Genomic DNA, 55,116 nt, shown 5'->3' with positions numbered 1-55,116 from the left:
TGCAGAATTTCGGGTTGCAACAGCAGTTCTTCGCGGCGGGTGCCGCTGCGGTTGAGCTGGATGGAGGGGAACACGCGTTTTTCGTACAAACGGCGGTCCAGGTGGATTTCCGAGTTGCCGGTGCCCTTGAACTCTTCAAAAATCACTTCGTCCATGCGGCTGCCGGTATCCACCAGCGCGGTCGCAATGATGGTCAGCGAGCCGCCTTCTTCCACATTGCGCGCCGCACCCAGGAAGCGCTTGGGCCGCTGCAGGGCGTTGGAATCGACACCACCGGTCAGCACCTTGCCGGAGGATGGCACCACGTTGTTGTAGGCACGGGCCAGGCGGGTGATGGAGTCCAGCAGAATCACCACGTCTTTTTTCAACTCGACCAGACGCTTGGCGCGTTCGATCACCATCTCCGCCACATGCACGTGGCGCGCAGCGGGCTCGTCAAAGGTGGAGGCAATCACCTCACCTTTGACGGTGCGCTGCATTTCGGTCACTTCTTCAGGCCGCTCGTCGATCAGCAGCACCATCAGGTAGCTGTCGGGATAGTTGGTGGAGATAGCGTGGGCAATGTGCTGCATCATCACCGTTTTACCGCTCTTGGGCTGCGCCACGATCAGGGCACGCTGGCCTTTGCCAATGGGCGCAATGATGTCGATCACGCGCCCGGTGATGTTTTCGTCGCTCTTGATATCGCGCTCAAGCCGCATCTGTTCCTTGGGGAACAGTGGCGTCAGGTTCTCGAACATCACCTTGTGTTTGTTTTCTTCGGGGCCACCGCCGTTGACCTTTTCCAGCTTGTTCAGGGCAAAGTAACGCTCGCCATCTTTGGGCGTGCGCACTTCACCTTCAATCATGTCACCCGTGTGCAGGTTGAAGCGGCGCACCTGGCTTGGGCTGATGTAGATGTCGTCGGTGCTGGCGGTGTAGCTGGTGTCGGGACTGCGCAAAAAGCCAAAGCCGTCGGGCAAAATTTCAAGCACACCGTCGGCAAAAATCTGTTCCCCGGCGCGGGCGCGTTTCTTGATGATGGCAAACATCAGCTCCTGTTTGCGCATGCGCCCGGTGTTTTCAATCTCAAGATCTTCAGCTTGCTTGAGGACTTCTGACACGTGCAGTGCCTTGAGTTCGTTTAAATGCATGGAATGACGCTGTGAAAGGGGGAGGTGCTAAACGGGGGAGGGTTGGCGGCTGGACTTGGTGTGTTCAAGTCGCATGAGCCTCTGCCGGAGACCTTGTCATGCCCTTGATGGGGGCTGGCAAGCGGGTGAATTATGACAGGAAAAAACCCGGGTTGACGCACCGGGGAGGCGTAGGCTGATGAGGCCCGGCTGTCAAAATCAAGCCAAGTGTTGGTCGATGAAGGCGGTGAGTTGTGACTTGCTCATGGCACCCACCTTGGTAGCGGCCAATTGGCCGTTCTTGAACATCATCAGGGTGGGAATGCCACGGATGCCAAACTTGGCAGGAATGTCGCGGTTCTCGTCGACATTCATTTTGGCGATCTGCACTTTGCCTTCATAAGCCACCGATACTTCGTCCAGAATCGGCGCAATCATTTTGCAGGGACCACACCATTCTGCCCAGTAGTCCACCAGCACCGGGATGCTCGATTGAAGGACATCGCCTTCAAAAGACGCATCGGACACATGTTTGATCAGTTCACTGGCCATGTTTTTTCCTGTTGAATATGTAGAGTAAAGAATGCCGAAATTGTGACAGAAATCATCTGAGAAAGTAATTTGACCCATGAAGCATGTGATGGTGGTAGGTGCCGGACCCAGTGGTTTGATGGCAGCCAGTGTGCTGGCGCAAGCCGGTGTGAGCGTCAGTGTGTTGGATGCCATGCCCAGCGTGGGACGCAAGTTTTTGCTGGCCGGCAAGGGTGGGCTGAACCTGACCCACTCCGAGCCAGCGGACCGGTTTGCCTCACGTTACGGGCCGCGGCGCGCCGAGTTGGAGGCCATCTTCAAGACCTTGGATGCCGACGGCGTGCGCGCCTGGGCGACCGCGTTGGGCATTGAGACCTATGTGGGCAGCTCGGGGCGCGTTTTTCCGGTGGACATGAAGGCCGCACCGCTGTTGCGCGCCTGGCTGCATCAGTTGCGTCACCCGGCCATCGGTTCACCGGTGCAATTTTTCATGCGCCACCGCTGGACCGGATGGAACGCGGATGGCAACGGCGCGACCAGCCTGCGCTTTGAAACCCCTGACGGCCCCAAAGTTGTGCAGGCTGATGCCGTGGTGCTGGCCTTGGGGGGTGGCAGTTGGGCCCGGCTGGGTTCTGACGGTGCCTGGGTGCCCTGGCTGCGCGACCAGGGCGTGACCGTGGCGCCTCTGCTGCCGGCCAACTGTGGTTTTGACGTCTCGGGTGGCTGGAGTGAATACTTTGCCAGCCACTTTGCCGGGCAACCGTTCAAGTCGGTGGCGATCACATTGCCATCGGCCAACGGTGTGCGCTTTCAACGGCGCGGCGAGTTTGTTGCCACGGCCACCGGCGTGGAAGGCAGCCTGATCTACGCCGCCTCACACCTGCTGCGTGATGATCTCCTGGCCCGGGGCGAGGCGAGTTTTGCGTTGGATCTGCTACCCGACCGGTCGGTCGACTGGGTGCTGGCCCAAGTGTTGCACCCGCGCGGCACACGTTCACTGTCCAATCACCTCAAAAGCCGACTGCACATTGATGGAATCAAAGCGGCGATTTTGTATGAACTGCTGACCAAAGCGCAACTGCACGACCCGGCCCAACTGGCTGGCGCCATCAAGGCCTTGCCGATCAGGCTGCAGGCCACGCGCCCGCTGGACGAAGCCATCAGCACGGCCGGTGGTGTGACGTTTGAGGCCATGAGCCCGCAACTGATGCTGGAGGCCTTACCCGGTGTCTTCTGCGCCGGTGAGATGCTGGATTGGGAAGCGCCCACAGGGGGCTACCTGCTCACCGCCTGCCTGGCCAGCGGCGCGCACGCGGGGCGGGGCGTGTTGCAGTATCTGCAAGAAAAATAGCGCCCCAGTCCCGCGTCGATCAGGGGCAGCGGCGATATCCAGAGGCGCGATGGGCTGGCCGTGGGTTCACTGCGCGGCCCAGCCGCCATCCATGTTCCAGGCCACACCGCGCACGTTGTTGCCTGCGGGGGAGCAGAAAAACACGGCGAGCGCGCCCAGTTCTTCAGGGGTGGTGAACTGTTTGGAAGGTTCTTTTTCGCCCAGCAGCAAACCCGTGGCCTCGTCATTGGAGACCCCCAGCGCCGCCGCCTTGGCATCCACCTGCTTTTGCACCAGCGGGGTCAGCACCCAGCCGGGACAGATGGCGTTGCAGGTGACACCGGTGGTGGCGTTTTCCAGCGCGGTGACCTTGGTTAGCCCCACGATGCCGTGTTTGGCCGCCACATAAGCCGACTTTTCTGCCGAGGCGACCAGGCCGTGGACCGAGGCCAGGTTGATGATGCGGCCCCAGCCTGCGGCTTGCATGGCGGGCAGCGCCAGCCGGGTGGCGTGGAAGGCGCTGCTTAAATTGATGGCAATGATCGCGTCCCAGCGCTCGGGCGCAAAGTTTTCAATGCGCGCTACGTGCTGGATGCCGGCGTTGTTGACCAGGATATCGACCCGGCCGAACTTCTCGGTTGCAAAGGCCATCATCTCGCCAATCTCGGCGGGCTTGCTCATGTCCGCGCCGTGGTAAGCCACCTGCACACCCAGCGCGGCCACTTCCGCCGTGGGGCCGTCCACATCGCCAAAACCGTTGAGCACGATGTTGGCGCCTTGCGCTGCCAGCGCCTTGGCAATGCCCAGGCCGATGCCGCTGGTGGAGCCGGTGACGAGCGCTGTTTTACCTTTGAGCATGGGGGTCTTCTCCGCAAAAAAATAGATGGGTTGGGGGCGCCAAAGTAGGGCGGTGATCCGGTTTGAATTAGGATGCAGTCATTATCCAGTGATGCTCCACCATGTCCGATCCGACGCTTGAATTCATCCATTGCCCCGATGCCCAGGGCGGTCACCGTATGGCCTATTGGCGCTGGGGCAACCTGGCTAGCAGCCACGTGGTGCTGTGTGTGCACGGCCTGACCCGCCAAGGGCGCGACTTTGACACGCTGGCGCAGGCGTTGTGCGACAAGGCAGGTGACGCCCTTCAGGTGATCTGCCCGGACGTGGCGGGTCGTGGCCAGAGCGAGTGGCTGAAAGACCCGCAGGGTTACCAGATTCCGTTTTACGCGGCCGACATGCTGGCGCTGCTGGCACAGTTGCAGCCCAGCACGCTGGACTGGGTGGGCACCAGCATGGGCGGCTTGATGGGCATCGCCGTGGCGGGCCAGCCCGAGCTGCCGCCGTTTGCCCAGGTGCGCCGTCTGGTGCTCAATGACGTGGGCCCGGCAATTGAATGGCAGGCGTTGCAGCGCATCGGCCAATATCTGGGCAAAGTGCCGATGTTTGACACCGAACAAGAGGCTGCCGATGCGTTATGGGCCATTGCCAGCAGCTTCGGCCCGCACACGCCTGAACAATGGCTGACGCTGACGCGCCCGCAGATCAAGCCTGCCGACGATGGCTCGGGGCGCCTCACGCTGCGTTATGACCCGGCCCTGGCCGAGCCCTTCAAGGCGGTCACCGCCGAGTCTGCCGCGCAGGGCGAGGCCATGTTGTGGCAGGCCTACGACCAGATCACGGCGCAAACGCTGCTGCTGCGCGGGGCGGATTCTGACTTGCTCGCCACCGCCACCGCCCACGCCATGACCCAGCGCGGCCCCAAAGCCCGCCTGATCGAATTTGCCGGTGTGGGCCACGCGCCCACCTTGGTGGCGCACGACCAGGTGGACGCGGTGGTGTCTTTTCTGTTGGGTTGAGCCCGATGGGGCTACACACGCAATCGATACAAGAACAAGACCAGACGTTTTCATGAAAAGTTCAGTCTCCGAGGCGGCGCCTGTCAAGGCGGTCAAACCCGTGCTGCCCGTGGTGGCGGCCATTGCAGAAACCCTGCCCGACCATCCCCAGGCGCTGGTGCGCGCCCGTGCTTTTGCCGAACCCCTGCTGTCTTGCGAAACGCTGGACACCGGCGAAAACACGCTGGCCCATGCGGACGCCGTGGCTGTGATTTTGAAAGACATTGGTGGCTCGGAGGCGATGCAGGCGGCGAGTTACCTGGTCTACACCTGTGACCACCTGAACAAGCCGCAGGAGGTGATTGCCAAGGCGTTTGGCGACAACTTTGCCGCGCTGGCCATCGAGACCACCAAGCTGGTGCGGGTGCAGCGTCAGGCGCGCCAGGCCAAGGCCGCCAAGGCGGCCAAAGCCACGGCGGCTACCGACACCCCGGCGGCGCAGCAAGCGGCCGCCGTGCAGACCGAAAACGTGCGCAAGATGCTGCTGGCTTTCTCGCGTGACCTGCGCGTGGTGATGCTGCGCCTGGCCTCGCGGCTGCAAACGCTGCGTTTTTTTGCTGCCAGCAAGCTCCCCGTGCCCGATGGCGTGGCGGCTGAATCGCTGCAGGTGTTCGCGCCGCTGGCCAACCGGCTGGGCATTTGGGAGATCAAGTGGGAGCTGGAAGACCTGGCGTTCCGCTTTCTGGAGCCCGACACCTACAAACAGGTGGCCCGGCTGCTGGACGAAAAGCGGGTTGAGCGCGAAGCCCATGTGGAGCGTTTGCGCAGCCAGCTGGAGCATGACCTGAACGTCAATGGCATCCATGCCTCGGTGTCGGGGCGGCCCAAACACATCTACAGCATTGTCAAAAAGATGCGTGGCAAGTCGCTCGGGTTCGACAAGGTGTATGACGTGCGCGCGCTGCGCATCGTGGTGGCCAGCGTGCCGGAGTGTTACGGCGCCCTGAGCTGGGTGCACGACCATTTCAAACCGATCACCGAAGAGTTTGACGATTACATCGCCAAACCCAAGGTCAATGGTTACCAGTCCTTGCACACCGTGGTGCGTGATGCAGATGGGCTGCCGACCGAGATCCAGATCCGCACCCAGGCCATGCACGACCACGCCGAAAACGGTGTGGCGGCGCACTGGGCTTACAAAGAAGCCGGTGCCAAAGGTTACGCGGGGGTGTCGGCCACCGGCGCCTATGACGCCAAGATCGCCGTGCTGCGCCAGCTGCTGGCGTGGGAGCGCGATTTGTCGGGCGTGCAGCCGGAAACCCTGCTGGACGACCGTATTTATGTGCTGACGCCAGACGCCGCCATCGTCGAGCTGCCGCAAGGCGCCACACCGGTCGATTTTGCGTACACCGTACACACCGACCTGGGCCACCGCTGCCGCGGTGCGCGGGTGGACGGCGCCATGGTGCCGCTGAACACACCGCTCAAGAACGGCCAGACCGTGGAGGTGTCTGCCGCCAAAGAGGGTGGCCCGTCACGCGACTGGCTCAATGCCGACCTGGGTTACCTGGCCAGCCACCGCGCCCGCACCAAGGTGCGCGCCTGGTTCAACGCGCTGGCCCTCAGTGAAACCATCGCCAAAGGCCGCGAGGCGGTTGAGAAACTGCTGCAGCGTGAAGGCAAAACCGCGCTCAAGCTCGACGACCTGGCGGTGCAACTGGGGTTCGAGAACGCCAACGCCCTGTTTGAAGATGTGGGCAAGGACGAGTTTTCGCTGCGCACCATTGAGCAACTGCTGCGCCCGCCGGAGGCACCGCAGTTTGATGCCAATTTGCCGCTTCTGCGCAAACCCCGCTCGGGCGACAACCCGACCAAAGGCGGGCTGCTGGTGGTGGGTGTGGATTCACTCATGACCCAGATGGCCAAGTGCTGCAAACCCGCCCCGCCGGATGCGATCTGTGGTTTTGTCACCCGTGGCAAAGGCGTCAGCGTGCACCGCAAGGACTGCAGCAATTTGAAAGAAATGGTGGCCAGAAATGGTGAACGCCTGATCGATGTGGAGTGGGGTGTGGCGCAGGCGGTGAGTGGTTCGGTGTACCCGGTGGATGTGGCTGTGCAGGCGCACGACCGCCAGGGCCTGCTGCGCGATATTTCCGAGGTGTTCACCAAGGAGAAGATGAACGTCATCGGGGTGCAGACCCAGTCCATCAAGGGCACGGCGTGGATGACGTTTACCGTGGAGGTGTCGGATTCGGGCCGCCTGCACAAGGTTCTGGGCCTGGTGGCCGAGCTGCCGGGAGTGAGTTCGGCCCGCAGAAAATAAACAACATGACCCATACTTTTCTCTGGCACGACTACGAAACCTTTGGTGCCAACACCCGCAGCGCCCGTCCGGCGCAGTTTGCCGCCATTCGCACCGATGCTGACTTGAACCCGCTGGGTGAGCCGGTGATGCTGTATTGCCAGCCTGCCAACGACTTTTTGCCCGAGCCCGAGGCCTGCCTGATCACCGGCATCACGCCGCAGGAATGCCTGGCCAAAGGCCTCCCGGAACACCAGTTTGCCGCGCAGATCGAGCAATTGCTGAGCTTTCCCGGCACGGTCGGCGTGGGTTACAACACCATCCGCTTCGACGATGAAATCACCCGCTTCATGTTCTGGCGCAACCTGATTGACCCGTACGCCCGTGAATGGCAAAACGACTGCGGCCGCTGGGACCTGCTTGACGTGGTGCGCACCGCCTATGCGCTGCGGCCTGATGGCATCACCTGGCCGACTAAACCGGACGGCAAACCCAGCTTCAAACTCACCGACCTGACCGCCGCCAACGGCTTGGCGCACGAATCCGCCCATGACGCGCTGAGCGACGTGCACGCCACGATCGCGCTGGCGCGGCTGATCAAAACCGCGCAGCCACGCCTGTTTGACTTCTGTTTTGGCTTGCACAAAAAGGACCGGGTGCTCTCGGAATTGGGCTTGCCCGCCACCCTGAAAAACGCGCGGCCGTTTTGGCACATCTCGGGCATGTTCGCGCCTGAGCGCGGCTGCCTGGCGCTGATGTGGCCGCTGGCCATGCACCCGGGTAACAAAAACGAACTGCTGGCCTGGGATCTGGCGCAAGACCCGAGCGAATTGGCCAGTTTGAACGCCGCACAGATCCAACAACGCCTGTTCACTCGCAGCGCTGATTTGCCCGAGGGAATGCGCCGCCTGCCCATCAAATCCGTGCATGTCAACAAGTCACCGATGGTGATGAGCAACCTCAAAGTGCTCAGCGAGCCGATGGCGCAGCGCTGGGGCATCGACGTGGCCGCGCAGCTGGACAACGCCGCCAAGGCGCGCGACCTGCCGGACATGAGCGCCATCTGGGCCGATGTCTTCAAGCGCGGCCACACCGGCCCGGTGGATGTGGACGAAGACCTGTATGGCGGTTTCATCTGCAACGCCGACCGCCGCCGCCTGAACGACCTGCGTGCCAGTCCGCCTGAACAGCTCGCCAAAGCCCGTCCGGCCTTTGACGACACCCGCCTGACGGAGTTGTTATGGCGCTACCGCGCCCGCAACTTTCCTGAAAGTTTGACCGCCGACGAAGCCGCCGCCTGGGAGGCTCACCGCGCGGCGCGCCTGCTGGAAGGTGAGGGCGGCGCCCTCACCCTGACCGCCCTGTTTGACCAGCTCGATACGCTGGCAGAAACGGCTGACGAGCGCGGTGAAGCGATTTTGGGGGCGCTTTACGATTACGCGGAAATGATTGCGCCGCAGGCAGATTGAGCAGCGCCGAGGACATCCATCACCCAAAAAAAGGAGCCAGCATGTCAGTCCAAGAAACTTACGCCAAGAAAAAAATGTCCGCCAGCGACGCCGTGCACCTGGTCAGAGACGGTGATTGCATCATCGTGCCCACCGGTGTGGCTGAGCCACCCGCTTTGCTGGCCGCCTTGTCCCGGCAGCGGCGCAGTTTTCATGATGTGAAGGTGGCGCAGATTTTGGCGATGCACAAGTATGGCTACCTGGACCCCGAGACGGTGGACCATGTTCGGCATGTGGCGCTGTTTTATGGTGCCGCCACCCGCGCTGGCGGGCAAGCGGGCTGGATTGACTTTTTGCCCAACTATTTTTCAGAAATCCCCTGCATGATCCGGCGCGGCCAGATGGCCGCTGACGTGGTGTTCAGCATGGCCTCACCGATGGACGCGCACGGCTATTTTTCGCTCAGCCTGGGGGCCGACTACACCATGGCCGCCGTGGCCAAGGCGCGAGCCGTGGTGCTGGAAGTCAACCCCAACGTGCCTTTTGCCTACGGCAACTGCCATGTCCACATTTCGCAAGTGGCTGGCTTGGTGGAGAGCGAAACGCCGGTACCCGAGGTCGCCCTGCCGAAAATCGGCCACGTGCAGGAGGCCATTGGCAAGTATGTGGCCGAACTGATTGACGATGGCGCCACCCTGCAGATTGGCTACGGCGGCATCCCCGATGCGGTGGTGATGCAGCTCACCGCCAAGCATGATTTGGGCATCCATACCGAAATGATTGGTGACGGCATCCTGACCTTGCTCGAAGCGGGTGCGGTCACCAACCGGCGCAAAAACTACCTGCCCGGCAAGATGGTGGCAACCTTTGCGCTGGGTTCCAAAAAGCTCTACACCTTCATGGACCGCAACCCGGCGCTGGAAATTCACCCGGTGGATTACACCAACGCCCCCACGCTGGCCGGCCAGAACGACAACCTGGTGGCCATCAACGCCACACTGCAGATTGACTTGCTGGGCCAATGCGGCTCCGAGAGCCTGGGGCATGTGCAGTATTCGGGCACCGGCGGCCAGGCCGACTTTGTGCGCGCGGCCAACATGTCGCGCGGTGGCAAGGCCTTCATCGTGCTGCCGTCCACCGCCAAAGACCACAGCATTTCGCGCATCGTGCCGTGTCTGTCGCCCGGCACCCATGTCAGCACCAGCAAGAACGACATCAATTACGTGGTCACCGAATACGGCGTGGCGCAGCTGCGCGGCAAGTCGGCCAAACAGCGCGCGCGCGAGTTGATCAGCATCGCCCACCCGCACTTTCGCGCCGAACTGACCGAGCAGGCCAAGCGCATGAATGTGATGTGAGTCCCGCGGGGGCTGTGCCCGCAGGCTCAGGCGGGCTCAAAAACCGCCTGGGCCCTGACTGGCGGGCTTGCTCTCGACAAAGGCCCAAAAGTCATCACGCACCTCAAACTGGGGATAGGTGGCCTTGTGTTGCTCGGCCAGATGGTGCAGGGCCATCAGCACCTCAAGCTGAAAACCACGCCGGGTGCCACCACGGGTGCCGTGCAACAGGCCTTCCATGTAGGCTACGAAGCCGTCACGCCCCCAGTATTCCTTGAGTTTGACGCCGATATGCGGGAAGGCCTGAGCCACGACGTCGAATTTTGGGTTGTTGTCCAACATGGCGCACCTTGTTTTGTTTGTGCCACCCGGGTCATTGCTTTTTGCCCGGGTGGGTGGTGACTATAGAGCTTCAGGCGCTGGTTTGTAAAGGCAAGTGCGGCGCGCCATTTGGATGCCGCCGCGCCGTTCTGAGCCCGCCAACAGGATGCGCCGCTCAGGGATTCAGCCCCGGCCTCACACCCTCACTGCGTGCCAAAGATCCGGTCACCGGCATCACCCAGGCCCGGCAGAATGTAGCCGTGGTCGTTGAGCTGGCGATCGATGGCCGCGGTGAAGATCTGCACATCGGGGTGGGCAGCGCGCAAGGCCTTGACGCCTTCGGGGCAGGTCAGCAGGCAGACAAACTTGATGGAGCGGGGGCTGAGCGCCTTGATGCGGGTGATGGCGGCAATGGCCGAGTGGCCGGTGGCCAGCATCGGGTCGACCACGATCACGTCGCGTTCGGGCATTTCCTTGGGCATCTTGAAGTAATACTCCACCGCCTGCAGCGTGGCCGGGTCGCGGTACAGGCCGATGTGGCCGACGCGGGCGCCGGGCACCACCGCCAGAAAACCCTCCAGCAGCCCATTGCCCGCACGCAGGATGGAGGCCAGTGCGAGCTTCTTGCCATCGATCATGGTGGCGGTCATGGTTTCCAGCGGGGTCTCGACCTCCACCTCTTGGGTGGGCATGTCGCGGGTCACTTCATAAGCCATCAGCATCGCCAGCTCATTGAGCAGGGTACGGAAACTGGTGGTGCTGGCGTCTTTGCGGCGCATCAGGGTCAGCTTGTGCTGCACCAGCGGGTGGTTGATGACGTGGACCATGGGATCGTTTGTGTTCATATGCTTGCTTTGTAATAAGTGTGTGCTGCGATTATCCGGTCAACGCTTGCCACCAAAAATACCGCCCAGCACACCACGGATGATCTGGCGGCCGACTTCGCGGCCAATCGAGCTGGCTGCGCTTTTGAAAAGCTGCTCACCGGCCGAGGTGCGTCGGCCACCACCGCCACCGAGCAGGCTGCCAAGGCTGTCGAGCAGGCCGCCGCCTTCTTGCGCGGCGGGTTCTGCCGTGGCGCCCCTGGTTTTGGGTGATGCCTTGGCCTGTTCCTCTGCCTGCGCGGCCCGGGCGGCGGCGTGGCCTTTGAGCTTCTCAAAGGCGGAGTCGCGGTCCAGTGTTTTTTCGTAGACACCCGCCACGATGGAGTCTGCCAGCAGGGCGCGGCGCTCTTCAGCGGTGATCGGGCCGATCTGACTGGCCGGCGGGAAGACGTACACCCGCTCGGTCGGGCAGGGGCGGCCTTTGTCGTCCAGAAAACTGATCAGCGCCTCGCCCACGGCCAACTCGGTGATGGCCGCGCCAATGTCCAGACCGGGGTTCGGGCGCATGGTGCTGGCGGCGCTTTTGACGGCTTTCTGGTCACGCGGGGTGAAGGCACGCAGGGCGTGTTGCACCCGGTTGCCCAGCTGGGCCAGCACACTGTCGGGGATGTCCAGCGGGTTTTGCGTCACAAAGTACACGCCCACGCCCTTGCTGCGCACCAGCCGCACCACCAGTTCGATCCGTTCGATCAGCACCTTGGGCGCGTCGTTGAACAGCAGGTGGGCCTCGTCAAAAAAGAACACCAGCTTGGGCTTGTCCAGGTCGCCGACTTCGGGCAGGGTCTCGAACAACTCGCTGAGCATCCACAGCAAAAAGGTGCTGTACAGCCGGGGCGAGTTCATCAGCTTGTCGGCGGCCAGGATGTTGATCAAACCACGGCCGTGCGCGTCGGTCTGCATGAAGTCTTCAATGTTGAGCATCGGCTCGCCAAAGAACTTGTTGCCGCCTTGCTCCTCAATCTGCATCAGCCCGCGCTGGATGGCGCCGATGCTGGCGGCGCTGATGTTGCCGTACTCGGTGGTGTAGCTGGATGCGTTGTCGCCCACGTCCTGGCACATCGCGCGCAGGTCTTTCATGTCCAGCAGCAGCAAACCGGCGTCGTCGGCAATCTTGAACACCAGTTGCAACACGCCCGCCTGCGTGTCGTTCAGGTTGAGCATGCGCGACAGCAGCAGCGGGCCCAGGTCGCTCACGGTGGCGCGCACCGGATGGCCCTGCTCACCAAACACGTCCCACAGCGTGGTGGAAAAAGCCTCGTAGTCAGGGGTCGTCAGCCCACGTTCCTTCAGGACTTTGGCCAGTTTGGGGGTGGCGCTGCCGGGGCGGGAGATGCCGGTGAGGTCCCCCTTGATGTCGGCCAAAAACACCGGCACACCGAGTTTGGCAAAACCTTCGGCCAGGGTTTGCAGGGTGATGGTCTTGCCGGTGCCGGTGGCGCCGGTGATCAGCCCGTGGCGATTGGCCTTGTCGGGCTGCAGGAAACACTGGGTCTGCCCGTGCTGGGCGATCAGGATGGGTTCAGGCATATCGGACTCAAAAAGTACAATCGAGCCAATAGCGTAACGAATTTTCAAAGGAATTCCCGTGGCAGGACACAGTAAATGGGCCAATATTCAGCACCGCAAAGGCCGCCAAGACGAGAAGCGCGGCAAGATCTGGACGCGCATCATCCGTGAAATCACCGTGGCGGCACGGGCCGGTGGCGGCGACTTGTCGGCCAACCCGCGCCTGCGTCTGGCCATTGACCGCGCCAAGGCGGCCAACATGCCGGCCGACCGCATCAAATACAACATCGACAAAGCCACCGGTTCGCTCGACGGCATCAGCTACGAAGAAATCCGTTACGAGGGTTACGGCATTGGTGGCGCGGCGATCATTGTTGACACCATGACCGACAACAAGGTGCGCACCGTGGCTGAGGTGCGACACGCGTTCTCCAAGTTTGGCGGCAACATGGGCACCGAGGGCTCGGTGGCGTTTCAGTTCAAACACTGCGGCCAGATCATTTTTGCCCCGGGTGTGAGTGAAGACAAGGTGATGGAAGTGGCGCTGGAAGCTGGTGCCGATGATGTGATCACCGACGAAGATGGCGCCATCGAGGTGATCACCCCGGTGGCAGATTTTGAAGCCATCAAGGACGCGCTGGTGGCCGCTGGCCTGACGCCCGACGACGCTGAAGTGACCATGCGCCCGGAGAACCCGATCGAGGTCAGCGGTGACGAAGCCACCCGCATGCAAAAGCTGCTGGACGCCCTGGAAGACCTGGACGATGTGCAAGCGGTGTTTCACAACGCCGAACTTGACCTGGACGCTGTATGAAGATTCTCGTTATTGGCGGCGGTGGCCGCGAACACGCCCTGGCCTGGAAGCTGGCGCAGTCCCCCAAAACCCACAAGATTTACGTTGCCCCCGGCAACGGCGGCACCGCCACTGACCCGCTGTTTGAGAACGTCCCCATCACCGACGTGCAGGCACTGCGCGAGTGGGCTACGGAGCAAAAAATCGTGCTGACGGTGGTTGGCCCTGAGGTGCCGCTGGCCGCAGGTGTGGTGGACGAGTTCCGCAAACACGGGCTGCGCATCTTTGGCCCCACGCAGGCGGCTGCGCAGCTGGAAAGCTCCAAGGCGTTTTCCAAAGCCTTCATGAAACGCCACGCCATCCCCACTGCCGAGTTTGAAACCTTTGCCGACCCGGCACTGGCGCATGCCTACATTGATGCCAAGGGCGCACCGATCGTGGTCAAGGCCGACGGCCTGGCCGCTGGCAAGGGCGTGGTGGTGGCATCCACCCTGGCCGAGGCGCACGAGGCGGTGGACTTCATGCTGGTGGACAACACGCTGGGCGTGAGCCACAACGCCGGTGGCGCACGCGTGGTCATCGAAGAATTTCTGCAAGGGGAAGAGGCCAGTTTCATCGTCATGGTGGACGGCAAAAACGTGCTGCCATTGGCCACCAGCCAGGACCACAAACGCCTGCTCAATGGCGACGAAGGCCCCAACACCGGCGGCATGGGCGCGTATTCACCCGCGCCCATCGTCACGCCCGATGTGCATGCCCGCGCCATGCGCGAGATCATCCTGCCCACCATCCGTGGCATGGAAAAAGACGGCATTCAATTCACCGGCTTTCTGTACGCGGGGCTGATGATCGACGCGCAAGGCAGGCCCAAGACGCTCGAATTCAACTGCCGCTTGGGTGACCCCGAAACCCAGCCGATCATGATGCGTTTGAAAAGCGATTTGGTGGATGTGATGCTGGCCGCTACCGAACCCGGTCCGCACGGCAAGCTGGACCAGATCGAACTGCAATGGGACCGCCGTACCGCGTTGGGGGTGGTGCTGGCCGCCCACGGCTACCCGCTGCAGCCGCGTAAGGGTGATGTGATCACTGGTATTCCCAAGCCGGTGGAAGACGCGGTGGTGTTCCATGCCGGCACTGCGCTGGCGCCCGGCGAAGGCGGTGAGGTGGCCGCACTGCAAACCTCCGGCGGGCGCGTCTTCTGTGTGACCGTGCTGGCCGACAACGTGCGCCTGGCGCAGCAGCGCGCCTATGAAGTGACGGCGGGTATACGTTTTGACGGCATGCAATACCGCACCGATATTGGCTACCGCGCCATCAAAGGTACTGCAGCATGACGGCGGTGGTTGCCAACCCCGCCAGCGTGACGGCAGACGTCAGCAGCTATTTGCGCGGCCTGCAGGCGCGCATCACCAGTGCCATCACCGACATGGACGGCAACGCGTTTCTGACCGATGCCTGGCAAAAAGCGCCTGGCGACAAGTTGCAGGGCCAGGGCATCACCCAAATTCTGGAGGGCGGGCCCATTTTTGAGCGCGCTGGTTGTGGCTTCTCCCACGTGAGCGGGCCGAACCTGCCGCCGTCGGCCACGCAGCACCGCCCGGGTCTGGTGGGGGTGCCGTTCGAGGCGATGGGCGTGTCGCTGGTGTTTCACCCGCGCAACCCGTATGTGCCCACCGTGCACATGAACGTGCGCATGATCTCGGCCACCGCCAGCGATGGCTCGGTGGTGTGCTGGTTTGGCGGCGGCATGGATTTGACGCCTTACTACGGCTTTGAAGAAGACGTGGTGCATTTCCACCAGAGCTGCAAAAACGCCCTGACCCCGTTTGGTGACGACAAATACCCGCGTTTCAAGACCTGGTGCGACGACTACTTCTGCAACAAACACCGCCATGAGCAGCGTGGCGCGGGTGGCGTGTTTTTTGACGACTTCCAGGAACTGGGCTTTGAGCGCAGCCTGGCCATGATGCAGTCGGTGGCGGACAGTTTTCTGGGTGCCTACCTGCCCATCGTGTTGCGCCGCAAGGACACGCCCTACGGTGAGCGCGAGCGCAATTTCCAGCTGTACCGGCGTGGCCGTTATGTCGAGTTCAACCTGGTCTGGGACCGCGGCACCCACTTTGGCCTGCAATCGGGTGGGCGCACGGAGTCGATTCTGCTCTCCATGCCACCGCTGGTGAGTTGGTCGTACCAGCACCAGGCCGAGCCGGGGTCGCCCGAAGCGGCCTTGACCGAGCAATTTCTGGTGCGTCGGGATTGGGTTTGAGCGCAGCAGCGGTATCGCCCCGGCGTGTGGGTATTCTGGGTGGTGCGTTTGATCCGCCCCATCTGGCGCATTTGGCGCTGGCGCAGGCTGCCGTTGCACAGTTGCAACTGGACGAGTTGCGTGTGATCCCCACCGGGCAGGCCTGGCACAAGCCGCGTCCCTTGACCGCTGCCGTGCACCGGTTGGCCATGGCCGAGTTGCTGTTTGCCGAGCTACCGCAGGCGGTGGCGGATGCGCGTGAAACCCGGCGCAGCGGGCCCACCTACACCCTTGACACCTTGAACGAACTGCGCGCCGAGGTGCCCGGTGCCGATATCTTCCTGATCATCGGCGCCGACCAAGCCCAGGCGCTGACCACCTGGCATGCGTGGGAGCAGATTCTTCAATCAGCTACAATATGTGTAGCTGATCGCCCCTTTTCAACAGGGCCCAGGGTTGTTTTTGATGCAGAGACGGCCTATCCTGATCGCTTTTTCCACCTGCAAATGCCAGCGATGGCCCTCAGTGCAACCGACATCCGGGCTGCCATTTCCACCCACCAAAACGTGACGGCACTGGTGGGCGAGAGCGTTGCGCGTTATATTGCCGCCCACCACCTTTACCAGACCGCTTGATGACTACCAAAACCTCTGCCCCGACCGCTGCCAAACGCGCCGCCAAAACCCCTGCTAAATCAGCTGCTAAAACCCTGGCCAAACCGGCCACCGAAGCAATTACACCAGCTGAGGCCGAAGAGCGCCAACGTGCCGTCACCAAGCCAGCCGCCCGGCCCGCCGCCAAACCGGCAGCCAAGGCTGAGGGTAAAAAAGACGTGCAAAAACTGCAGCGCGCCATTGTGGATGGGCTTGAAGACGTCAAGGCGCAAGAGATTGTGGTGTTTGACACCGAGGAACTGTCGTCGCTGTTTGAGCGCGTGATCATCGCCTCGGGCACCTCCAACCGCCAGACCAAGGCGCTGGCCATGAGTGTGGTGGATGCGGTGCGTGAGGCCGGGTTCCCCAAGCCGCGCGTTGAAGGGGAAGCCAATGGCGAGTGGATCATTGTCGATTGCGGCCAGGCCGTGGTGCACGTGATGCAGCCCACCTACCGCACTTACTACAACCTGGAAGAACTGTGGGGCGAAAAGCCGGTGCGCCTGAAGCTCGGTGCCGCCAAACCGGTGGTGGCCAAGGTCGTCAAGGCGCCCGCCGCACCGACCCAGCCGGCCCGTGCCGCCAAACCCGAGACCAGCCTGCGCCGCTCCAGCGCCGCCAAAAAAGGTGTGGAAGACGCTTTCCCCTCCAAAGCACAGCTCAAAAAGCAGGAAGAGGCCAAAGCCGCTGCTGCCAAAAAAGTAGCGTCCAAGGCCAGAGCGACAAAAGCTGGAGGCCAACAAGACGCTGACACGGTGGCCAAACCGCGCATCAAGACACTGGTGGTGAACGCACCCACCAAACCGGCCGCCAAAAAATCTGCTGCCAAACCAGCCGCCCGCGCACCCGCCAAGAAGACGACCAAGCGCTAAGCCACACCGTGCGTCTGCTGATTGTTGCCGTGGGCCAGCGCGTGCCCGATTGGGCGCAGACTGCGTGGGACGACTACGCCAAACGGTTTCCGTTTGAGATCAAGGTCGAACTTAAAGCCGTCAAAACCGAGCCGCGCGCCTCCAAATCGCTGGACACTATTTTTGCCGCCGAGCGGGCCCGCATCGAGGCGGCCATTCCGAAAGGCTGCCGCATCGTGGCGCTGGACGAGCGCGGCACCGCGCTGACCACCCTGGCGCTGGCGGGCAAGCTCAAGGACTGGCAACTCTCGGGTGGTGATGTGGCGCTGGTGATTGGTGGCCCGGACGGGCTGGAGCCAGCTTTCCGGCAGGCGGCGCATGAACGCATCCGCCTGTCGGATTTGACGCTGCCGCACGCCATGGTGCGGGTGCTGCTGATTGAGCAGCTTTACCGCGCGTGGTCGGTCAATGCCAATCACCCGTACCACCGTGAATAATTTTGTTTACCTCGCCTCCCAGAGCCCGCGCCGCAGGCAACTCCTGGCGCAACTGGGCGTGGCGCATGAACTGTTGCTGCCTGACGCGGATGAAGACGCCGAAAGCCTGGAATCGGTGTTGCCAGGTGAGGCGCCGCTGACATATGTCCAAAGGGTGACGCAACTCAAGCTGGACGCTGCTTTAGCGCGCCGTCAGCGTCGTGGTTTGCCGGACGCGCCGGTGCTGTGTTCTGACACCACCGTGGCGCTGGGGCGCGTGATTTTGGGCAAACCGGCGGACCTGGCGGATGCCACACGCATGCTGACGGCGCTGTCTGGCAAAACCCACCGGGTGTTGACCGCGGTGGCGGTGGGCACCTGCGCGCAACGCCTGCAGGCCGTGTCGATATCCCGGGTGACGTTTGCGCCGATGAGCCGTGCGCAGGTTCAGGCCTATGTGGCCACGGGCGAGCCGATGGGCAAAGCGGGTGCCTACGCGGTGCAGGGCAGGGCGGCAGCGCACATCCCGCGCATGAGTGGGAGCTACACCGGTATCATGGGGCTGCCCTTGTTTGAGACCGCACAGTTGTTGAACCAATTCGGTTTTGAATGCTAGTTTTTGTAGAGCAACAACTGCTTTATGCCTGATGGCTAGCGGCATTATTCTGATAACAAAACCATGCAAGAAGACATCCTGATCAACTGGTCGCCGCAAGAGACGCGCGTGGCCATCGTCGAAGGCGGCGCGTTGCAAGAGCTGCACGTGGAGCGCTCGCTGGAGCGTGGCCTGGTCAGCAACGTGTACTTGGGCAAAGTGGCACGGGTGCTGCCAGGCATGCAATCGGCCTTCATCGACATTGGCCTGGAGCGGGCCGCGTTTTTGCATGTGGCCGACGTGTGGCATCCGCCCGCCGAGGGCGAGACGATCTCCAGCGCACGCGCAGCGGCCTCGCAGACCCCGATTGAAAAGCAGGTGTTTGAGGGCCAGAGCCTGATGGTGCAGGTCATCAAGGACCCGATTGGCACCAAGGGCGCGCGCCTGTCCACCCAGATCAGCATTGCCGGGCGCATGCTGGTGTTTTTGCCGCAAGACGACCACATTGGCGTGTCGCAAAAGATACCCGCCGAGCAGCGTGAAGCCTTGCGCCAGCGCGTGCAGACCCTGGTGGGTGACTTGGGCGGTGGCTTCATACTGCGCACCAACGCCGAAGACGCCAGCGATCTGGAACTGGCTGACGACATTGCCTACCTGCGCAAGGCCTGGAAGCGCATCCGCGACGCCGCAACCCGGCTGCCCACCGCGTCGCTGCTGCATCAGGACTTGAGTTTGCTGCAGCGTGTGCTGCGTGACATGGTGGGTGAGCGCACCGCGTCGATCCGGGTCGATTCGCTGGAGCAATTTGAGGCGTTAAAGGCGTTTGGTGTGGAATTCATGCCCGCCGCAGCCCAAAAACTGCAGCACTACAAAGGGGAGCGGCCCATTTTTGACCTGCATTCCATCGACGAAGACATTGCCAAGGCGCTAGGGCGGCGGGTGGACCTGAAATCGGGCGGCTACCTGATCGTCGATCAGACCGAGGCGTTGACCACAGTGGATGTGAACACCGGCGGGTTCGTTGGTGCGCGCAATTTTGACGACACCATTTTCAAGACCAACCTGGAAGCCGCCCAAGCCATTGCCCGCCAACTGCGTCTGCGCAACCTGGGCGGCATCATCTTGGTGGATTTCATCGACATGGAACGCGAGGACCATCGCCAAGCCGTGCTGACCGAGATGCGCAAACAACTCGCCCGCGACCGTGTCAAAACCATGTGCGGCGGTTTTTCACAGCTGGGCCTGGTGGAGATGACCCGCAAGCGCACCCGCGAATCGCTGGCGCACATGCTGTGCGAACCGTGCCCCACCTGCCAGGGCCGGGGTCAGATCAAGACCGCACGCAGCGTGGCCTACGACATTTTTCGGGAAATTTTGCGCGAGGCGCGCCAGTTCAACCCGAAAGAGTTCCGCGTGGTGGCGTCACCCAAAGTCATCGAACTGTTTCTGGACGAAGAAAGCCAGCATCTGGCGGGGCTGTCTGAGTTCATCGGCAAACCGGTGTCGCTGCAAAGCGAGGGCGCGATGGGGCAGGAGCAGTACGATATTGTGTTGATGTGAGCGCTCATGTTTTTGCACTCCTGCGGGACCAGACGCAGGTTCAGTGAACCTGAAATTTTTCATTTGGATCTCGTTGCGTTAACGGCGGCTTGAGATTTGCATCCATCTTGTTAGGGTCAACCCCATGAAGCCAAGCAGTACGCAGCTTTATTTACGTCTTCTCGGTTATGTCAAACCTTATTGGCGCATTTTTGCGCTGTCCATCCTGGGCATGGCCATCACAGCCGCCACCGAGCCGCTGTTGCCGGCCTTGCTCAAGCCCATGCTGGACGGCGCGTTCATTGAAAAAGACAACGCCGTCATCCAATTTGCGCCGCTGATCATTCTGGCGATTTTCTTCGTGCGCGGCGTGGCTTCCTTCTTGGGCACCTATGCCATTGCCTGGGTGGGCAACAAGGTGGTGATGGATTTGCGTGAGGAAATGTTCCACAAACTGCTGGCGCTGCCCACGCCGTTTTATGACGAGCATGCCACCGGCAATCTGATCTCCAAGCTGACTTTTGATGTGGCGCAGGTGACGGCGGCCGCCACCAATGTGGTGACCGTTGTGGTGCGCGATTCCATCATCATCGTTGGGTTGCTGGGCTGGCTGTTTTATTTGAACTGGAAGCTCACCCTGCTGAGCTTGGTCATGGTGCCCGTGATCGCTTTTATCCTGAAAATCATCAATGCCAGGTTGCGCAACGCCAGCCGCGATTCGCAGCAAGCCATGGGCGATATCACGCAAGTCATCGAGGAAAGCGTCGCCGCGCACAAAGTGGTCAAGCTGTTTGGCGGCCAGGCCTATGAGCGCAGTCGCTTCAGCGACCAGGTCAACTGGGTGCGGCGCTACAACATGAAGCAGGCCATGGCCGCGTCAAGCAACGTGCCCATCGTGCAGATGATTGCCTCCGTGGCTTTGGCCGCCATCGTCTACCTCGCCACCTTGCAGTCCGCCGCGGATCAAACCACCGTTGGCGGGTTTTTGTCGTTCATCGCCGCCATGTTGATGCTCACGGCACCCATCAAGCGCCTGACGGGTGTGAGTGAGCACCTGCAACGCGGGTTGGCGGCGTCGGAAAGCGTGTTTGACTTGCTGGATACGCCCGGCGAAATCAGCACCGGGCAGATCGACATTGGCCGCGCCCAGGGCAGCCTTGCGTTTGAACATGTCAGCCTGTCCTATGAGCGTGATGACCGCTTGGCATTGCGCGACATCTGCCTGAACATCCCGGCGGGTCAAGCCGTCGCGCTGGTGGGGGCATCGGGCAGCGGCAAGAGCACGTTGGCCAATCTGGTGCCGCGCTTCTATTTACCGGATAGCGGACGCATCACCTTGGACGGCCATGACCTCGCCGAGCTGTCGCTGCCAAGCCTGCGGGCCAACATTGCATTGGTCAGCCAGGAAGTGGTGTTGTTCAACACCACCGTCGCCGCGAATATCGCCTATGGCCAAACGCGCGAGGTGCCCGAGGCGGAAATCATTGCCGCAGCCCAAGCGGCGCATGCCATGGAATTCATCCTGGAGATGCCGCAGGGCTTGCAAACCCTGGTGGGAGAGCGCGGTGTCAAACTATCCGGCGGCCAACGTCAGCGCATCGCCATTGCCCGTGCCATTCTCAAAAATGCGCCCATTCTTATCCTCGACGAGGCCACCTCTGCCTTGGACAGCGAATCGGAGCGCCATGTGCAGGCGGCCCTGGAAACCCTGATGCAAGGCCGTACCTCGTTGGTGATTGCCCACCGCTTGTCCACCATCGAAAAAGCGGATCGCATTGTTGTGTTGCAAAAGGGTGAGGTGGTCGAAACAGGGACCCATGGCGAATTGCTGGCCAGGAATGGGGTGTATGCGCAGTTACATCGCATCCAGTTTGGGGCGGCTGAGCAATTGCAGGACGCGGGGTAGCTGGCGATGATTAACTTCCACGGGTCCGTCATCGACAAAAAACCGTATTCGATATGAAAATTAGTCTATTTACTTTTATCCGAAATGGGGTGCTGTTAGGGTATCCCTTTATTGAGAGTATCCGCTCTGCACTGCCGCTTTGTGATGAATTTGTGATTGCAGTTGGCAACAGCGAAGACGATACATTGGCCCGTATCCAGGCGATCAACTCAGAAAAAATCATCATCATTCCCACATTCTGGAATGAAAAAATGCAGGATCGTGGGTTTGTGTATGCGCAACAGAAGATGATTGCACAATACAACTGCACCGGCGATTGGGCTTTTTACCTTGAAGGTGATGAAGTCCTCCACGAAGACGATCTGCCAAAAATTCGCGCTGCCATGGAACGGCATCTGAATAATCCGGAGGTGGAGGCGCTGGCATTTGATTATCTGCATTTTTTTGGCAGTCCAGATTGGTTGGCAAAGAGCCCTGCCTGGTATCGACAAGAATGTCGAATCATCCGAAATACCATCCGTACCTTTGCGCCCGATGGCTTATATTGGGTAGTGATGAATAAAAACAGCCGAGGCCGGTATCCCAAAGCGGCGCTGGTAGGTGCCCCTATCTATCACTATGGTCACGTCAGAAGCATTGTTGCCATGCAAGCCAAAAACCAACGCGTTGGAAAATACTGGGGACATGACCACCCGCTCTTCAATGGATATCAAATTGATCCAGAGGCTATTTGTAAGTATTCAGGACAACACCCTGCTATCGTCGACGATTGGTTAGTCAATGAGGCGGAAAAGAATTTCTTGCCCGATACAAATTATCAACCTAACCGCAGGGAATTGAAACATCGTTGGGTTATGAAGTTGGAAAAGTTATTCGGTTTGGAAATGAGTAAAAAACATTTCAAGCTAATTAAATATTGAAACACAATGCGACATTGGTACTTTTCTTTCGCTGAAAAAGTTCAGATATATTTAGTTGTCTTGGCTTGTTTCAGTATTGCACTCCCAACTGCTTTTATGAGCATATCGATGGGGTTGTTTGTAATCGCATGGGCTCTGTCAGGTGATTATAAAAATAAATTTCAATTAATATTTAATCATCCAGCTGCATTGATATCAATTGCATTCTTTTTGTTATATGGTATAGGAATGCTTTATTCAAGTGCCTCTTGGGAAATGCGCATGACATGGTGGCTAAAGTATCATAAGCTGCTTTATGTTCCGTTGATTATCACAGTACTTGCGGATGAAAAATATAGAAGTTTAGCGCTCAAGGCATTTTTGGCTGGAATGCTGATGGTGCTTTTTATTTCATACTTGAAATGGATGGGCGTCGTACCGCACAAGGACATTGGGCAAGGATATTTTGTTTTCAAAGGAAGAATCGCGCACAATATTTTCATGGCTTTCACCATGTATCTCACTCTTCATTTGGCAGTGAAATCATTCGGGTTGAAGCGTTGGGTTTGGAGTGCTGTCAGCTTTCTGTCCGCCATGAATATCCTATTTTTAGTAAACGGACGGTCTGGGCAAATAATCATGGTTGCCTTAATTTTCTGGTTTCTTTGGGAAACGTGGAGGTGGAAATCGGTTCGATGGCTTTCGGTCTTGGTAGTGTCTCTTCCTGTTATTTATTTTATTGCCGATGATCTTCCTAAAAATCGTCTGATGGAAATCAAGCAGGAAGTGATGAATCATGATCCAAGCCAAGCGCCAACTTCATCCGGTTTACGGTTGGAGTTTTATCAGAATGCACTCACTTTGATCAGTCAGAATCCGATTTTTGGTGGTGGCACGGGAAGTTTTGAAAATGAGTACCGAGCGCTAGCAGAAAATCAAAAGACCGTTACAACGTACGTTCCAAATCCTCATAATGAATTTCTATTAACTGGGCAAGAATTAGGAGTTGTGGGGCTTTTGATTTTGATTGCATATTTCATTATTTTTTGGAGAATGAGTTATCGTCTCGATGTCCTGAAAATAAATGAAGAATATTATGGCTATGCCTTGCGAGGCCTTGTTGTGACTATAGTTGTTGGTTCGTTATTTAATTCTCTATTATTGGATGCTGGTGAGGGTAAGTTCTTTTGTGTCTTGGCAGGTGTTTTTTTGAGTGTTTATCAGCCTAAGAAAAATTTAATAAATAAAATTGAAGTCCACTAAAGTCTTAGCTGTACAATTTAAATATCTTGGTGATGCTGTTATTCTCACGCCTGCGCTCAAGGCGATGGCGATGCAGATACCAAATGTTGAATTGCACGTTTTGGTTGCTGCTGAAATAGCACCACTCTTGGAGAATTTGCCGTGGATCCATAAAGTTTGGGCAATGCCACGCCAAAGGGGCAAAGCCAAGCTATTCCATTCACTGCCTTTTATTAGCGCCCTGCGTCGAGAGAATTTTGATCAATCTGTTGACTTTGGTGGAAATGACCGTGGTGCGCTATTGAGCTTTCTGAGTGGTGCGAACAAGCGCTTGGGTTCGATTGATCGTGACGAACCAACATGGCTACAGCGAGCATGTTTTACGCAAATCATAAAGCACAAAAATCCCAGTGCACCTTATTTTGATTTGCATTTTGCATTACTTCAAGCTTGGAATATAAAAAGACCGATTCCGACGTTGCTTGAAATTGGCGTTGACGAAATTGAAATAGACACAAGAATTAGGGTTTTATCCAAAAAATCCATCCTCTGTCATATATCGACATCTCAACCCAAGAAGGACTGGCCGTTATCGCATTGGCGAGATTTATTCAATTTGGCACGCCAATCTGGAGTGAGGCTTGTTTTTTCTGCTGGACCTAACGCGCGTGAGAGAAAGTTGCTTGAAGAGCTTAAATTATTATTGCCTGAGGCAGAGATACTTCCAGAAATTAATAATTTAAGGTTATTTTTGGCTGTTATAAAAAGCTCGAAAATATTTGTATGTGGTGATACTGGTCCGCTTCACTTCGCCGAGGGTTTGGGTGTTCCGATTCTGGGAATATTTGGCGTAGGTAACTCGCTCAGGCAAGTTGCTCCTATTTATTCGGAAGAAAAAATTATCCGTGCGGATGGCTGTGCTTGTGACTCGCTGCACAATCATACTGATACATGCCAATCTCCTATGTCATGTATGGCGAGCATTAAACCGGAGCTTGTTTTCTCAAGATTAGAAAATATTCTAAATGCTCTTGAATAAATCTAATGCTCTTGCGAAATCTATCTCTTTTTATACGTATTTCTGAGTGTTAATTATTTGCGGAGTGGTTTTTTGTTTTGGCCATCCACAGACGTAGATACTTGTAATAAGTTGTTTGGCTGTTATAAATAGCGAGCGCCAACCCCATCTGACCATCAAGAAATCCGCGTCTGATGAAATAGGTCCGAAAAAAAGCCCAAAATCCCTTAAAAATTGCTTTTGTTAAAGTTGATGATCCGCCGCGGTCAGCCAAATCACGGGCGGCGCCTCTGGAATAGCGGTTTAGTTTCTCAAGAACGTCATCCAGTGTTCTGTAGCTGTAATGGATGATGGGCGCCTTCAAATGACCAGCCCTTCCATTGACTGTCATGTGCGCATGGAGAAAGTGGTCCGTGAATCCGGCCAATGGCTGGCGAACCAAACGCAAGGTGAAGTCTGGTCGCCAGCCACCATGCTCAATAAAAACGCCGCAAAAACTCGAATGTCGGGGCAGGAAAAAGCCATCAAAGTCTGTTTGAATCATGGCCGCCAGGATCTCTTCGCGCAAGGCGTCGCTCACCAATTCGTCCGCATCGAGAGAAAGAACCCAGTCACTTTTTGCAAGCTTGATGCCGCGTTGTTGCTGTGGCCCATACCCTGGCCAGTCTGTCATGTGGACGGTGGCGCCTGCTTCTTGTGCCCGTGTTACGGTGTCATCCGTGCTGCCAGAGTCGAGTACCAAGACTTCATCGGCAAAGCTTACCGACTTGACGCAGGCCTCTATTTGATGCCCTTCATTCTTGGCGGCGATAATCACCGATAGAGTCATTTTTTTCATCAAGTCATTTTCCATGATCTTAGGTCTTCTAAAAGCACCCATGTTTCACATTGCCGAAGCCAAAATTTTTTCGATGTTTCGTCTGTCGCGTGGTGGTGATTGCGCGAAGTTTGGCGCTTTCCGGAGACCACCACCCCAAATGCCCTCCTTAACGTCAGTCCTTGCACTGATCTTTTTTTTGATGGCGGGGCTCCAGAACGCCGCTCTCGCCCAGTTCCGCGTTGAAGTCTCAGGCGTCGGCCTGACCCAGGTGCCTATCAGCATCGCCCCGTTCAAAGGCCAGTCAGGCTCAATTCAGAAGATATCTGCCATTGTGCAGGCCGACCTGGAGCGAAGCGGGCAGTTCCGCACAGTCAACGCGTCGCATGGTGCGCTGGATGAGACCTCGCTGCCGGATCTGTCCGTTTTTCGCCAGGCAGGTTCTGATGCGCTGGTGTCTGGCAGCGTGACCACCCTGTCCGATGGTCGGCTTGATGTGCGGTTTCGCTTATGGGACGTTGTGAAGGCGCAGGATCTTGGCGGGCAGAGCTTTGCCGTGGCAGCAGCAGACGCCCGCCTGGCCGCGCACCGTGTGGCCGATTACGTCTATGAGAAGCTCACGGGGGACAAAGGCGCGTTTTCTACCCGCATTGCCTACGTCACCAAATCTGGGCAGCGGCACCAACTGTGGGTTGCCGATTCGGACGGTGAAAACGCCCAGTCTGCGCTGGCCAGCCCGGAGCCGATCATTTCGCCTGCTTGGTCACCCGACGGCAATCAGCTGGCCTACGTGTCTTTTGAGTCGCGTAAGCCGGTGATTTATGTGCACAACGTTGGTTCTGGCAAACGGCGGTTGATCGCCAATTTCAAAGGCTCCAACAGTGCGCCAGCCTGGTCACCAGATGGCAAAACGCTGGCTGTCACGCTGAGCCGCGACGGCGGATCGCAATTGTTTTTGTTAAGCGCCGCGGGTGGTGAGCCACGCCGCCTGATTCAGTCCAACAGCATTGACACGGAACCCGTTTTTTCGCCGGATGGCCGCAGCATCTTTTTTGTCAGTGACCGTGGCGGCTCGCCTCAGATCTACAAAGTTGGCGTCAACGGGCAAGGTGTGGAGCGCGTGACATTCACAGGCACTTACAACATTTCTCCCGCCATCAGCCAGGATGGCCGTTGGATGGCTTATATTTCCCGGTTGGGTGGTGCCTTCAAATTGCATCTGATGGAAATCGATAGCGGCAATGTGCGCGCGCTGTCGGACACGTCTGCAGATGAAAGTCCCAGTTTTGCACCCAACAGCAAGCTGGTGGTGTATGCCACCCAATTTCAAGGTAAAGAGGCTTTGATGACCACAACCCTCGATGGCAAGGTCAAGGCGCGGCTCAATGGGCAGAATGGTGACATTCGTGAACCCCATTGGGGCCCATTTTTGAACTAATGATTTTTAGGAGTTTTTGATGAAGAATTTGATGTTTGCTTTGGCTTTCAGTGCGTTCTTGGTGGGTTGCGGCACGACGGTGCCATTGAGTGATGTGCCGGTGTCAGATGCAACGGCCAACCCGGTGTCGGGTGTGGCAGGAGCGAATGGCGGTTCTGGTGTGAACAGTTCAGGCGTGGCGCCAGTGGATTTGGGCCAGTCAGGGTCACCAGCCAACATGTCAGTCGCCAAACGCACGGTTTATTTTGATTACGACAGTTTTGTGATCAAGTCCGAGTACCAAGCGTTGATTTCTGAAAACGCCCGTTTGATCATGGGACAGGCTGGTCGTAAAGTGGCCATTGAAGGGCACACCGATGAAACTGGCGGCCGCGAATACAACCTGGCGCTGGGCCAGAAGCGAGCCGAGGCTGTGGCGGGTGCTCTGACCGTGCTGGGCGTGTCCCGGAACCAGGTGGAAGCGGTGAGTTTCGGCAAAGAAAAGCCTGCTGTGGTGGGTAATGACGAAACGGCTTACTCCAAGAACCGCCGGGCTGAAATCAGGTACCAATGAGACGGGTGGCAGTGATGCAGATTCGCCTTTTGACGATACGGGCTTTGCTGGTGGCGGGTGTGTTGTTTGCCTCGTCGAGCCATGCAGCGCTGTTTGAGGATGATGAGGCACGCAGGGCTATTCTGGACTTGCGCCAGCGTGTCGAAAAACTTCGCGCCGACACCGACCAGATTCAGACCGCCTCCAATGACGAAAAAGCGGGTCTGGGGCGCGGGCTGTTGGAGCTGCAGCGCCAGATTGAGCTGCTGAGATCAGACGTGGCATCACTGCGGGGTAGCAACGAAACACTTTCCAAAGACCTGGCTGACCTGCAGCGGCGCTACACGGACGATATGCAGAGTATGTCGGAGCGCCTCGCCAAATTTGAGCCTGCCAAAGTGACCGTTGATGGCGTCGAATTTTCGGTCGGTCCGGCTGAAAAGCGCGACTATGAGGCCGCCCTGGCTGTTTTTCGCAAGGGAGATTTCAGTGCGGCGCAAACTTTGTTTGCGGGTTTGTTGTCCCGTTACCCCAGCAGTGGCTATGCGTTGACCACCCTGTTTTGGCTGGGCAACGCGCAGTACGCCACCCGCGATTACAAAGAAGCCATGACCAATTTCCGGACCCTGATTGGCAAAAATCCAGAGCATCTGCGAGCACCGGAAGCCGTTTTGTCGGTCGCCAATTGCCAGCTTGAGTTGAAAGACACCAAGGGTGCCCGCAAAACATTGACTGATTTGATCAAAGCCTATCCGAGCTCAGAGGCGGCTGCCGCTGCCAAAGAACGACTCGCCACGCTGAAATCTTGACGGGTGGCTGGCACTGACATGGTGGAGGATCGTCGTTTTGGTGGTTTGGCCCGGCTTTTTGGTGTGCTGGGGGCGCAGAGAATCAGACAAGCGCACGTGGCTGTGGTCGGTATTGGTGGCGTGGGTTCATGGGCGGCGGAGGCTTTGGCGCGCAGTGGCATTGGCAGGTTGACCCTGATTGATCTCGACCATGTTGCCGAATCCAACATCAATCGCCAGGTTCATGCCACCGAGGCCAGCTTGGGGCAAGCCAAAGTGCTCGCCATGCGGGATCGCATACAAGCCTTTGCGCCCGACTGCCAAGTGACTTGCATTGATGATTTCGCAACACCCGCCAACTGGCCCGCTCTATTGCCTGCTGACGTTGACGCGGTCATTGATGCATGCGACCAGTGGCCGGTCAAGACGATCATGGCGGACTGGGCCATCAAGAACAAACGTTTGTTTGTTTCATCTGGAGCAGCGGGAGGCAAACGACTTGCCCATCTGGTCAGCGTTGAGGATTTGGCTCGAGTCACCCACGACCCCCTTTTGTCCAAGGTGCGTTACCAATTGCGCAAAGAGCACGGCGCATCGCGAGGCGACAAAAAGATCGGTGTCGTCTGTGTGTTCAGTCAGGAAGCCGTGGCGCCGCCGGATGCATCTTGCAGCGCTAGCAGTGATGGTTCACTCAACTGCCACGGTTTTGGCTCCGTGGTCACAGTGACAGCAACGTTTGGGCAATGTGCGGCTGGGGTGGTCCTGAACGAATTGGCAGCTAAAGAGTGAGTTTGAACGAATTGGGTAAAAAATTGGCTATAATTTGAGGCTCGGTGAGATAGAGAATTCTTTTCACTTGGGATGTTAGCTCAGTTGGTAGAGCAGCGGACTTTTAATCCGTTTGTCGTGGGTTCGACCCCCGCACATCCCACCAGATACAGCAAGGAAAGCCCACTATCAAAACGGTAGTGGGCTTTTTCTTTTGTGTTGCCGTGTAGCCACTGTGTAGCCACCAGTACCGGTTTTTGTACCGTGTAGCCAGGTCAACCAACGCCAGCAGGTGAACCCTTACCCGGTAATGGTCAGCCATTGGGTGACAGTCACGAAACTAGCGCCAGCAAAAGAAAACCCGCCGTCAGGCCCTGCATCTCAGGCCGTGCCCGTGGCTGCGTTTTCGCCCCTTGGTTGTATTTCTGCCGCTGGCGCCACCCAAGGTGCCACCGCTCGGCGTTCGCCTCGTGGCGCTTGTTCTGGCAAAGGCTTGGTGCAAGCCTTTAGTGAAGGCATACGCAAAGGCTTCGCCGAAGGCTATGTATCGGGAACAGTAGCAGGGCGGGCCTCGCCAGGCAAAAAAAACCCAGCGGGTCAGGCTGGGTCTGGTCTTTGCTGGGTGCCGGGTCAGGTGGTCAAGGCGGCGCACCATCACGGAACGCCACCAGCGCGGCCAGCTCCAGCCCGTGGCGAATTGCTGCCCGCTGCAATGCCTCAGCGCCAGCTTGTTGGCCAATGCAGAGAATCAGCGGCTCGTCGTCATCCTCGGGCGTGATGGTGCCCACCATGTCCTGACTGCTGCCAGCGTGCGCCAGCGTGACTGGGCGGGCGGTGTGAGTGGCCTGGTTCATGGCGTCACCTCCAATCGGCTGCGCAGGTTTTCAGTCGTCACCACCTCGTCATCCAAGCCAGCCATCTGGATTGACGCCAGCTCTTTGATGCGGCTGGCAATGGCCCGAACCCGGTGCTTGACTTTCAAAGCCTCGGGCGTGTCGTTGCCGGTGACTGTGGTCAACAGCTCGGCCAGGGTGTCCAGTTCCCAAGCCGCGGCCAGGCAAACCGTCAGGCGGGCGCTGCTCAGAGTCGCCGATTCGTCTTTGTGTTCGGTCAGGCTCATTTGGCACCCCCAAACTTGTTCGGGAGTGTGCTGCAACCCAGCTCATGAAGGACCGCCATCAGGGGGTCGATGTTGTGTTTCAGCAGTGTCCCGATGCGTGACTGAGCACTGTCTGCGGGGGTGTCCAGCAGCAGCATGGACAGTTCCTCGATTTGAGCGCCAAGACCCCAGCAATAAGCAATCCTGTCGTGAAGGGTTGTCTCCGGGTTCAGGATTGCAACCGGTGGTGCAGATTCGCCTCTCCAGTTGTCGTTACAGCAAGCGTCCAGACGAATGTGATTGCTCATGCTGCACCGCCTTCCATGCTGGCCATGATGTGGCTCTGTGCCCTGCGCAGCCGCGCCAGGGCCTGCGGGGCCTCACCGCGGGCAATGTGCCAGGCAGCGGTGCTCAGTGCGTTGTGGGCGTGCTGGCGGGCTGCCAGGCTGTTGCCATCGAGCGCAGACTGTGCCGCTTTGACCATGTGGTCAGGCAGATAGCTCTCGCTGCTGTACGGGCGGATGCCCGGTGTAACTTCCAGCAGGATTGACCGCAAGGCCGCCTCGGTGGGGCTGTGTGTGGTCGGTGGTGTGTGCAGCGCCAGCCGGTCAGGGTGTGGCGTGCTGGTGGTTGCGTAACGTGGGAGATTGCCCGGTGTGGGCGTGATGGTGGACATAGGTTCGGCTCCGTTATGAGACTGAAACCACCGTTTGACTGACTAGGCCAGCGGGTGGAGCTGGGTGTAGTCACATGGATAACGCCATGCTGCCGGCCTTACGGTACCGACACTCCCAGCCCCAAACTCTGAACATGGCGTGATGCCACGTTGCCAAATTCTGGACGTGAAAAAACCCCGCTTTCGGTGGGAGTTGCTACCGCGTTATCTTTGGTGTGACTAGCACCGGCGCAAATCATACGCCAGTTTTCAGCACCAGCAGAAACCATCTCGCGTTGAAATATGTTCACGCTGCGCCAGCGGTGTCTGTGGTGGCGCTTGTCGGTGGGTTCACTCTCGAAGTTGATATTGAGAATCTACTCTGCTTGCGCTGTGTGCATTCGCTTTGGGAGAGCGCCGGTCCAAGCGCATTGAAAGGCAAATTCGCAATGGCGGCGTGTCTTACGTTGACACGAAAAAGGCCGGTGAACTTCTAGGTCGTTCGGGGCTGCAATTACCCCGCGTGCCTAGCTTGAACACCGACCGCAGAAAAGTCTAACGGAAAAAGCCTTGCTGGTTACCGTCGTGCAAACGGTACGCCGATGAGCCGTGGCGCAAACGCAACCGGCATCACCACAACCGAGGCGCAATCAGTTGTGGATGCCATCAAAGCACGCTGGGCCAATGAGCCTGACATCGTGGTGGCGTCCATCGTGGCGCTGCTGACTTTTTGCGCACTTTTGCTGACTTTCCTGCTTGCGTCTTGGTCGTGCCTTGTTCGTGTTTGGTCGTGGCACTGTTGACTTTTTGTTGACTTTTGTTGACTTTTCGCGCGCTCACCAGCCATCGTTCAGGCGCCAGCAGGTTCAGGTTTTTTCAGGTTTTTGCTGCCAAAAATGTTAAGTTTTCTAAGGTTTTCCAATCAGGCAGCAATGATGCTTCTGGCGGTTCTTGGCCAGGGTGGGCAGTCGCTCAAAAGCTGCAGCACCCCATCAAGCGCCATGCGGTGAGCCACCACACCAGGTGCGTCCAGCCTGTAGCCAGCAGTAGTTCGCGCCAGCGCATAGCCATGCTTGGCGGCCTTCTTCTGCACAACCGTGAACTGGTGGCGTTCGTCATCGTCATCGTCGAGCGTGCTGCCCATGCTGGCCGTCCTTCATCGTGTGACCGTTTCCGCAACCTTGCTTGCCGGTCGGTGTGTCATTTGGGCTGTCTTTGTGCCCTTGATTTTCCAATAGCCAAAACCTATTGCAAGGCGAAGCGATTTGACAATGACCATAGACCGTTCGGCAGGCAGCATTCACACGGTGCCCAGGTTCAGACAAGTGATGCCTGCAGCGCAGTTGGTCCAGGCTTGCCAGCCGTGGCCGGGGTTGAGGCTTTGACAGCACTCACATCGGGCTTGCACTGTGCTGGCGCTGGTGGCGCGGTATCAATCAGGTCAGCACAGAACTCAGTGGCAATGTTGGCGGTCGCAGTGATGTAGGTCAGCTCGTAATCGAGGTTTGAATGTTGGTGGTCGCTGTGGTTGGTCAGATAGTCGCCCAGGTGGTCAATGCGGTCACGCAACACCAGCAGGCGGCGTGTGAGCGTGGCGATGGTCTTGGCGGCTTGCGGGTCGCTCGTTTCCACCAAGCCCGCTTTCTCTGCCAGCGCGCGCAGGTGGACCGGGTGAAGGTAGACGTGGCTGATGTCGCCCCCTGTGTCCTGTTCAAGGATGATGCTGCCATCGGTGCCGGTCTCGATGGTCAGGTTCTGGACGTGGTCAGCTTGGCGTTGCGTGATAGTGGTCATGGTGGTGGCCTCTCAGTGAATCAAGTTGGTGAACAGGTGCGCGGGTTTGGCGGTCAACCGCTTGTAGGCGCCGAAGTCGGAAAGGGCCGTTTTGGTTTCTGCAGTCAGAGTTGCCTGGGCTGCACCAGAGAATGATTCGCTCATGACTGGCCCATCTTTTGCGCCAAAAGGGGGTGCGCTATTCCCCCCGTACCCCCCTGCACATGTGGGTGCTGTGGGTGCCCCCCCATTTGCACGCGGTGCACCCTCATTGCCCACATGGCATGTAGGTGCTGTAGGTGCTGTGGGTGCTGTGGGTGCCACAGACGGTAAACCAGCGAATGCCCGCCCTTCTGGCGACAGTTCCCAGCGTTGACAATTCTTGTTTGTGTGCTTGCTGCGGTATTCCAGCGGCTCAAGCCACTTCGCACGCTGGCACTGATTCACTATCCGCCTGGTGTCATCAGGTCGCAGTTTCAGCGCGATAAAGGCTGGCTCGCTTTTCAGCAGGTTGTGCACGTTGTTGCGTGCAGTTGGTGATGGGCTTGCGTACTGCCCCCGGCTCTCGAATTCCGCTATCAGTTTCAGCAGTGCGGCGGCTCGGTCATCATCAGCCCGTCCATGCTGGCGCTGATTCAACCCGTCCAAATCAAGCCCTTGAACCACTCGCGGCAGGCCACCATTCGGCCACTCCAGCGTCAACGGCTCGCGCAGTCGGCCCAGGTTGCTCTTCTGGTGCTCCAAGCTCAATAGGCCATCTTCGCCGCGTGACATGAATACGCGACTGCGCACGCTGTTGTTCCATGCGGTCGAACCCGAATAACCCTCGCCACCTTCCGACTTGCGGGCGCGGCTGGTCGCCTTGTCAACGTGCGCCAGCAGCACCACGGCAGCATCAACCAGACGCGCAACCACGGCCAGCGAACGGATGAATGCTCGCACTTGGCGGCGCTGTATCTCGTCGCCGCCATAGGCGTCCGAAGCGTTGTCAACCAGCACCAGGCCGATACTGCTGTCGCGCACCAGACGGTGCAGCTCGCGGTAGGTCTGGGTCAGCTCGCCAGCACCGCGCGGCTCTGCGGTGAAAAGCTCGGGGTGCTCGGTGCCATCAACAACGTGCAGGCGGCCATTCAGTTGTGCCGGGTCAATCCCCCAGGCGCGGCAGATGCCCGCCAGGCGGTGCCGAACAATGTTCACGCCATCCTCAAGGCTGACGAAAAGCACATTGCAAGACTCAGTGGCAACACCGAACAGCGGCCTGCCCAGCACCGTGCAAACGGCCAGCATCAGCGCCAGCGTCGATTTGCCTGTGCCACCATGTGCACCCAGCAGCGAAACCTGTCCACGCGGCAGATACCCGTCCCAGACGAATGCAGGCGCTGGGCTTGGGTTGGTCAGCACATCAAACACCGACACGGGTTTCAGCAGTGGTTCAGGCTTGGGCGGCTTGGTCGCTGATTCCAGCAGCGCGGCCACCACTTCGAAGCCGTCACGCTGGAATAGGTCGCCCACGTCGAAGTTACCCGGCTCGCACACAGGCAGGCAGGCCACAGCAGCGCCAATGTCAGCCGCTATCTTGTGGGCATCCGGTTCTTTACCCCGGTCAGGGCAGAGCACCAGCCGGGCGGCGTCATCACTCTGGCGCAAAGCAGTTGCCACCTTGCCCATATTGCCAGCACCGAACGCCACCACAGCAGCGGCCCCGGTTGCCTGCCAGACTGCCCATGCTTGCCCGATGCCTTCAACGACATAAACCAAGCCACCCGGCACCAGTTCGCCCACGGTGAACCAGCCTTGAACAGAATGGCCGGGCAGGTTCAATTTGCCGGGCTTGCCAGCAGCTTTCAGGCGTGCGGCCACATCGGGCGGCGGTATCAGTTGCAAGGTCGACAGCGAGCCATCCAAAGCCATGCACGGCACCACCAGCGCCCCGGCCATGCTCTCGCCCATGATGCGCAGCGGGTCAGCAGAAGGCACCACGCGCAGAGCATCCAGCGGCACGCTGGCGGCTCCCTTTTGCACCAGATACGGGTGGTTGTTGGTTGCAGGTTGGCAGCGGCTCCAAACGTCAGCAGCGGCCATGCCGGGCGCGGGCTTGCGTTGCGGCTCAGGCTGGCGGGCAGGCTTCGAAGGGGCTTCAAAGGGCCTTGCTGCTTGCGGTGCGCCCTCTGTCCAGCCGTGGTCGCGGGCCATGCCGAACAAGGCGCCAGCACCAACACCACCGGGCGCGGTCTTGAAACTGCGCCAGGTTGCACGGGCGGCTTGAGCGTTGTAGCTGTCAGCCCCGGCACTCCACTCGTTGAACGTGTCAAAGTCACCACCAGCAGCATGAAACGCCATGCCTGTTTTCACCCAGGCGGCGCGGTCACAGTCAGGCGGTATCGTGTGCAGCGCATCACGGGCGCGGTCGGGGTTGCGTCCGTTAAGCATGGTCACCCCCTCGAAGCGCAGCAGCAGCGGCCTGTTTTGCTTTGGCGCTCAGGCTGTACCGTGCTATCGGTCGCTTGCATCCTGCATGAGGCACGCGGATTGAAATAGGCTCCCAGCCCAGGTAATCCAAGTCCTTCACCGCAGCGGCCAAACGCCAGCCATTGCCAGCCCTGTCCCATTCCGGCGTCGTCCAGTCACGCGCCAGCAGGTCGAACAGGGCTTGCTCTGCCAGGCTACCGTGGGGCGGCAGCAGTGGGCAGAATTCAGGCTCAGGCAGGAAAGAAAGCTGCTCAGTCATACCTCACCTCCAAACAAAGAACCTTGGAGAAGGTCGCGACGGGCAGCATGGCGGGCAGCATTGCGCTTGTGGGCTGCCTCTTTGGTCTTTGCTGCGTTTTTGCGTGCGGCGGCTCTGGCCAGCTTCACACTGCGGCAGAACGCAAGCGCGCCAGCGTCAAAGGCGCGACGAATGACAGCACGCGGTAAGAAGTAGGCGCGAATCACTGTTACCCGGCCATCGTTGGTGCCGACTTCCATATCCACATGGTCGATGGACCAGCAGTATTCACCGGTCAGGTAGTGAATCACGGCGGACAGCCTGGTGGTGCTGCATCCGAACACGGCATCCATGCCAGTGAGGTTTTCACCTTCCAGCAGGCGACAAAGCACCTCGGCGGTCACGGTGTTGTGTCGGGTAGGCAATGACCCAATTTGGACTGGCTTGATAGAATCCGAGCATTCTTGATGTGCTGATTCCTGAGAGCCCTTGCCTGATTCGCATGGGCTCTCCTCATTTGGGGCGGGAGTTTTGGGCGCGTCCATTACGCCACCCCGGCCAGTGCCTTCACGTCAGCGGTTGACCACGCCAACAAACCGGCAATGCGGCGCGGGCGAAGCGGGCCATTCTCCAAGCACGCCCACGCGCGCAAAGTCTGCGGGCGGCGGTTCAGGTAGTGGGCGGCTTCCTCGGTTTTGAGGTTCGGCTTGGTGACTTGTTCCAGCGGCTGGTACTGGCTGGTGACCTGTTGCGGGGCGGTTGCCTCGCGCATTGCATGGATGCTTATTGATGCAGTCGTCATGTTTTCGCTTTCCAAACCCAGCAGCACGGGCTAGGTATGGGGCGAACTTTGAAAACCCCGTATTTCTACGAAAAACCCCGGGGTTTTAAACTGTCAGTCTGTATCCCTTGCTGGAATTAAATCAGTAGCTATATAAAGCGCAGCAATTCAAATCAAATCCGGGGTTCACCCCCGGGGTTCTAACGGTGTTTTACGGGGTGTCGCCGTTATCAGCTTCGTAGGTTCTCCACGCATCAAACCACGGCTTCAAAAGGTCAACGGTCTGAAACCTTGCACGCACTTGACGTGTGCTTACGTGGCCTTGGTGCACCGCCAGCCACGCGCCGATTAGAACGGGGTTCCAGCGCCTTTCATTCACGCCACGTTGTCCGGCTGTCACCAGGCAGTCATTCAGCCATTTTCTGTCGCTGCCTAGCGTGTCTTTCCACCCCTGTTCGTTCCAGCGCAGTCCAGCAAAGCAAAAGGCAATATTGCCCGTGGTCAGTGGTGCAGGACCATCGCTGGCAGCCACCATAGGCGCAAGTGATTCCTGTACTGGAGCTGGTTGCTGGCGTGCCTTGCTGGCCTCGTATTCATCCCGTGCGTTTAGCCTTGCAAGCTCGGCAGCGCGGGCAGTGGCGGCGGCTTCCGACACCCTTTGCGAACGACGCAAACCCTCTGCGAAAAAGTCATCCATTCTTTGGCGTTCGGCCTTCGTCATGCGTACAGGGCTTTCATGCGCGTGTTCGGATGCGTCAGAAACCGCGGCACGCCCAGCAATGGGTGCTGCGCTGTTTTGCGCAACCTTGAAGTCAAGCGGCACAGAAAGACTATGGCCCCAAGCAACCAGTTCTTCAATCGCGACTATCCCATGTCCATAGTCACTTTTCGACAATGGAACCAGGGTCTCGGGGTCATGGGGATGAAGCGCACCGACTTGAATGGCACCATTGACCAGACCAAACAACTTGCGCTCTACGTTCAGGATGACTTCTAAAGGCTTTGACTGCGCCTTTACCTTTGCTATGGCCGACGCGAGCGCGCCAATGAATACGAAGGCACCACCATTGGCGCAATCATCATCTTCAAGTGTGACCAGTAACATCCAGCACCTCCCGTGCTCTCCCAATCAGGATGCACCAGCAGGCCAGGGGAGGACTGGTTTTTCAACCCGGTTTCGAGGCGGGTCTAGCTGGCGCAAAAACTGTTATCCGGCTCTCGCTGCCATGCGCTTGTGCACCCGTTCAGGAATGAAGGTTCGGGGGTTTTCTGTCTTCCACTCAAGAAATGTGGCGATTGACACATTCTGGCGAACGAACCGCTCACGGTGACGTGCATTCATTGCCCGTATTTCGTCTGTCAGCGAGGCCGCAGTCGTGGGCTTCCATTCCAGCATCCATTCCTGAACGGTACCGTCACGGTGGGCCGTGAGTAACGCGTTTGGTATCACCACCAGCGGGCAGCTTTTCATATTGCCATCGCTGGCGCTGGTTGCACACGCATCGGTGCGGTCTTGAAACGCTGTTGAGCTTGCCACACGTCATAGGCGCTTTGCAGTGCCAGCCATACGCGGGCATCGCCGCCACGGTCAGCACCTAACCATGCCTCAAGGCGCAGGGCCATATCGGGCGAAATGGCGGCGCGGCCATTCAACATGCGTGACAGTGCCACGCGGGACACGCCCAACTGTTCAGCGGCTTGGGTCACGCCCAGGCCCAGCGCGGGCAGCACGTCATCACGCAGGGTCAGGCCGGGGTGCGGTGGGTTAAACATGCGGGTCATCGTTGTACCTCTCAGTGGTAGTCCATGTAATCGACCAGCACAGCGTCTGTGCCGTCAAAGGTGAATGTCATTCGCCAATTGCCATTGACCGACACGGCCCAATGCCCCTTCAAATCGTCTGACAGTGGGTGCAAGCCCCAGCCCGGCACGTTCATATCCCGGTCACATGTAGCAGCGTCAAGGCGTGCCAGCAGCCGTGCAAGCTTGGATGCATGGTCTGGCCGAATACCTGCCTTGGTGCCACGCTCGAAAAACGCTTGCAGCCCTTTGTGGCCGAATGACTTAATCATGGTTGATTGTATCCCGTAGCGTTACACGTTGCAAGCTAACCAGCCACCACGCGCAGTTTGCCCGGCTCTGCCTTGGCATCGAAAACAATCCCGGCCTGTTCCAAAATCCAGGCTTCAATCTTTTCATGGTGAACACGCAGCAGGTCCAGCGGTCGCACGGTGTAGTGCTTTTCAGCCGTGGCACTGGGTTTGTGCCCCATCAGTTGCGCCACCACGCCAGCGGGTATTTCCAGCCACTCGGTAAGGCTTTTGAACGAACGGCGCAAACCGTGCAGAGTCAGCAGTTCAATGCCTACCACGGCGGCAATGCTGGTCAGGGAGGTGCTGGGTCTGGCAATTGGCCCGGCCTTCTTTGCACCGCCACGCGGGTTACTGGCAAACACCCACTGGTTGCGACGGGGCAGGGCGTGAATCAGTTGGGACACGTAAGGCGTCAGTGGAATGACCCGCTCGCCCTCCACCTTGTCTCGGATGGTCAGGCCGCGCCACTGCGTATTGATGTCGTCCCACTGCATCTCCAGCACTTCACCCGGTCGCGCGCCGGTCAGCAATATCACTTGCAGGTATGCCGCAATGGTGGGATTTCCGAGTTTGTGAACAGCGTCAAACCAGGCAGGCAGTTGCTCGCGCATCAGTGCGTCCTGCTTGATACCGGCCTTGCCCAGCGACTCGCGGGCCTTCTTTGTCTTGGCTGGGTTCACGCTGGTCATTGCTGGCGCGTATTCCGGCTGTTCAGCGCACCAGGCCAAAAAGGCTTTCAAGCAGCGCCACGCCAGCCGGGCCGAAGTTGGGCGGGTCTTGCCTTCTTTTGCTGCCCATGCCTCAATTGCGGGTGCAGTGAGGTCACGCAAGGGCAGGGACATCAGTGCGGCCAGCGGCCCCGGTTGGGTGGTCCCCTTGCCACGCTTGAACGGCTGCCCTCCGGCGTCACTCAGCTTCAGGTGGTCAAGATAGTGCCGGTCGCCCCAATGCGGCTTGCGTGCGGTCGTGTAGGCGGTCCAGACCTCGCCCACGGTCACTGCTTGCATCGCAGTGGTCGCCTGTTCAGTGGCTTTGGTTGCTTGTTGCTGGCGCTCTACCTCGCGGGGGTCGGTGCCACTGTCCAAAGTCACACGCAGTCGATTTGCTTCAACCCGTGCAGCTTCAATCGTCCAGGCTCGCACATCCCCAATGGTTCGCCGAATGGTCTGACGGTTCAGCTTTGCTTCAAATACAAACGACTTCGCGCCTGCTGCAGTGACCCGAACGCGCAGGCCCGGCGCTTTGGTGTCTCTCAGGAAAACCTGTTGCTTGTCGGCTGGGCAACTCAGGCGCTCAATAAGCCCGGCGGTCAGCTCTTGCGCCACGCTCAGGTCTGGTGCTTTGTCTTTGGACGGTCTTGCCATGATGAACCCCTAAAAGGCCATGTAGCCACCATGTAGCCACTTTTGCGCTATTTTGGTGAATATCAATCAACAGCCAAACTGTCATTTTGTCCAGCACTTAATCAATAACCTGTTGATTTGTATTGATTGTATCGACACCATTCAACATGGGCAAATACTATTTACAGGCGACTTTTAATCCGTTTGTCGTGGGTTCGACCCCCGCACATCCCACCAAAATACACATTAAAAAACACTTAGCGTAATTGCTAAGTGTTTTTTTTCGTCTGTTGGGTTTAGGGCCAGTTTGAAAGCGAGTGAAACTGGATTCTGTGGTGATTTTGTGAAAAGAGTTGAGCTATCAACCATCCGTTCTGGCGCTGTGACGGTTGTCGCTTTCCCGGCGATTACGGGACATTTTCATCAAGGTGGCCAGCAGAATGGCCGCCGCGGCTGAGCTGGTGATCAAGGGTGAACTCGTCAAAATCCTGGTCAACCCGTCAAAGGAACTGAGGCTGACCTGCTGTACCCGCTCAACCAGGGCCGCCACATCTTTGGGTTGAACATTGCGCACGTCTTCAAAACGCAGGTGCATGTCTGGCCAGCCGTTGTTGAATCGAATCGTGGCAAAAATACCGTTGGCCACGATCGCCAGCGGCAAGACACCCATCGGCTTGAGTAACTGCTCCAGCAGGCTGACGCGCAAAACTGCAGGCGCATCGGCGTAGACCTCAGCCACCAGTTGAGGGATGTCGAGAGTTGCATCTGGCGTGTCTGACGCGTGCAACGACGGAATTTTTGGGTTCAGATCGGTGCTCATGGCCGGGCTTTCAAACGAATTCAGAGGTGCCAGACCGCTCCTTCGGCTTGTTGATGCGGATCAATTTTGGCGGATATTACCCAGGAAAACAACCGCTTTTCCAATAATTCGTCAGGTTATGTAAGTCCAAAGAGCGTTTGACACCGTTGGTATTAACCCCAAAATTCATGTCACTTTCGTGTTTGCCGTCCTGAGCGGGTGAACAAATGCCTCAGAATCATTTTGGAGCAAGCACGTGACTCACTGAACACTTAAAGGCGCAGAAAAGAGCCCAAAATTTCAAATCTGAAGCTACCGACACTCGCCACCTAAAACAGGAGGTCTTATGGATGCCATTGGTAATTTTGTGGCGCGTTATGCGCGTAACCGCGAAGAAGAACTGAGTCTTGACGAGTATCTGGCGGAGTGCAAAAGCCAGCCCATGGCTTACGCCACGGCCGCTGAACGGATGTTGGCCGCCATTGGTGAACCTGAGATGCTGGACACACGCAATGACCCGCGTATGTCGCGCCTGTTTGCCAACAAGGTCATCAAGCGTTACCCCGCGTTTTCAGAGTTTTACGGTATGGAAGACGCCATCGAACAGGTGGTGAGTTTCTTTCGCCATGCGGCTCAGGGCCTGGAAGAACGCAAACAAATCCTGTACTTGCTGGGGCCGGTGGGTGGCGGCAAGAGCTCGATTGCCGAGCGGCTCAAACACCTGATTCAGCAGGTGCCGTTTTACGCGCTCAAAGGCTCACCGGTGAATGAAACCCCGCTCGGCCTGTTTGACCCGGTGGAAGATGGCCCTGTCTTGCTGGAGAACTTTGGCATTCCGCCCAGGTACCTGCAGCGCATTCTGTCGCCCTGGGCGGTCAAACGGCTGGATGAATTTGGCGGTGACATTCGCCGGTTCAGGGTGGTCAAGCGTTACCCCAACGTTTTGAAGCAGATTGGTGTGGCCAAGACCGAACCGGGTGACGAAAACAACCAGGACATCAGCTCGCTGGTGGGCAAGGTCGACATCCGTAAGCTGGAAAATTTTGCGCAGGATGACACCGATGCCTACAGTTATTCAGGTGGCCTGTGCCTGGCCAACCAGGGCTTGCTGGAGTTTGTCGAAATGTTCAAGGCGCCTATCAAGGTGCTGCACCCCTTGCTGACGGCCACGCAGGAGGGCAATTACAAAGGCACCGAAGGCTTTGGCGCCATTCCTTTTGACGGGATCGTGCTGGCGCACAGCAACGAGAGCGAGTGGAAGACTTTTCGTAACAACAAGAATAACGAAGCGTTTCTGGATCGCATCTACATCGTCAAGGTGCCGTATTGCCTGCGGGTCAGCGAAGAGGTGAAAATTTACGAGAAACTGATCCGGGAATCTTCTCTGGGCGCCGCCAAATGCGCTCCGGGCACCTTGAAGATGATGAGCCAGTTCTCGGTGCTCACGCGCCTCAAAGAGCCCGAAAACTCCAGCCTGATGAGCAAAATGCAGGTGTATGACGGCGAGAGCCTGAAAGACACCGACCCGCGCGCGAAGAGTTACCAGGAATATCGGGACTACGCGGGTGTCGACGAAGGTATGAGCGGCGTGTCCACCCGCTTTGCGTTCAAGATCCTCTCAAAGGTGTTCAACTTCGACAGCAACGAGGTGGCCGCCAACCCGGTGCACCTGATGTATGTGCTGGAGCAGCAGATTGAGCGTGAGCAGTTTTCGCCAGAGCTGGAAACCAAATACGTCGGCTTCATCAAGGAGTACCTGGCGCCGCGTTATGCCGAATTCATCGGCAAGGAAATCCAGACCGCTTACCTGGAAAGTTACAGCGAATACGGACAAAACATCTTTGACCGCTATGTCACCTACGCTGACTATTGGATTCAGGACAACGAGTACCGCGACACCGACACGGGCGAGGTGTTTGACCGCGTCGCCTTGAACAGCGAGCTCGAAAAGATTGAAAAACCGGCTGGCATTGCCAACCCGAAAGACTTCCGCAACGAAATTGTCAACTTTGTGCTGCGGGCACGTGCCAACAACCAGGGGCATAACCCGAGCTGGACCAGTTACGAAAAATTGCGGCTGGTGATCGAGAAAAAGATGTTCTCCAACACCGAAGAGCTGCTGCCGGTGATCAGCTTCAACGCCAAATCCAGCGCCGACGAAGCCCGAAAACACGAAGACTTTGTCACCCGCATGGTGAACAAGGGTTACACCACCAAACAGGTTCGGCTGCTGTGTGAGTGGTATTTGCGGGTGCGCAAGAGTTCCTGAGGTTCAGGATCGGTATGGCACTCCAGATCATTGACCGCAGACTGGCCGGTAAAAACAAATCGGTAGGCAACCGGGAGCGGTTTTTGCGGCGTTTTAAACAGCAGATCAGCGAGGCGGTGCGCCGCGCGGTGTCAGACCGCGACATCCGCGACATCGAGCGGGGTGAAAGCATCGTCATCCCGAAAAAAGACATCAGCGAGCCCGTTTTTCACCATGCCAAAGGTGGCATCCAGGACACGGTTCACCCCGGCAACAAAGATTATTTGCGTGGCGACCACATTGCCCGCCCCAAACGTGGTCCGGGCAGCGGCTCACACGCCAGCGATTCGGGGGAGGGTGAAGACAACTTTGTCTTTACCCTGAGCAAGGAGGAGTTCATGCAACTCTTCTTTGATGACCTGGCGCTGCCGAATTTGTTGCGCACCGTCATTGATGACAACCTGCAATGGCAATCGCACACCGCCGGTTACACCCATGACGGCACACCCAACAACCTGGCCATTGTGCGGTCGATGCGCGGGGCATTGGGCCGACGGATCGCCATGGGCAAGGGGGACCGGCAGAAACTGATGGACAAACGCGCGCGTTTGCGCGAGCTGCTGATGTTGGGGCTGGAGGAGGGCGAAGAAACGAGACAACTGCGCCAGGAGATCGCCCATCTGGAATGGCGGCTCAAACGCATCCCGTTTCTGGACCCTATCGACCTGCGGTTTCGCGCCCGGGTCAAAACGCCGATGCCCTGCAGCAAAGCGGTGATGTTTTGTGTGATGGATGTCTCCGGCTCCATGGACGAGGACCGCAAAGACCTGGCCAAGCGCTTTTTTATCCTGCTGTATATTTTTCTGACCCGGCACTACGAGAAGATCGACATCGTTTTCATCCGCCACCACACGCAGGCGCAGGAGGTGGACGAAGAACAGTTTTTCCACGCCACCGAGAGCGGTGGCACCGTGGTCAGCAGTGCACTGGTGTTGATGCACCAGATCATGCTGGCGCGTTACCCCAGTGACCAGTGGAACATTTACGGCGCGCAGGCCAGCGATGGCGACAACTTCACCAACGACAGTGGCAACTGCCGTGACCTGTTGTCGCAAAAAATCCTGCCCCTGGTGCGTTATTTCGCCTACCTCCAGGTGGCTCAGGAAGAGCAAAGCTTGTGGCTTGAGTACGAACAATTGCGTGAAAAACATGCCAACTTTGCGATGCGCAAAGTCACCCAAGCCAACGAGATCTATCCAGTTTTTCACGACCTGTTCAAGAAAGCGGGTGTGGACACATGAACCATGTGGAGCCATCGGTGATGGAGCGGCGCGCTTATGAGAACCTCTGGCGGGTTCCGGCCACGGGTGATCGTCGCCCGCGCGTGCAGCTTCAGGCGCCATGTCCCGCACCACCCCGTGCAGCGCAACCGCTGCCTGACCCCAGCGATTGGACGTTTGAGCTGATCGAGCGCTACCACGAGGTCATCCGCCAGACGGCCGAGCGTTTTGGTCTGGACACCTACCCCATTCAGCTGGAAATCATTTCCTCAGAGCAGATGATGGATGCCTACGCCTCGGTCGGCATGCCGGTGAATTACCGCCACTGGAGTTATGGCAAAGAGTTTTTGAGCACCGAGCGCCGTTACCGCCGCGGCAACATGGGACTGGCTTACGAGATTGTCATCAACGCCAACCCGTGTATTTGTTACCTCATGGAAGAAAACACCACCGCGATGCAGGCGCTGGTGATCGCCCACGCGGCCTACGGGCACAACAGTTTTTTCAAGGGCAACTACCTGTTTCGCATGTGGACGGACGCGTCAAGCATCATCGACTACCTGGTTTATGCCCGCCAGTACGTGAGTGAATGTGAGGAACGTCACGGCATGGAAACGGTCGAAGCCGTGCTGGATTCCTGTCACGCCCTGGCCAACTATGGGGTGGACCGTTATCTGCGCCCGGCCAAACGCACCCTGGCGCGAGAGGTGGCCGAACGCCAGGAACGTGAACGTTACGCCCAGCAGCAGGTCAACGAGTTGTGGCGCACCTTGCCCCAGCGCGAAGACAAGACCGGCGGCCAGCAGGTGGCCGAACGCTTCCCGAAGGAACCCCAGGAAAACCTCTTGTATTTCATCGAAAAAAACTCGCCACTGCTGGAACCCTGGCAACGCGAGATTGTGCGCATTGTTCGCAAGGTGGCGCAGTATTTCTATCCGCAGCGCCAGACGCAGGTCATGAACGAGGGGTGGGCAACTTTTTGGCACCACCAACTGCTCAACACGATGTATGACGACGGGCATCTGGCCAACGGAATGATGCTGGAATGGCTGACCTCCCACACCAATGTGATCTACCAGCCGCCGGTGGATCACCGGGGTTACAGCGGCCTCAATCCTTATGCGCTCGGCTTTGCGATGTATATCGACATCAAACGCATCTGCGACACCCCCACCGACGAAGACCGTGCCTGGTTTCCCGACATGGCGGGCACGCCCTGGCTGCCCACGCTGGACCACGCCATGCGCAATTTCAAGGATGAGAGTTTTATTGGCCAGTTTCTCAGCCCGCACCTGATGCGCGAGATGCGCCTGTTTGCCATTCACGATGACCAGACGAAAGCGGAACTGGAGGTGAGCGCCATCCACGACGCGGAAGGTTACCAGCGCCTGCGCCAAACCCTGTCACGGCAATACGATCTGGGTGCACGCGAGCCCAATATCCAGGTCTGGGCGGTCAACCTGCGTGGTGACCGCAGCCTGACGCTGCGACATACCCAGTATCAGGATCGCCCCTTGGCTGACAGCACGCTGGAAGTACTGAAACACGTGGCGCACCTGTGGCGCTTTGGTGTGGTGCTGGAGAGTGTGAATAGTGCCGGCAAAGTCACCAAAAGCTGGAACGTGCCCAGCCCGGCCTGAACGAAAGAATGAGGTTGACGAGCCTTGACCCCGGCACTGGCTCCACAGTTAGGGCTGCTTGGTTCCCCACCTGACCCGGTTGGCCGCTTCACCATGCGGGAAGGCCCGTCAACGCAGATTGTAAAGCCTCAAACCTCGGTCAGGTCTTTGATCACCGCATCAGCCACATGGGCCATGACGGATTTGATGCCGTTTTCCATGGAGGCTGCGGATGTATACATCTCGCTGCGCCCAATCACTTGGCCATTGCTGGCCTTCAGGTTGAAGTAGGGCTCGTCGGCTTTGGAGGCGGCGCGCTCAAAACGTTCGCCGATGGCACCATTCTTTTGGCAGGACTCCGCGCCGCTGATGGCACTGGCTTTGGTGTCGTAGAGCTGGCTGGTCAAGATGGTTTGCCCGTTGCCAGCTTTCAGATTGAACATGAACTTGCCGCTTTTTGTCTGGGTGATCTCAAATTTTCCAGCCATCAATTTTCTCCTGTTGTTGACATGCACGTGAGGGGTTTGCCGAAGCCTGCGCGGGCCGTTGCCGCCCGGCAAGCTGAAGTCTAGCGCCACGCCCGGCCTTTAGAATCGCTGGATGTCCTACCTCGTGCTCGCCCGCAAGTACCGCCCCCGCAACTTCACCGAGATGGTGGGGCAGGACCACGTGGTGCAGGCGCTGTCCAATGCGCTGACCACGCAGCGGCTGCACCATGCCTACATGTTCACCGGCACGCGTGGCGTGGGCAAAACCACGGTGTCGCGCATTCTGGCCAAGTCGCTCAATTGCCAGGGCGTGGATGGTACCGGCACCATCACCGCCAGCCCATGTGGTGTCTGTCAGGCCTGCACGGATATTGATAGCGGCCGGTTTGTGGACTACACCGAGCTGGACGCGGCCTCCAACCGGGGCGTGGACGAGGTTCAGGCGCTGCTGGAGCAAGCGGTGTACAAGCCGGTGCAGGGCCGCTTCAAGGTGTTCATGATCGACGAAGTGCACATGCTCACCGGCCACGCCTTCAACGCGATGCTCAAAACGCTGGAAGAGCCGCCCGAGTACCTCAAATTTGTGCTGGCCACCACCGATCCGCAAAAAGTGCCGGTCACGGTGCTGTCGCGCTGTCTGCAATTTAATTTGCGCCCAATGGCCCCGGAAACCATCCGCGAGCACCTGCAAAAAGTGCTGCAGGTGGAACAGGTGGCGGCGGATGTGCAGGCCCTGCGGCTGCTGGCGCGCGCCGCCCGCGGCTCCATGCGTGATGCGCTGAGCCTGACCGACCAGGCGATTGCCTTTGGTTCTGGCGCGTTGGCCGAGGCCACGGTGCGCCAGATGCTGGGCAGTGTGGACCGCTCCCACGTGTTCCGCCTGATTGATGCGCTGGCGCAAGGTGACGGCAAAGCCGTGGTCGACACCTCGGAAGCACTGCGTTTGAATGGCCTGAGTGCCGCGTCCACGCTGGAGGAAATGAGCGCCGTGTTGCAACGCATGGCGGTGCTGCAGGCCGTGCCTGGTTTGGTTGCTGACGACGACTCTGACCCGGAACAGGCCGAATTACAACGCCTGGCCGTGCTGATGCCGATGGATGAAACCCAGTTGCTCTACAGCATCTGCCTGCATGGCCGTTCTGAACTGGGCCTGGCGCCTGACGAATACGCCGCGTTGACCATGGTGCTGCTGCGGTTGCTGGCGTTTAAACCAGCCCACCCGCTGCAAGCGGCGCCTGAAAAAAAAACACTGAAACATCCTCCGGTAGCGCCTGACGGTGTGTCGACGCCGCCAAGTGCTGTTGCAGCGCCGCCACCTGCGGCTACGTCGCTGGCGGGCGCCACCGCTTCGGCGGTCGCAGCAGCGCTGCCAGCCGAGAGGCTGGGTGCCAAAGATCAAGTACCCATTCAGCCCCCGACACCTGTGGCTGTTGTGCCCGCAACCCCTGACACGCAGGTCAGACACGCCTTGCCCCACGGCCAGCATCTGGCCATCAAAGAGACGCCAGAAGGTGCGTTGGCAGCCAAAGACCATCGCCCAGAACAGGCGCCACCGCACGCAGAGCAAGGGTCGGCCGCTACATCGATCGAAGCATTTCAGGTCCGTGTGCAGTCCGACTCGCCGCGTGATGTGGTCGCGGCTGACAAACCCCGTGCCATCGACGGCACGCCCGAGGGCGACTTCTGGCACGCTACCGTGCAGGCGCTGATTGCGGCCGAGGCCATCAACGCCATGGCGCGCGAGCTGGCCTTGCAGTCGCAACTGGTGGCGCGCGACAGTGACGAATGGTTGCTGCGCGTCGAGCGCGAGTCGCTCAACCACCCTGGCAGCCGCGACCGTGTAATGGCTGCGCTGGCCGCCGCCGGCCACCCGGTGCGCCTGGCCATCGAGGTCGGCCGTGTGACCGACAGCCCGGCCAAACGCAACGCCGCAGCGGCCGCAGAGCGCCAGTTGGCGGCTGAAAAAATCGTTTTTGACGATCCGTTTGTGCAATCGATGATGCGCGAGTTTGCGGCGAAAATTGTCCCAGGCAGCATCAAACCGCTCTAGCTTTTTTGAAAACCAACCCAAGGAAAACCCCATGTTCAACAAAGGACAACTCGCCGGCTTGATGAAACAAGCGCAGGCGATGCAGGAAAACATGAAAAAAGCCCAGGACGATCTGGGCAACATCGAAGTCACCGGTGAATCTGGTGCGGGCCTGGTCAAGGTCACCATGACCTGTAAACATGAGGTGCGCCGCGTCACCATCGACCCCAGCCTGCTGGCCGACGACAAAGACATGCTGGAAGACCTGGTGGCCGCCGCCTTCAATGCGGCGGTGCGCAAGGTGGAAGAGACCACCACCGAAAAAATGGGCAAGATCACCGCGGGCATGCCCGGTTTGCCTGGCGGCCTGAAGTTCCCATTCTGAAACCTTGTGGGACGGACCGCGGTACGCGAAGCGACCCAGCTCTGTCCCCAACATGTTGAAAGGCTACCGAGCCAGCGTGATCCGTCGTTGGGCGGTGCTCGCAATCCTCACGTACAGGAAGTACGTTCCGGTTGCTGCGCTCCGTCCGCCTAGGCTGACGCTTGCTCGCTACGCCCGCAGCGTTTGTTGTTTTTTTAAACTCGGAACTTCTATCTTTCATGTCCGACACCAACGCGCTTGAGGCGCTGATCCAATCACTGCGTTGCCTGCCGGGCGTGGGGGTGAAGTCGGCGCAGCGTATGGCGTTTCACCTGTTGCAGCACAACCGGGCCGGAGCGCAGTCGCTGGCCAGGGCTTTGAGCGAGGCCACGCAGACCATTCAGCATTGCGAGCGCTGCCACACCTTCACCCAGGCGGAAATCTGTGCCACTTGCCTGGACGAGCGGCGCGACGCCAGCAAACTGTGTGTAGTGGAAACACCGGCAGACCAGTCGGCGCTGGAGCGTACCGGTGCCTACAAGGGGCTGTATTTTGTGCTGATGGGCAAACTCAGCCCGCTCGACGGCATTGGCCCGAAAGATATTGGCCTGAAGAAACTGTTTGACCGGGCGCTGGACGGCACCGTGTTTGAGGTGATTCTGGCCACCAATTTCACGGCCGAGGGCGAAGCCACGGCGCATGTGATCAGTGAAGGGCTCAAGGGCCGTGGCCTGCAGCTCACGCGGCTGGCGCGTGGGGTGCCGGTGGGCAGTGAGCTGGAGTACGTTGATTTGGGCACCATCGCCCATGCGCTGGTCGACCGGCGTTAACACACCGAGGGTTTTACATGGTCATCACCCACTTCACCCTGGCCTATTGGTGCGTGTTGGTGGCCGCACTGCTGCCGATTGTGTCTGCCGGTATGGCCAAGTGGGGCACTTTCACCACGCCACCGACACAAGGCGGCTTTGACAATGCCAATCCACGCGCCTGGTTGGCCCGCCAGGGTGACTGGCGCGCCCGCGCCAACGCAGCGCAGGCCAACAGTTTTGAGGCGCTGCCGTTCTTCATTGGCGCGGTGGTGATTGCTCACCAGTTGGGGGCGGATCAGGCCCGACTGGATGTGCTGGCGGCGCTGTTCGTGTTGTTGCGCGTGATTTATATCGTGCTGTATGTGGCCAATCGGGCCAGCATGCGCAGCGTGGTCTGGCTGCTGGCTCTGGGCGTCAACATCGTCATTTTGTTTGCCGGGTACCGCTGAGCGTTTAACGCTGGGTCACACGCACGGCCTTTTTGGCGGGCGCTGTCTGGCGCTTGGCTGTCACCGCTTTTTTGCGGGCCGGCGCTTTGGCGGTTTTCTTGCTGCTGGCTCGGCTGGCCACCTTGCTGCTGGCTTTGCTGCCAGCGCGCTGCGCGGTGCGGGTTGCTTTGGCCCGGGCGGGCAGATACACCACCACTTTTTGCCCGGCCTTGAAGGCGGCGGAGGCGCTGACCTTGTTCCACTGGGCGACATCGTCCACGTTGAGGCGGTAGCGGCGGGCCAAAGCCACCACGGTGTCCTTTTTACCGGCCTTGATGGTGGTTTTGCGCAGCACCACTTCGGGCGCCAGCGACAGGTGGCCGTTGTCCGCCACATGGTTGCTCACATCCAGCAACACGCTGCTGGAACGGCGCACCAGCAGGGTTGAGCCAGCGCGGATGAGCAGTCGGCCCTTGATGTTGTTGACTTCGCGCAGCTCGTCTTCCGGCATGCCCACGCGCTGGGCCGCGTCGGCGGGATTGATTGTGGCGGGGGCCACCCAGGCGGTCCAGCTTGCGGTGGCGCCTCCGCCATAGGCTTCCAGGTTGGCCTGGAAAATCTGGGCGTTGTCCCAGGGCAGCAGGATTTGGGGCGTGCCCGCGGCCAGCAACACCGGCTTGGAGGCGGAAGGGTTGAGCGCGCGGAAATCGGCCAGCGGCACCTCCGCCAGTTTGGCGGCAAGCGTCACATCAATGTCGCGGCGGATCTCCACCGTCTGAAAGTACGGGTGGTTGCCGACGCCGGGCAGGGTGATGTTGAAGCGCGCCGGGTCGGCCACAATGTTTTTGACCGCCTGCAGTTTGGGTACGTAAAACTGCGTTTCCATGGGCATCTTCAGGTCGGTGTAGGCGGTGCCCAGGCCTGCTCTTTTGCTTTTGGCAATGGCGCGGCCGACACTGCCTTCACCCCAGTTGTAGGCTGCCAGCGCCAGGTGCCAGTCGCCAAACATGCCGTACAGACGTTGCAGGTAATCCAGCGCGGCGCGGGTGGAGGCCAGCACGTCACGCCGATCATCACGAAACATGTTTTGCGTCAGGTCGAAATGTTTGCCGGTGGCGGGCATGAACTGCCACATGCCGGCAGCGCGGGCGCTGGACACCGCCTGCGGGTTGAAGGCGCTCTCAATAAACGGCAGCAGCGCCAGCTCGGTGGGCATGTTGCGCCGCTCCAGCTCTTCGACGATGTAGAAGAGGTACTTGCTGCCGCGTTCGGTCATGCGCTGCACGTAATCAGGCCGGGTGCTGTACCACTGCTCGCGGTCACGCACCAGATCGGTGTCCAGGTCGGGCATGGCAAAACCCTGGCGGATACGGTCCCACATGTCGGCCGGTGGCGTGAGTGCATGCACTGGTACGGCGTTGAGCGAGACACTGGGCAGGGCGCGCAGGCTACCGGCTGGGTACACCGGCATCCGCAGACCGGGTGGCATGGACTTGGCCTGCACACCCGGTGTGGCGGGTGTCGCCAGCGTGTAGGTGTCTGTGGTGTCTGGGGTCAGGCCGGTGCTGGCGCAACCCGCCAGCCAGACACTGAGTAAAACGACGGCTGATTTAAAAAAAGATTTCAAAACTGATTTTTCCAGGTTCGCAGTGCGGCAAAGATGCTGACGGGGTCTTGCGCAGACGCCTCAAATTGCTGCACGGCACGGATCACACCGGGCAGGTGTGTTCGCAAAAAGGGGTTGACGGCTTTTTCCAGCCCAATGCTGGAGGGCAGGGTGGGCACATTGTGCTCGCGCAGTGCCTGCACCCTGACTTGGTAAGAGATCAAGGCCTGATTATCGGGCTCCACCACACGCGCAAACACCAGCCCGCTGGCGGTGTATTCATGCGCGCAGCACACCCGGGTGGCGTCGGGCAGTGCGGCCAGCTTGCCCAGCGAGGCCAGCATTTGCGCCGGGGTGCCCTCAAACAGGCGTCCGCTGCCCGCGCTGAACAGGGTGTCGCCACAAAACAGCAGCGGCGCCTGGCCCACCGGTTCGGCATAGAACGCAATGTGGCCTGAGGTGTGGCCCGGCACGTCCAGCACCTGCAGGGCCAGGCCCAGCGGGTGGATGGTGTCGCCTTGCTGGAGCCGGGTCAAAGGTTCGGGCACGTCTTCCAGCAGCGGGCCAAACACCTGGGCACCGGTGGCCTGGCGCAGCGCGGCCACACCGCCGGTGTGATCGTTGTGGTGATGCGTGACTAGAATCGCTTCCAGTTGAACGCCCAGGCGCTCGATGGCCTCAAATACCTCTTGGCTGTCGCCGGGGTCCACCACCAGGGCACGCTGTCCATCGTGCAGCATCCATATGTAGTTGTCGTTGAAAGCAGGCAGTGGAATTAAGTTCATGAGCGGTCAAATTATAGGGATGCATGACTGGTTGGCCACTCCGCCAGGGCAGTACCTGCTGGCTTGGGAGCGGGCGCAAATGGCGCAGGCGGTGAGCAATGTGTTTGGCTACCATGCGCTGCAACTCGGCTTGCCCGAGCTGGATGCCCTGGAGGCCAACCGCATGCCGCATCGCTGGCTGGCCACCCAGACTCAGGCCGAGGTGGGTTTCAGCCCGCGCGTGGCTTTTGCCACCAACTTCTTCGCGCTGCCTTTTCCAGCCAACAGCCTCGACCTGGTGGTGCTGCCCCACACACTGGAACTCACCGCCGACCCGCATGGTGCGCTGCGCGAAGTGGAGCGCGTGCTGATGCCCGAGGGCCGCGTGGTGATCTGCGGCCTGAACCCGCTGAGTTTGTGGGGCTTTCGCCAGCAACGTGCGCACTGGTTTCACCGACTGGGCGATTCCAGCCTGTTTTTGCCACGTGAGGGCGAGTTCATCGGGTATTTGCGCTTGCGCGACTGGCTGCGGCTGCTCAATCTGCAGATCGAGGAGGGCCATTTTGGTTGCTATTGCCCGGCGTTTTCCAGCCAGCAGTGGCTGCACCGCTTCAACTGGATGGACAAGGCCGGTGCGCGCTGGTGGCCGATACTGGGGTCGGCCTATTTTCTTGTGGCGGTCAAGCGGGTGCACAGCATGACCTTGCTGAACCCGTTGAAAAAGCCTGTCTTACGGCTCTCTGGTGCGCCTGTCTCCGTCGCTAACCGCACGGGTTGCGCAGAAACTTCAGACCCCCACGATCGACACATCAAACCAACGGAACACGCATTGTGAACAGCATTGATATTTACACCGACGGCGCCTGCAAGGGCAATCCGGGCCCCGGCGGCTGGGGCGCCTGGCTCAAATCTGGCGACGCACAGAAAGAACTCTGCGGCGGCGAGCTGGGCACCACCAACAACCGCATGGAGATGACGGCGGTGATCGAGGCGCTGGCCGCGCTCAAGCGCCCATGCAAGGTCACGCTGCACGTGGACAGCCAATATGTGCTCAAGGGCATGACCGAATGGCTGCCCGGCTGGAAGGCGCGCGGCTGGAAAACCGCCAGCAAGGAACCTGTGAAAAACGTGGACTTGTGGCAGCGCTTGGATGCCTTGGTGAACAATGGGGAGCATCAGATCGACTGGCGCTGGGTGCGCGGCCACAACGGTGATCCCGGCAACGAGCGCGCCGATGCCTTGGCCAACCGTGGTGTGGAGATGGCGCTACAAAAGCGCTAACAGTGGTTTCGTTCTTGCTGGCCGCTTCAAGCGGGTAGCCATCCTGCGGATAGACTCACGTCCACTGTTTTGAAGGAAATTGGGATGTTGAAACTGACATCATTGAGCGTGGCACGCCGCCTCATGATTCTGATCGCCAGCGCCATGCTGGGGGTGACCGCGTTGGCCAGTGTGTTCTTGTGGTCCGAGCGGTCACTGATACTGGATGAACGCAAGATTGCCGTGCGCCAGACGGTTGAACTGGCGCATGCCGTGTTGGCGCATTACCACGGACTCGAAACCAATGGCCAGTTGACCCAGGCCGACGCCAAGTACCAGGCCGCAGCGGCGGTGCGGCAACTGCGCTACAGCGGCAGCGATTATTTCTGGATCAATGACCTGCAACCCACCATGGTGATGCATCCGGTCAGTCCGGAGCTGGAAGGCAAGGACCTGTCGGAGTACAAGAGTCCCACTGGCCAATTGATCTTTGTGGACTTTGCCAATCAGGTCAAAAACAGCGGTGAAGGCTTTGTGCCGTACCTCTGGCACAAGCCGGGTCAGGACGAACCGGTTCAGAAAATCTCTTTTGTCAAAGGGTTTACGCCCTGGGCTTGGGTGATTGGCTCCGGTGTGTATGTGGACACGATCGATGCGGCCGTGTGGAGCCGGGCGCTCGGTTTTGCGGGCGGTACGCTGGCGCTGCTGGGTGTACTGTTTGCGTTTGGCACACTGATCTCGCGCAGCATCCTGCGTCAGTTGGGTGGTGAGCCCAGTGATGTGAGCGCCTTGACCCAGCACATTGCGCGGGGTGAATTGGCGATGCAAATCGACCTGCGTCCAGATGACCGCAGCAGCATGCTGTATGACATTGTGGTCATGCGCGACACCTTGGCCACCATCGTGCGCGAGGTGCGTGAGGGCTCTGAGGGCGTGGCCACGGCCAGTGCCGAGATTGCCCAGGGTAACCACGACCTGTCCGCCCGAACTGAATCACAGGCCAGTGCACTGGAGCAAACCGCTGCCAGCATGGAGCAGCTCAGCGCCACCGTGCAGCACAACGCCGACAGCGCTGCCCAGGCCAGCCAGATGGCGGTGCATGCCAGCAGCGTGGCGGTGCAGGGCGGCCAGGTGGTGGCCGAAGTGGTGGACACCATGCGTGGCATCAATGAGGCCAGCCGCCGCATCGGCGACATCATCAGCGTGATTGACGGCATTGCCTTCCAGACCAACATTCTGGCGCTGAACGCGGCGGTGGAAGCGGCCCGCGCTGGTGAACAGGGCCGCGGTTTTGCCGTGGTGGCGTCTGAGGTGCGGTCCTTGGCCGGGCGCAGCGCGGCCGCTGCCAAAGAAATCAAGACACTGATCGACACCAGTGTGGCACGGGTGGCACAAGGTACCACCCTGGTGGACCAGGCCGGCAGCACCATGACCGAGGTGGTCAGCGGTATCGCCCGTTTGGCCGAGGTGGTGAGTGAAATCAGTGACGCCAGCCGCCAGCAAAGCCTGGGCGTGGCACAAGTGGGCGAAGCCGTCACGCAAATGGACCAGGTCACCCAGCAAAACGCCGCGCTGGTGGAAGAAATGGCCGCTGCAGCCAGTAGCCTCAAAGCCCAGGCCAATGACCTGGTGCAGACCGTGGCGCTGTTCAAGCTCTGAGCGATGCCACCGGGCGCGCCTGACGGCAGCGCTTGCTGCAGCGACATCATGGAGGAGGGCGCAGCCTGGGGACAGTCGCGGAACCAGGCGCACCGTCAGGTGTGCCTGATACGGTTGTCGGCGTGCGCGCGTCGAATGGA

56 protein-coding genes, 1 tRNA gene, 1 other RNA gene and 1 pseudogene (1 of these 59 cut by a window edge) are annotated in these 55,116 nt (G+C 59.1%); 32 read left to right on the top strand and 27 right to left on the bottom strand.

The window, feature by feature from the left end; all coding sequences use genetic code 11:
* Both rho and trxA read right to left on the bottom strand, forming a co-directional pair.
* Window positions 1-1,133, bottom strand: the 5' portion of a protein-coding gene (gene rho, locus LHU53_RS12250) for a transcription termination factor Rho (RefSeq protein ID WP_227332939.1). The gene continues 130 nt to the left of window position 1, outside the view; 1,133 of the gene's 1,263 nt are visible here — the first part of the coding sequence; the start codon lies at window positions 1,131-1,133; the stop codon falls past the left edge of the window.
* A 198-nt stretch (window positions 1,134-1,331) separates the two neighbouring features.
* Window positions 1,332-1,664: a thioredoxin TrxA gene (trxA, locus tag LHU53_RS12245; protein WP_227332938.1), complete on the bottom strand. Its 333-nt coding sequence runs from the start codon at window positions 1,662-1,664 to the stop codon at window positions 1,332-1,334.
* A 76-nt stretch (window positions 1,665-1,740) separates the two neighbouring features.
* On the opposite strand from trxA, the gene LHU53_RS12240 reads away from it, so the two are divergent.
* Window positions 1,741-2,994 carry a TIGR03862 family flavoprotein gene (locus LHU53_RS12240; RefSeq protein WP_227332937.1) on the top strand — a complete coding sequence of 418 codons (1,254 nt, stop codon included), beginning with the start codon at window positions 1,741-1,743 and terminating at the stop codon, window positions 2,992-2,994.
* Window positions 2,995-3,060: 66 nt separating this feature from the next.
* Here the strand turns inward: LHU53_RS12240 and LHU53_RS12235 are convergent, their stop codons facing one another.
* Window positions 3,061-3,831, bottom strand: coding sequence for a 3-hydroxybutyrate dehydrogenase (locus tag LHU53_RS12235; protein WP_227332936.1), 771 nt, complete (start codon window positions 3,829-3,831; stop codon window positions 3,061-3,063).
* 101 nt (window positions 3,832-3,932) lie between these two features.
* Between LHU53_RS12235 and LHU53_RS12230 the strand changes: the two genes are divergently transcribed.
* Genes LHU53_RS12230 through LHU53_RS12215 form a run of 4 tightly spaced genes read left to right on the top strand, consistent with a single transcriptional unit; the run spans window position 3,933 to window position 9,916 of the window.
* Window positions 3,933-4,829, top strand: a complete 897-nt coding sequence (locus LHU53_RS12230) for an alpha/beta fold hydrolase (RefSeq protein WP_227332935.1) — start codon at window positions 3,933-3,935, stop codon at window positions 4,827-4,829.
* A gap of 52 nt (window positions 4,830-4,881) precedes the next feature.
* On the top strand, window positions 4,882-7,131 hold the full coding sequence (locus LHU53_RS12225) for a bifunctional (p)ppGpp synthetase/guanosine-3',5'-bis(diphosphate) 3'-pyrophosphohydrolase (protein ID WP_227332934.1): 2,250 nt from the start codon (window positions 4,882-4,884) through the stop codon (window positions 7,129-7,131).
* Between the two features lie 5 nt (window positions 7,132-7,136).
* Window positions 7,137-8,579, top strand: a complete 1,443-nt coding sequence (sbcB, locus tag LHU53_RS12220; RefSeq protein ID WP_227332933.1) for an exodeoxyribonuclease I — start codon at window positions 7,137-7,139, stop codon at window positions 8,577-8,579.
* A 41-nt stretch (window positions 8,580-8,620) separates the two neighbouring features.
* A complete protein-coding gene (locus LHU53_RS12215) occupies window positions 8,621-9,916 on the top strand; it encodes an acetyl-CoA hydrolase/transferase family protein (RefSeq protein ID WP_227332932.1) in 1,296 nt (431 codons plus the stop codon).
* A 36-nt stretch (window positions 9,917-9,952) separates the two neighbouring features.
* On the opposite strand, the gene LHU53_RS12210 is transcribed toward LHU53_RS12215, so the two are convergent.
* The 3 genes from LHU53_RS12210 to LHU53_RS12200 all read right to left on the bottom strand — a co-directional run bounded on the left by LHU53_RS12210 (window position 9,953) and on the right by LHU53_RS12200 (window position 12,627).
* Window positions 9,953-10,237, bottom strand: coding sequence for a hypothetical protein (locus LHU53_RS12210; protein WP_227332931.1), 285 nt, complete (start codon window positions 10,235-10,237; stop codon window positions 9,953-9,955).
* 182 nt (window positions 10,238-10,419) lie between these two features.
* Window positions 10,420-11,061 (bottom strand): uracil phosphoribosyltransferase, encoded by a 642-nt coding sequence (upp, locus tag LHU53_RS12205; protein ID WP_227332930.1) that lies wholly within the window; start codon window positions 11,059-11,061, stop codon window positions 10,420-10,422.
* A gap of 39 nt (window positions 11,062-11,100) precedes the next feature.
* The gene (locus LHU53_RS12200; RefSeq protein WP_227332929.1) at window positions 11,101-12,627 is read right to left on the bottom strand and encodes a helicase HerA-like domain-containing protein; all 1,527 of its coding nucleotides are present in this window, start codon (window positions 12,625-12,627) and stop codon (window positions 11,101-11,103) included.
* A 58-nt stretch (window positions 12,628-12,685) separates the two neighbouring features.
* Here LHU53_RS12200 and LHU53_RS12195 point away from each other — a divergent pair, with 58 nt between their 5' ends.
* The 12 genes from LHU53_RS12195 to LHU53_RS12140 all read left to right on the top strand — a co-directional run bounded on the left by LHU53_RS12195 (window position 12,686) and on the right by LHU53_RS12140 (window position 24,847).
* Entirely contained in the window at window positions 12,686-13,420 is a 735-nt protein-coding gene (locus LHU53_RS12195) for a YebC/PmpR family DNA-binding transcriptional regulator (protein ID WP_227332928.1), read from the top strand.
* On the top strand, window positions 13,417-14,736 hold the full coding sequence (gene purD, locus LHU53_RS12190) for a phosphoribosylamine--glycine ligase (RefSeq protein ID WP_227332927.1): 1,320 nt from the start codon (window positions 13,417-13,419) through the stop codon (window positions 14,734-14,736). Before LHU53_RS12195 ends, purD begins: the two co-directional genes overlap by 4 nt.
* Window positions 14,733-15,668, top strand: a complete 936-nt coding sequence (gene hemF / locus LHU53_RS12185) for an oxygen-dependent coproporphyrinogen oxidase (RefSeq protein ID WP_227332926.1) — start codon at window positions 14,733-14,735, stop codon at window positions 15,666-15,668. Before purD ends, hemF begins: the two co-directional genes overlap by 4 nt.
* Complete coding sequence (gene nadD, locus LHU53_RS12180; RefSeq protein WP_227332925.1) at window positions 15,665-16,282, top strand: nicotinate (nicotinamide) nucleotide adenylyltransferase; 618 nt, start codon at window positions 15,665-15,667, stop codon at window positions 16,280-16,282. The genes hemF and nadD overlap by 4 nt, the downstream gene beginning before the upstream one ends.
* Entirely contained in the window at window positions 16,282-17,172 is an 891-nt protein-coding gene (gene rsfS / locus LHU53_RS12175) for a ribosome silencing factor (RefSeq protein ID WP_227332924.1), read from the top strand. The genes nadD and rsfS overlap by 1 nt, the downstream gene beginning before the upstream one ends.
* Window positions 17,173-17,180: 8 nt before the next feature.
* A complete protein-coding gene (rlmH, locus tag LHU53_RS12170; protein ID WP_227332923.1) occupies window positions 17,181-17,648 on the top strand; it encodes a 23S rRNA (pseudouridine(1915)-N(3))-methyltransferase RlmH in 468 nt (155 codons plus the stop codon).
* On the top strand, window positions 17,641-18,243 hold the full coding sequence (locus tag LHU53_RS12165) for a Maf family protein (RefSeq protein ID WP_227332922.1): 603 nt from the start codon (window positions 17,641-17,643) through the stop codon (window positions 18,241-18,243). The genes rlmH and LHU53_RS12165 overlap by 8 nt, the downstream gene beginning before the upstream one ends.
* Before the next feature lie 63 nt (window positions 18,244-18,306).
* Window positions 18,307-19,782, top strand: a complete 1,476-nt coding sequence (gene rng, locus LHU53_RS12160; RefSeq protein ID WP_227332921.1) for a ribonuclease G — start codon at window positions 18,307-18,309, stop codon at window positions 19,780-19,782.
* A 124-nt stretch (window positions 19,783-19,906) separates the two neighbouring features.
* Window positions 19,907-21,667, top strand: coding sequence for a lipid A export permease/ATP-binding protein MsbA (gene msbA, locus LHU53_RS12155; RefSeq protein WP_227332920.1), 1,761 nt, complete (start codon window positions 19,907-19,909; stop codon window positions 21,665-21,667).
* A gap of 53 nt (window positions 21,668-21,720) precedes the next feature.
* A complete protein-coding gene (locus LHU53_RS12150) occupies window positions 21,721-22,587 on the top strand; it encodes a glycosyltransferase (protein WP_227332919.1) in 867 nt (288 codons plus the stop codon).
* A gap of 6 nt (window positions 22,588-22,593) precedes the next feature.
* Window positions 22,594-23,829: an O-antigen ligase gene (locus tag LHU53_RS12145; RefSeq protein WP_227332918.1), complete on the top strand. Its 1,236-nt coding sequence runs from the start codon at window positions 22,594-22,596 to the stop codon at window positions 23,827-23,829.
* Window positions 23,816-24,847: a glycosyltransferase family 9 protein gene (locus tag LHU53_RS12140; RefSeq protein WP_227332917.1), complete on the top strand. Its 1,032-nt coding sequence runs from the start codon at window positions 23,816-23,818 to the stop codon at window positions 24,845-24,847. Before LHU53_RS12145 ends, LHU53_RS12140 begins: the two co-directional genes overlap by 14 nt.
* Before the next feature lie 49 nt (window positions 24,848-24,896).
* On the opposite strand, the gene LHU53_RS12135 is transcribed toward LHU53_RS12140, so the two are convergent.
* A complete protein-coding gene (locus LHU53_RS12135) occupies window positions 24,897-25,679 on the bottom strand; it encodes a glycosyltransferase family 2 protein (protein WP_227332916.1) in 783 nt (260 codons plus the stop codon).
* Window positions 25,680-25,845: 166 nt separating this feature from the next.
* Here LHU53_RS12135 and tolB point away from each other — a divergent pair, with 166 nt between their 5' ends.
* From tolB to LHU53_RS12110, 5 genes are all read left to right on the top strand, one after another.
* On the top strand, window positions 25,846-27,081 hold the full coding sequence (gene tolB, locus LHU53_RS12130) for a Tol-Pal system beta propeller repeat protein TolB (RefSeq protein ID WP_227332915.1): 1,236 nt from the start codon (window positions 25,846-25,848) through the stop codon (window positions 27,079-27,081).
* 19 nt (window positions 27,082-27,100) lie between these two features.
* Window positions 27,101-27,634 carry a peptidoglycan-associated lipoprotein Pal gene (pal, locus tag LHU53_RS12125; RefSeq protein WP_227332914.1) on the top strand — a complete coding sequence of 178 codons (534 nt, stop codon included), beginning with the start codon at window positions 27,101-27,103 and terminating at the stop codon, window positions 27,632-27,634.
* A 14-nt stretch (window positions 27,635-27,648) separates the two neighbouring features.
* Entirely contained in the window at window positions 27,649-28,422 is a 774-nt protein-coding gene (gene ybgF / locus LHU53_RS12120) for a tol-pal system protein YbgF (RefSeq protein ID WP_227332913.1), read from the top strand.
* Between the two features lie 18 nt (window positions 28,423-28,440).
* Window positions 28,441-29,190: a ThiF family adenylyltransferase gene (locus LHU53_RS12115; RefSeq protein WP_227332984.1), complete on the top strand. Its 750-nt coding sequence runs from the start codon at window positions 28,441-28,443 to the stop codon at window positions 29,188-29,190.
* A gap of 69 nt (window positions 29,191-29,259) precedes the next feature.
* Window positions 29,260-29,335, top strand: a tRNA-Lys gene (locus tag LHU53_RS12110).
* Between the two features lie 472 nt (window positions 29,336-29,807).
* On the opposite strand, the gene LHU53_RS12105 is transcribed toward LHU53_RS12110, so the two are convergent.
* The 16 genes and pseudogenes from LHU53_RS12105 to LHU53_RS12035 form a co-directional block, all read right to left on the bottom strand.
* The gene (locus LHU53_RS12105; RefSeq protein WP_227332912.1) at window positions 29,808-30,023 is read right to left on the bottom strand and encodes a hypothetical protein; all 216 of its coding nucleotides are present in this window, start codon (window positions 30,021-30,023) and stop codon (window positions 29,808-29,810) included.
* Window positions 30,020-30,289: a hypothetical protein gene (locus LHU53_RS12100; RefSeq protein WP_227332911.1), complete on the bottom strand. Its 270-nt coding sequence runs from the start codon at window positions 30,287-30,289 to the stop codon at window positions 30,020-30,022. Before LHU53_RS12100 ends, LHU53_RS12105 begins: the two co-directional genes overlap by 4 nt.
* The gene (locus LHU53_RS12095) at window positions 30,286-30,576 is read right to left on the bottom strand and encodes a hypothetical protein (RefSeq protein ID WP_227332910.1); all 291 of its coding nucleotides are present in this window, start codon (window positions 30,574-30,576) and stop codon (window positions 30,286-30,288) included. Before LHU53_RS12095 ends, LHU53_RS12100 begins: the two co-directional genes overlap by 4 nt.
* A complete protein-coding gene (locus LHU53_RS12090) occupies window positions 30,573-30,944 on the bottom strand; it encodes a hypothetical protein (protein WP_227332909.1) in 372 nt (123 codons plus the stop codon). Before LHU53_RS12090 ends, LHU53_RS12095 begins: the two co-directional genes overlap by 4 nt.
* Before the next feature lie 901 nt (window positions 30,945-31,845).
* Window positions 31,846-32,067, bottom strand: coding sequence for a hypothetical protein (locus tag LHU53_RS12085; RefSeq protein WP_227332908.1), 222 nt, complete (start codon window positions 32,065-32,067; stop codon window positions 31,846-31,848).
* 173 nt (window positions 32,068-32,240) lie between these two features.
* Window positions 32,241-32,717 carry a hypothetical protein gene (locus LHU53_RS12080; protein WP_227332907.1) on the bottom strand — a complete coding sequence of 159 codons (477 nt, stop codon included), beginning with the start codon at window positions 32,715-32,717 and terminating at the stop codon, window positions 32,241-32,243.
* Between the two features lie 12 nt (window positions 32,718-32,729).
* Window positions 32,730-34,778 carry an AAA family ATPase gene (locus LHU53_RS12075; protein ID WP_370632289.1) on the bottom strand — a complete coding sequence of 683 codons (2,049 nt, stop codon included), beginning with the start codon at window positions 34,776-34,778 and terminating at the stop codon, window positions 32,730-32,732.
* Between the two features lie 117 nt (window positions 34,779-34,895).
* Window positions 34,896-35,126, bottom strand: a pseudogene (locus LHU53_RS19875) (PriCT-2 domain-containing protein); the annotation flags it as partial.
* Entirely contained in the window at window positions 35,119-35,424 is a 306-nt protein-coding gene (locus LHU53_RS12070; protein WP_227332905.1) for a hypothetical protein, read from the bottom strand. The pseudogene LHU53_RS19875 and the gene LHU53_RS12070, both read right to left, overlap by 8 nt.
* A complete protein-coding gene (locus LHU53_RS12065) occupies window positions 35,421-35,807 on the bottom strand; it encodes a hypothetical protein (RefSeq protein WP_227332904.1) in 387 nt (128 codons plus the stop codon). The genes LHU53_RS12070 and LHU53_RS12065 overlap by 4 nt, the downstream gene beginning before the upstream one ends.
* A 140-nt stretch (window positions 35,808-35,947) precedes the next feature.
* A complete protein-coding gene (locus tag LHU53_RS12060) occupies window positions 35,948-36,175 on the bottom strand; it encodes a helix-turn-helix domain-containing protein (protein ID WP_227332903.1) in 228 nt (75 codons plus the stop codon).
* Window positions 36,176-36,395: 220 nt separating this feature from the next.
* Window positions 36,396-37,289 carry a hypothetical protein gene (locus LHU53_RS12055; protein ID WP_227332902.1) on the bottom strand — a complete coding sequence of 298 codons (894 nt, stop codon included), beginning with the start codon at window positions 37,287-37,289 and terminating at the stop codon, window positions 36,396-36,398.
* A gap of 362 nt (window positions 37,290-37,651) precedes the next feature.
* On the bottom strand, window positions 37,652-37,966 hold the full coding sequence (locus LHU53_RS12050; RefSeq protein WP_227332901.1) for a HigA family addiction module antitoxin: 315 nt from the start codon (window positions 37,964-37,966) through the stop codon (window positions 37,652-37,654).
* Between the two features lie 11 nt (window positions 37,967-37,977).
* Window positions 37,978-38,256 (bottom strand): type II toxin-antitoxin system RelE/ParE family toxin, encoded by a 279-nt coding sequence (locus tag LHU53_RS12045; RefSeq protein ID WP_227332900.1) that lies wholly within the window; start codon window positions 38,254-38,256, stop codon window positions 37,978-37,980.
* A gap of 35 nt (window positions 38,257-38,291) precedes the next feature.
* The gene (locus tag LHU53_RS12040; RefSeq protein ID WP_227332899.1) at window positions 38,292-39,641 is read right to left on the bottom strand and encodes an integrase family protein; all 1,350 of its coding nucleotides are present in this window, start codon (window positions 39,639-39,641) and stop codon (window positions 38,292-38,294) included.
* Window positions 39,642-39,981: 340 nt separating this feature from the next.
* The gene (locus LHU53_RS12035; protein ID WP_227332898.1) at window positions 39,982-40,440 is read right to left on the bottom strand and encodes a hypothetical protein; all 459 of its coding nucleotides are present in this window, start codon (window positions 40,438-40,440) and stop codon (window positions 39,982-39,984) included.
* A 325-nt stretch (window positions 40,441-40,765) separates the two neighbouring features.
* Here LHU53_RS12035 and LHU53_RS12030 point away from each other — a divergent pair, with 325 nt between their 5' ends.
* The 3 genes from LHU53_RS12030 to LHU53_RS12020 are packed head-to-tail and all read left to right on the top strand — an operon-like array spanning window position 40,766 to window position 45,587.
* On the top strand, window positions 40,766-42,688 hold the full coding sequence (locus tag LHU53_RS12030; protein ID WP_227332897.1) for a PrkA family serine protein kinase: 1,923 nt from the start codon (window positions 40,766-40,768) through the stop codon (window positions 42,686-42,688).
* A 14-nt stretch (window positions 42,689-42,702) separates the two neighbouring features.
* Complete coding sequence (locus tag LHU53_RS12025; protein ID WP_227332896.1) at window positions 42,703-43,968, top strand: YeaH/YhbH family protein; 1,266 nt, start codon at window positions 42,703-42,705, stop codon at window positions 43,966-43,968.
* Window positions 43,965-45,587, top strand: a complete 1,623-nt coding sequence (locus LHU53_RS12020) for a SpoVR family protein (RefSeq protein ID WP_227332895.1) — start codon at window positions 43,965-43,967, stop codon at window positions 45,585-45,587. The genes LHU53_RS12025 and LHU53_RS12020 overlap by 4 nt, the downstream gene beginning before the upstream one ends.
* 13 nt (window positions 45,588-45,600) lie before the next feature.
* On the opposite strand, the gene ffs is transcribed toward LHU53_RS12020, so the two are convergent.
* Window positions 45,601-45,697: signal recognition particle sRNA small type (ffs, locus tag LHU53_RS12015), an RNA gene on the bottom strand.
* Window positions 45,698-45,715: 18 nt separating this feature from the next.
* The gene (locus LHU53_RS12010; protein WP_227332894.1) at window positions 45,716-46,054 is read right to left on the bottom strand and encodes a YegP family protein; all 339 of its coding nucleotides are present in this window, start codon (window positions 46,052-46,054) and stop codon (window positions 45,716-45,718) included.
* 112 nt (window positions 46,055-46,166) lie between these two features.
* Between LHU53_RS12010 and dnaX the strand changes: the two genes are divergently transcribed.
* The 4 genes from dnaX (at window position 46,167) to LHU53_RS11990 (ending at window position 49,708) form a co-directional block, all read left to right on the top strand.
* Complete coding sequence (dnaX, locus tag LHU53_RS12005; protein ID WP_227332893.1) at window positions 46,167-48,104, top strand: DNA polymerase III subunit gamma/tau; 1,938 nt, start codon at window positions 46,167-46,169, stop codon at window positions 48,102-48,104.
* 31 nt (window positions 48,105-48,135) lie between these two features.
* Entirely contained in the window at window positions 48,136-48,468 is a 333-nt protein-coding gene (locus tag LHU53_RS12000; protein WP_227332892.1) for a YbaB/EbfC family nucleoid-associated protein, read from the top strand.
* A 218-nt stretch (window positions 48,469-48,686) separates the two neighbouring features.
* The gene (gene recR / locus LHU53_RS11995) at window positions 48,687-49,277 is read left to right on the top strand and encodes a recombination mediator RecR (RefSeq protein ID WP_227332891.1); all 591 of its coding nucleotides are present in this window, start codon (window positions 48,687-48,689) and stop codon (window positions 49,275-49,277) included.
* Between the two features lie 17 nt (window positions 49,278-49,294).
* Window positions 49,295-49,708, top strand: a complete 414-nt coding sequence (locus tag LHU53_RS11990) for an MAPEG family protein (protein WP_227332890.1) — start codon at window positions 49,295-49,297, stop codon at window positions 49,706-49,708.
* A gap of 4 nt (window positions 49,709-49,712) precedes the next feature.
* Here LHU53_RS11990 and LHU53_RS11985 read toward each other — a convergent pair whose 3' ends face one another.
* Together LHU53_RS11985 and gloB are read right to left on the bottom strand one after the other, a co-directional pair.
* On the bottom strand, window positions 49,713-51,314 hold the full coding sequence (locus tag LHU53_RS11985; RefSeq protein ID WP_227332889.1) for a transglycosylase SLT domain-containing protein: 1,602 nt from the start codon (window positions 51,312-51,314) through the stop codon (window positions 49,713-49,715).
* Entirely contained in the window at window positions 51,311-52,078 is a 768-nt protein-coding gene (gene gloB, locus LHU53_RS11980; RefSeq protein WP_227332888.1) for a hydroxyacylglutathione hydrolase, read from the bottom strand. The genes LHU53_RS11985 and gloB overlap by 4 nt, the downstream gene beginning before the upstream one ends.
* On the opposite strand from gloB, the gene LHU53_RS11975 reads away from it, so the two are divergent.
* The 3 genes from LHU53_RS11975 to LHU53_RS11965 all read left to right on the top strand — a co-directional run bounded on the left by LHU53_RS11975 (window position 52,077) and on the right by LHU53_RS11965 (window position 54,976).
* Window positions 52,077-52,892, top strand: coding sequence for a class I SAM-dependent methyltransferase (locus tag LHU53_RS11975; protein WP_227332887.1), 816 nt, complete (start codon window positions 52,077-52,079; stop codon window positions 52,890-52,892). The two genes, gloB and LHU53_RS11975, sit on opposite strands and share 2 nt — an antisense overlap.
* Complete coding sequence (rnhA, locus tag LHU53_RS11970; RefSeq protein WP_227332886.1) at window positions 52,889-53,338, top strand: ribonuclease HI; 450 nt, start codon at window positions 52,889-52,891, stop codon at window positions 53,336-53,338. The genes LHU53_RS11975 and rnhA overlap by 4 nt, the downstream gene beginning before the upstream one ends.
* A gap of 84 nt (window positions 53,339-53,422) precedes the next feature.
* Entirely contained in the window at window positions 53,423-54,976 is a 1,554-nt protein-coding gene (locus LHU53_RS11965) for a methyl-accepting chemotaxis protein (RefSeq protein ID WP_227332885.1), read from the top strand.
* The last annotated feature ends 140 nt before the right edge of the window (window positions 54,977-55,116 follow it).

Origin of the sequence: Rhodoferax sp. U2-2l (genome assembly GCF_020594515.1) — a bacterium.
Lineage (GTDB): Bacteria > Pseudomonadota > Gammaproteobacteria > Burkholderiales > Burkholderiaceae_C > Rhodoferax.
The sequence above is the reverse complement of the archived record's forward strand: the minus strand, read 5'-3'. Positions and strand labels throughout refer to the sequence as shown.

What these genes read in the sequence shown, in the direction of transcription:
- tolB (WP_227332915.1), top strand. Translation starts at nt 25,846, where the DNA reads ATGGCGGGGCTCCAGAACGCCGCTCTCGCCCAGTTCCGCGTTGAAGTC.
- LHU53_RS12210 (WP_227332931.1), bottom strand. Translation starts at nt 10,237, where the DNA reads ATGTTGGACAACAACCCAAAATTCGACGTCGTGGCTCAGGCCTTCCCG.
- LHU53_RS12200 (WP_227332929.1), bottom strand. Translation starts at nt 12,627, where the DNA reads ATGCCTGAACCCATCCTGATCGCCCAGCACGGGCAGACCCAGTGTTTC.
- LHU53_RS12145 (WP_227332918.1), top strand. Translation starts at nt 22,594, where the DNA reads ATGCGACATTGGTACTTTTCTTTCGCTGAAAAAGTTCAGATATATTTA.
- LHU53_RS12025 (WP_227332896.1), top strand. Translation starts at nt 42,703, where the DNA reads ATGGCACTCCAGATCATTGACCGCAGACTGGCCGGTAAAAACAAATCG.
- LHU53_RS12150 (WP_227332919.1), top strand. Translation starts at nt 21,721, where the DNA reads ATGAAAATTAGTCTATTTACTTTTATCCGAAATGGGGTGCTGTTAGGG.
- LHU53_RS12055 (WP_227332902.1), bottom strand. Translation starts at nt 37,289, where the DNA reads ATGTTACTGGTCACACTTGAAGATGATGATTGCGCCAATGGTGGTGCC.
- LHU53_RS12095 (WP_227332910.1), bottom strand. Translation starts at nt 30,576, where the DNA reads ATGAGCAATCACATTCGTCTGGACGCTTGCTGTAACGACAACTGGAGA.
- LHU53_RS12090 (WP_227332909.1), bottom strand. Translation starts at nt 30,944, where the DNA reads ATGTCCACCATCACGCCCACACCGGGCAATCTCCCACGTTACGCAACC.
- LHU53_RS12035 (WP_227332898.1), bottom strand. Translation starts at nt 40,440, where the DNA reads ATGAGCACCGATCTGAACCCAAAAATTCCGTCGTTGCACGCGTCAGAC.
- recR (WP_227332891.1), top strand. Translation starts at nt 48,687, where the DNA reads ATGTCCGACACCAACGCGCTTGAGGCGCTGATCCAATCACTGCGTTGC.
- purD (WP_227332927.1), top strand. Translation starts at nt 13,417, where the DNA reads ATGAAGATTCTCGTTATTGGCGGCGGTGGCCGCGAACACGCCCTGGCC.
- LHU53_RS12100 (WP_227332911.1), bottom strand. Translation starts at nt 30,289, where the DNA reads ATGAGCCTGACCGAACACAAAGACGAATCGGCGACTCTGAGCAGCGCC.
- msbA (WP_227332920.1), top strand. Translation starts at nt 19,907, where the DNA reads ATGAAGCCAAGCAGTACGCAGCTTTATTTACGTCTTCTCGGTTATGTC.
- LHU53_RS12010 (WP_227332894.1), bottom strand. Translation starts at nt 46,054, where the DNA reads ATGGCTGGAAAATTTGAGATCACCCAGACAAAAAGCGGCAAGTTCATG.
- LHU53_RS12080 (WP_227332907.1), bottom strand. Translation starts at nt 32,717, where the DNA reads ATGACCACTATCACGCAACGCCAAGCTGACCACGTCCAGAACCTGACC.
- LHU53_RS12040 (WP_227332899.1), bottom strand. Translation starts at nt 39,641, where the DNA reads ATGGCAAGACCGTCCAAAGACAAAGCACCAGACCTGAGCGTGGCGCAA.
- LHU53_RS12075 (WP_370632289.1), bottom strand. Translation starts at nt 34,778, where the DNA reads ATGGCCGCTGCTGACGTTTGGAGCCGCTGCCAACCTGCAACCAACAAC.
- sbcB (WP_227332933.1), top strand. Translation starts at nt 7,137, where the DNA reads ATGACCCATACTTTTCTCTGGCACGACTACGAAACCTTTGGTGCCAAC.
- LHU53_RS12030 (WP_227332897.1), top strand. Translation starts at nt 40,766, where the DNA reads ATGGATGCCATTGGTAATTTTGTGGCGCGTTATGCGCGTAACCGCGAA.
- LHU53_RS12235 (WP_227332936.1), bottom strand. Translation starts at nt 3,831, where the DNA reads ATGCTCAAAGGTAAAACAGCGCTCGTCACCGGCTCCACCAGCGGCATC.
- LHU53_RS11975 (WP_227332887.1), top strand. Translation starts at nt 52,077, where the DNA reads ATGAGCGGTCAAATTATAGGGATGCATGACTGGTTGGCCACTCCGCCA.
- dnaX (WP_227332893.1), top strand. Translation starts at nt 46,167, where the DNA reads ATGTCCTACCTCGTGCTCGCCCGCAAGTACCGCCCCCGCAACTTCACC.
- LHU53_RS12020 (WP_227332895.1), top strand. Translation starts at nt 43,965, where the DNA reads ATGAACCATGTGGAGCCATCGGTGATGGAGCGGCGCGCTTATGAGAAC.
- LHU53_RS12230 (WP_227332935.1), top strand. Translation starts at nt 3,933, where the DNA reads ATGTCCGATCCGACGCTTGAATTCATCCATTGCCCCGATGCCCAGGGC.
- LHU53_RS11965 (WP_227332885.1), top strand. Translation starts at nt 53,423, where the DNA reads ATGTTGAAACTGACATCATTGAGCGTGGCACGCCGCCTCATGATTCTG.
- LHU53_RS12115 (WP_227332984.1), top strand. Translation starts at nt 28,441, where the DNA reads ATGGTGGAGGATCGTCGTTTTGGTGGTTTGGCCCGGCTTTTTGGTGTG.
- LHU53_RS12135 (WP_227332916.1), bottom strand. Translation starts at nt 25,679, where the DNA reads ATGGAAAATGACTTGATGAAAAAAATGACTCTATCGGTGATTATCGCC.
- LHU53_RS12085 (WP_227332908.1), bottom strand. Translation starts at nt 32,067, where the DNA reads ATGGGCAGCACGCTCGACGATGACGATGACGAACGCCACCAGTTCACG.
- upp (WP_227332930.1), bottom strand. Translation starts at nt 11,061, where the DNA reads ATGAACACAAACGATCCCATGGTCCACGTCATCAACCACCCGCTGGTG.
- rsfS (WP_227332924.1), top strand. Translation starts at nt 16,282, where the DNA reads ATGACTACCAAAACCTCTGCCCCGACCGCTGCCAAACGCGCCGCCAAA.
- hemF (WP_227332926.1), top strand. Translation starts at nt 14,733, where the DNA reads ATGACGGCGGTGGTTGCCAACCCCGCCAGCGTGACGGCAGACGTCAGC.
- LHU53_RS12240 (WP_227332937.1), top strand. Translation starts at nt 1,741, where the DNA reads ATGAAGCATGTGATGGTGGTAGGTGCCGGACCCAGTGGTTTGATGGCA.
- LHU53_RS11990 (WP_227332890.1), top strand. Translation starts at nt 49,295, where the DNA reads ATGGTCATCACCCACTTCACCCTGGCCTATTGGTGCGTGTTGGTGGCC.
- gloB (WP_227332888.1), bottom strand. Translation starts at nt 52,078, where the DNA reads ATGAACTTAATTCCACTGCCTGCTTTCAACGACAACTACATATGGATG.
- LHU53_RS12000 (WP_227332892.1), top strand. Translation starts at nt 48,136, where the DNA reads ATGTTCAACAAAGGACAACTCGCCGGCTTGATGAAACAAGCGCAGGCG.
- pal (WP_227332914.1), top strand. Translation starts at nt 27,101, where the DNA reads ATGAAGAATTTGATGTTTGCTTTGGCTTTCAGTGCGTTCTTGGTGGGT.
- trxA (WP_227332938.1), bottom strand. Translation starts at nt 1,664, where the DNA reads ATGGCCAGTGAACTGATCAAACATGTGTCCGATGCGTCTTTTGAAGGC.
- LHU53_RS12060 (WP_227332903.1), bottom strand. Translation starts at nt 36,175, where the DNA reads ATGCGCGAGGCAACCGCCCCGCAACAGGTCACCAGCCAGTACCAGCCG.
- LHU53_RS12215 (WP_227332932.1), top strand. Translation starts at nt 8,621, where the DNA reads ATGTCAGTCCAAGAAACTTACGCCAAGAAAAAAATGTCCGCCAGCGAC.
- LHU53_RS12225 (WP_227332934.1), top strand. Translation starts at nt 4,882, where the DNA reads ATGAAAAGTTCAGTCTCCGAGGCGGCGCCTGTCAAGGCGGTCAAACCC.
- rng (WP_227332921.1), top strand. Translation starts at nt 18,307, where the DNA reads ATGCAAGAAGACATCCTGATCAACTGGTCGCCGCAAGAGACGCGCGTG.
- LHU53_RS12070 (WP_227332905.1), bottom strand. Translation starts at nt 35,424, where the DNA reads ATGACTGAGCAGCTTTCTTTCCTGCCTGAGCCTGAATTCTGCCCACTG.
- ybgF (WP_227332913.1), top strand. Translation starts at nt 27,649, where the DNA reads ATGCAGATTCGCCTTTTGACGATACGGGCTTTGCTGGTGGCGGGTGTG.
- LHU53_RS12105 (WP_227332912.1), bottom strand. Translation starts at nt 30,023, where the DNA reads ATGAACCAGGCCACTCACACCGCCCGCCCAGTCACGCTGGCGCACGCT.
- LHU53_RS12050 (WP_227332901.1), bottom strand. Translation starts at nt 37,966, where the DNA reads ATGACCCGCATGTTTAACCCACCGCACCCCGGCCTGACCCTGCGTGAT.
- LHU53_RS12045 (WP_227332900.1), bottom strand. Translation starts at nt 38,256, where the DNA reads ATGATTAAGTCATTCGGCCACAAAGGGCTGCAAGCGTTTTTCGAGCGT.